This is a genomic window from Enterobacter sp. IF2SW-B1, from assembly GCF_001743375.1.
Lineage (GTDB): Bacteria > Pseudomonadota > Gammaproteobacteria > Enterobacterales > Enterobacteriaceae > Enterobacter > Enterobacter bugandensis.
This window is the reverse complement of record NZ_MJAA01000005.1, coordinates 226,790-283,325: the sequence shown is the minus strand read 5'-3', so window position 1 is coordinate 283,325 and position 56,536 is coordinate 226,790. Positions and strand designations below refer to the sequence as shown.

The following is a 56,536-nucleotide window of genomic DNA, read 5'->3' as shown; positions in this document are numbered from 1 at the left end:
ATCCCGCCCATGGTGTAGTGCGCGGTTGGGCGTACCGGTATCGGCTCTTTCACCGGGTCGACGCCCACGTAGGCTTTTGCCAGTTCGCAGATAAACGGCAGACGCTCCAGCAGTTTCTTCTCGCCCAGGTGACGCAGGTCGAGATAGACCACGTCGCCGCGTGGCGTTGAGATGGTGTTGCCCTTGCGCCACTCGTGCCAGAAGGCCTGAGAAACTTTGTCGCGCGGGCCGAGCTCCATGTATTTGTTCTTCGGCTCGCCGAGCGGGGTTTCCGGGCCCATGCCGTAATCCTGCAGATAACGGTAGCCGTTTTTGTTGACCAGAATACCGCCTTCACCGCGGCAGCCTTCCGTCATCAAAATGCCGGAGCCCGGCAGGCCGGTTGGGTGATACTGCACAAACTCCATATCGCGCAGCGGCACGCCGTGGCTCAGCGCCATGCCCATCCCGTCGCCGGTGACGATGCCGCCGTTGGTGTTGTAGCGATAGACGCGACCCGCACCGCCCGTTGCCATCACCACCGCATTGGCGCGGATCTGGACGAGCGTGCCTTCCATCATATTCATCGCCACCAGGCCACGTGCATGACCGTCGTCGACCAGAATGTCGAGGACAAAATGTTCATCGAAGCGCTGAATTTGTGGGAACTGAAGGGAGGTCTGGAAGAGGGTGTGCAGCATGTGGAAGCCGGTCTTATCGGCGGCGAACCAGGTGCGTTCGATCTTCATGCCACCGAAGCGGCGGACGTTAACGCTGCCGTCCGGGCGGCGGCTCCACGGACATCCCCACTGCTCGAGCTGGGTCATCTCCGTTGGGCAATGGTGCACGAAGTAGTCAACGACATCCTGTTCGCAAAGCCAGTCGCCCCCTGCAACCGTGTCGTGGAAATGGTATTCGAAGCTGTCATGATCCTGCGCGACGGCGGCGGATCCTCCTTCTGCTGCCACCGTGTGGCTGCGCATCGGATAGACTTTTGAAATCAATGCGATTTTAGCGTTCGGGTTGGCTTGTGCCGCAGCAATTGCAGCGCGTAATCCAGCCCCGCCAGCGCCTATTACGGCAAGATCGGCTTGAAAAGTTTGCACGACATTCCTCCAGATTTTTGTTTTCCCGCAATGCGATGCACTAAAGGAAGTTCACCTGCCCGAACGGGCGATTGCGGAAGCGATTCCACTGCTCCTTTATGGGTATAACAGTATAACCGCGTAGATGTGAGGGAAATTTGACGTGTTCGATTTTTTTGCTGTTCTGTGCGGTGATTTATCATCGTGATTGATGAAATGCATCACAGAATAATCCACATAAATGAAATACGCGTTTTTACTGCGCAAAATTTGTCTCTGCCACTGCTAACGAGTAGACTTCGTGCCCTTGTCTGAAATCGGAGAAAAACTCATGAGCGAAACGGCCACCTGGCAGCCGAGCGCATCCATCCCAAATCTGTTAAAACGCGCCGCAATTATGACGGAGATCCGCCGTTTCTTTGCCGACCGCGGCGTCCTGGAGGTGGAAACCCCGTGCATGAGTCAGGCAACGGTAACGGATATTCATCTGGTCCCGTTTGAAACCCGTTTTGTTGGCCCAGGCCACTCCCAGGGCATGAATCTGTATCTGATGACCAGCCCGGAATATCACATGAAGCGCCTGCTGGCGGCGGGGTGTGGTCCGGTGTATCAGCTGTGCCGCAGCTTCCGTAATGAAGAGATGGGGCGTCACCACAACCCGGAATTCACCATGCTGGAGTGGTACCGCCCGCACTATGATATGTACCGCCTGATGAATGAGGTAGACGATCTGCTGCAGCAGGTACTGGACTGCTCAGAAGCCGAAACGCTCTCCTATCAACAGGCCTTCCAGCGCCATCTGGAAATCGATCCGCTGTCGGCGGACAAAGCCCAGTTGCGTGAAGTGGCGGCAAAACTGGATCTGAGCAACGTGGCGGATACCGAAGAGGATCGCGACACGCTGCTGCAGCTGCTGTTCACCTTCGGCGTGGAACCGCAGATTGGCAAAGATCGCCCGACGTTTGTCTATCACTTCCCGGCAAGCCAGGCGTCTCTGGCGCAGATCAGCACCGAAGATCACCGCGTGGCAGAGCGTTTTGAGGTTTACTACAAAGGCATCGAGCTGGCGAACGGCTTCCACGAGCTGACCGACGCGCGCGAACAGCAGCAGCGTTTCGAGCAGGATAACCGTAAGCGCGCCGCACGCGGTCTGCCGCAGCAGCCGATTGATGTTAACTTGCTGGAAGCATTAAAAGCCGGTCTGCCGGATTGCTCCGGTGTGGCGCTAGGCGTGGATCGTCTGGTGATGCTGGCGCTGGGCGCCGAGCAGCTGGGCGATGTGATTGCCTTTACGGTCGATCGCGCCTAAAGCATGGCCGGGTGGCGCTGTCGCTTACCCGGCATATAGTATCTGTGGCAATTTTCCTTTCCATTTCTTCTCCGCAACATTAAAAACTGCCATTTTCTCTGTACACGGGTCTTTTTCTTAAATTGCCTCGTATAGCCACAATATTAGTCTGGTCATCTGCTACCATCCGCGCAGTTTAATTCCTCTTCGGATGGTTATATGTCCCAGTCACTCAAAAAGATGACCCTCACCGGGCTCATTCTGATGATTTTTACGTCAGTTTTTGGCTTTGCCAACAGCCCGTCGGCTTTCTATCTGATGGGCTACAGCGCGACGCCGTTTTATATCGTTTCTGCTCTGTTCTTCTTTATCCCGTTTGCGCTGATGATGGCGGAGATGGGCTCGGCTTACCGGAAAGAAGAGGGCGGTATCTATTCATGGATGAACAACAGCATCGGCCCGCGCTACGCGTTTATCGGCACGTTTATGTGGTTCTCCTCCTACGTCGTCTGGATGGTCAGCACGGCGGCCAAAGTCTGGGTGCCGTTCTCCACGTTTCTTTTCGGTGCGGATAAAACGCAGGTCTGGTCTTTAGCCGGGCTGAGCTCCACGCAGGTGGTCGGGATTCTGGCGGTGTGCTGGATGATGGTGGTGACGCTGGTGGCGTCAAAAGGCATCAACAAAATTGCCCGTATCACTGCCGTTGGCGGTATTTCCGTGATGTGCCTGAACCTGGTGCTGCTGCTGGTGAGTATCGCCATTCTGTGCCTGAACGGCGGACACTTCGCGCAGGAGGTGAACTTCGTTTCATCGCCTAATCCGGGCTATCAGTCCGGGCTGGCCATGCTCTCCTTCGTGGTATTTGCCATTTTTGCCTACGGTGGTATTGAAGCGGTAGGTGGGCTGGTCGATAAGACCGAGAACCCGGAAAAAAACTTTGCCAAAGGGATTATTTTTGCCGCCATCGTCATCTCCATCGGCTATTCGCTGGCGATTTTCCTCTGGGGCGTTAGCACTAACTGGCAGCAGGTGTTGAGTAACAATACCACTAACCTCGGGAACATAACCTACGTGCTGATGAAAAGCCTGGGAATGACGCTGGGTAACGCCATGCACCTGACGCCGGAAGCATCGGCCACCCTGGGGATCTGGTTTGCGCGCATTACCGGCCTGTCGATGTTCCTTGCCTATACCGGCGCGTTCTTCACGCTAATCTACTCGCCGCTGAAAGCAATCATCCAGGGTACGCCAAAGGCGCTGTGGCCGGCACGCATGACGCAGCTCAATACCGCAGGCATGCCTGCCAACGCCATGTGGATGCAGTGTCTGCTGGTGTGCGTGTTCATTCTGCTGGTGTCATTTGGCGGTGATACAGCGTCTGCGTTCTATAACAAGCTGACCCTGATGGCGAACGTGTCGATGACGCTGCCGTACCTGTTCCTGACGCTGGCGTTCCCGTTCTTTAAGGCGAAGCGGGATCTTGAGCGTCCGTTTGTGATCTTCAAAACCCGCGCGGCAACGCTGCTGGCGACCACGGTGGTGGTGCTGGTCGTGGCGTTTGCCAACATCTTTACCGTTATTCAGCCCGTGGTTGAGGCGAACGACTGGAACAGCGCGCTGTGGATGGTCGGTGGGCCAGTCTTCTTCTCGCTGCTGGCGATGGGTATTTATGAGAATTACCGCCGGCGCTCAATGGCGTACGTCACGGAAGTGGCGTAGCGGTAAAATGCCCCTCCCGAAAGGGAGGGGAGAACGATTACAGACTTCCCGCCGGGCGCGATCTTGCCGCCGACGTGAGCGTTTTACCCATCTTGCGTCCGTCCATGCTTTCCAGACGCATCTGGAACGGTGGGAACGGCATATCAATACCATGCTCGCGGAAGCCCGCCAGAATGAGCTGGTGGATCTCATGGCGCAGCGGCATGCGGTGTCCCATTTCGGCGGCGTATATACGCAACTCGAAAATCTGGATCCCCTGCTGTAAATCAACCAGGAATACTTCCGGCGCAGGGTTATCGAGCACCAGCGTACAGCGTTCAGCGGCGGTGTAGAGGATCTGCGTGACCTCTTCACTGTTGGCATCCGACGGCGCCGGTACCGTCAGCACCACGCGCGTAACGGAGTCCGACAGGGACCAGTTGATAAACTGCTCGGTAATAAATGCCTTGTTCGGCACGATGATCTCTTTACGGTCCCAGTCGCTGATCGTGGTGGCGCGGGTGTTGATCTTCGTTACGCTCCCGGTCAGATCGCGGATCGTCACCGTATCGCCAATGCGAATCGGCTTTTCAAACAGGATGATCAGGCCGGATACAAAGTTAGCGAAAATCTCCTGCATGCCAAAGCCAAGGCCAAACGTCAGCGCGGCCACCAGCCACTGCAGTTTAGACCACTCAATACCAATCATTGAGAACCCGACCATTCCGCCAAACAGCAGTATCAGGTATTTCGTAATGGTCGTAATGGCGTATCCCGTGCCGGGGGTTAAATCCAGATGCTGCAGCAGCGCCAGCTCCAGCAGAGCCGGGAAGTTACGCACCAGTTGGGTGGTGATGATCAGCACCAGGATGGCAATCAGCACCGCGCCTAAGGTGATCGGCTCCAGGCTTTCAACGCCCTGCACCGTGGACGTCACGTCCCACAGAGAGATGTTCTCCAGGAAGCCAAACGCGGAGTGAATTTCCGACCACAGGAAGATCACCGACAGAAGGGCAATCAGCATCAGGAGGGAGCGCACCAGGCGCAGAGACTGGGTACTGATGGCATCCAGATCCAGTTCGACCTCGTCCGCATCCATCGTGCCTTCCGTGCTGTTGACATGGGTTGGCTCTTCCTCGCCACGGGCACGCTGAGCGAGGATCTCTGCCCTGCGATGCTTGGCGCGGTCAAAGGCCAGACGGCGGCGCTGGATCAGCATCCCGCGCCGGATCACGTGATACACCACCAGCAGCAGGAACCAGATCGCCACCGACGTTTCCAGTCGCGCCAGCAGCGCCTGCGAGGTTGCCAGGTAACCTACCGCCGCTGCCAGCATCGCAATCAGAGGAGCGCTCAGCAGCAGGTTCCAGAGCAGCCGGTTGAACATGTTGTCGCCGCTGCCGGATTTATCCAGATAGAGCGGTATCCCCGCGCGTTTCAGGCTGAGCGTGACGATGGCCAGCGCGCCGCAGATCAGCATAAAGCAGAGGCGGCCCAGCGAGCCTGAGAATTCCCGGTCGTTGAGATTATCAAACATGATCAGCGCCATAATCAGCGGCACAATCAGCCCGATGCTCATCAGGTAATAGCGCATGGCGCGCGCCACGCGGTTACGAGGCCAGCCAAAGTGGGCGATGAACAGGCCGTTAGGCCGCGCGAACGTCGCGCAAATCATCACCACCCACAGCAACGGTACCGTGGCGGTGACGCCATCGCCAATGGCGACCGCGAGCGGATAGGGCCAGGCTTCCCGCAGGCCATAGCCAAGCGTCATCCACAGCACCGGTAGTGGAGAGGCGACGAGAATCGACCAGAACACGGTGCGCAGCGTCAGCCAGAAGTGATCCTGAGTGACTTTCCCCACCCGCGCGCTGGAACGCTCCAGGAAGCGGGTGAAATGTCTGCGCGAATAAATGCTGAAGCCCACCAGAACCAACGCGCCAAGCAGCGGGAAAATCGTCTCTTTACTGGTCAGCATCATCACGCTGGCCTGTCCGAGCTGGCTAAAGGTGTCGAGCGAAATCAGGCGGCGCAGATCCTGAACAATCTCAATTGGCCACGAGAAGGTCATTGGACGTACGTCGGATGTCCAGAAGAGATAACGGTGCGTAGCCTCGTTCACCTCTTTCAGCGCGTCTTCCAGCTGGCTGTTAGAGACCTTGAGCTTAGTCAGTTCCAGAATCAGCGTATCCCCGCCCTGCAGCAGGGAGTTCAGCAGTTCGCGCTGGGTGCGCAGCTGGGCTTCCAGAATACGGTTTTGCTCGCTGGTCAGAGGTTGTCCGTCAGCCTGACGGATCTGGCGTATTTGCGGCTGCTTATTGAGAAGATCTTCAAAGTGCAGTCGCTGCACGCGCAGCTGGGCCATCTCGGTATCCAGCTGCTGCGGTTTCGGCATTTCCGGCAGGCGCGCGACCTGGGCGCGTAACGCTTCGCCCAGCAGGTTTGATGACCCGAGCCACTGGGACTGCTCGCGCAGGGTGTTGAGCGCCTGGCGCACCTGCAGGGTTTGATTCGTCGCCTGACGCTGCTGGGAGGCAACCAGATCCATACGCTGCGCCTGCTGATTCAGGGCGGCAGAAAGCTCGCGGTTGACCTTAAACTGATCGACGATACCTTCCGGCAGATTGGCGCTGTTTTCCGCCAGCAGCTCGGTGCTTTCAAGCGCTCGCTCGGCTTCGCGCTGGCGCTGGCTGTTAAGCAAATTACGCAGGGCCTGAAGGTACGCATCCAGCTGCTCGCTCTGCTTCTGAGCGAGTTCAGAGCGCATCCGCGCCAGCTCCTGGCGGTTGTTGGCGGAAAGCTGCGCCAGCTCCAGCTCATCCACAAGGGCCTTCAGACGGGCAGATTCCGCCTGCAGACCCAGATTTTGCGCCTGAGCCTGCGGCGTGTTGCCGCTTTGCGTACCCACGCGGCGCTCAACGTCGTTAAGCTGGCGGCGGGCGTCGGTTTGCTGCTGCGGAAGCTGGCTGAGGGAGTCGGCAATTTCACGCGCTCGCTCCTGCTCCTGCTGAGCCTGGCGGCTCTTTTCCAGGAGCTGGCTGCTGACCTGCAGGATTTCTTGGTTCAGGGCGTCGGTGGTCATGCCTTCCGGCACTTCGCGCGGCTCATCGCGCAGATTAGCGAGTTGCGCGCGCAGCGTTTGCGAGAGTTTAGGGAAGTTGTCGATAACCTGCTGATACTGCTGAGCGCGCTCAAGCGAGCCTTTCCGCTCTTCAAGCGCGTTCAGTGCGGACTGGAGTGACTCAACGGTCTCTGGCTGAGCGGGTTTAGCCGCTTTCGCCTGCTCCAGCTCCTGGGTTATCTGTTTGGCGTCGGGGGCTGTCGCTGCGTACGCCCCCATGCTGAGGCACCAGGCCATCAGTAGAACGATAATCGGGCGCACGTCAGCGATCCTTCTTTTGTTAGCCTTCGTCTTTTTTGTCGTCAACCAGCGGGCTGGCGTCGTGCTCGGCGTCGATCTCTTCTTGCGGCAGCGGAGCAGGTTCTGCATCCGGCGTCACGAAGGTTTCGGTAGAGACCGCCAGCGGCTGACCCAGTTTGGTGACCGACAGGCTTTCGAGCTGCTCAGCCAGCTTCACTTTGCCCGGCGCAAACAGGTTGATGACGGTAGAGCCCAGCTTGAAGCGACCCATTTCCTGGCCTTTCAGCAGGGCGACAGAACCTTCTTCTTCACCGGCAGGCCACGTCCAGCGCTTGATCACGCCTTCACGCGGCGGGGTAATGGTGCCAGCCCAGACGGTTTCGATGCTGCCGACAATGGTCGCGCCCACCAGAATCTGCGCCATAGGGCCGAACTCAGTATCGAACAGGCAGATGACGCGTTCGTTACGGGCAAACAGGTTCGGTACGTTTTGCGCGGTCAGGTGGTTCACGGAGAACAGATCGCCCGGCACGTAGATCATCTCACGCAGGATACCGTTACACGGCATGTGTACGCGGTGGTAGTCGCGCGGTGACAGATAGGTGGTGGCAAAGGTGCCGTTGCGGAACAGGTCCGCCATCAGGTAATTGCCCGCCAGCAGCGCTTCCAGGCTGTAGTTATGGCCTTTCGCCTGCAGGATTTTGTCGTCTTCGATGTTACCCAACTGGCTGATCACGCCGTCTGCTGGCATCACCAGGACGTTAGGGTCGGTGTTCAGCGGGCGCACTTCGTCGCGCAGCGGGCGCACGAAAAACTCGTTGAACGTGCGGTAGCTGGCGGTGTCCGGCTTCTGCGCTTCTTTCATGTCGACCTTGTAATACTTAACGAAAAGGTCGATGACCAGTTTGGTCAGCCAGCCCGCGCGTTTGCTTGCGCCCCAGCCCGCCAGGCGAGTGAGCCACAGTTTTGGCAGAATGTATTGAAGCGAAAGTTTAAATGCGTTTAACAAGGTAGCCTCCAGGCCATTGTTTTGTCGTTCCTGATCCGGCAGTAAGCCGCCGGAACCTGAAAAAAGGGGACGATTTTAGCGATGCTTAGCTTAGTTGTCAGTTATCAGAATCAGAAAAGTTTTTACGCGTTTTTACCTGATCCATGCTCTCAAGAATGCGGTGGTAATTCTCGAAGCGGGTCTCCGCGATTTCACCTTTCTCAACCGCTTCGCGGATAGCGCAGCCTGGATCGTTATCGTGTTTGCAGTCGCGGTATTTGCAAGCGCCTAAATAATCATGGAATTCGACAAATCCATTAAAGATTTGTTCCGGCTCAAGATGCCATAAACCGAATTCACGCACGCCCGGTGAGTCGATCACATCGCCGCCGTGAGGGAAATGATAGAGACGTGAGGCGGTGGTGGTATGCTGGCCGAGGCCCGAGACGTCAGACACATCGTTAGTGAGGATCTCCTGCTGGAGGCCGAGAAGGTTGTTTAGCAGGCTCGATTTCCCTACGCCGGACTGACCCGCAAAGATGCTGATGCGATCGGTAAGCGCCTCTTCCAGCGGTTTCAGTCCGTCTTTGGTGTAGCTGGACACCATCAGAACGCGGTAGCCAATCTTGCGGTAGATATCCATCTGCTCATTAACGAAAGCCATGCCTTCGTCATCCAGCAGATCGATTTTGTTCAGCACGATAATCGGTTCAACCTGCAGCGTTTCACAGGCGACAAGGTATCGGTCGATAATATTGAGCGAAAGTTCGGGCAAAATCGCCGATACGATGACAATCTGGTTAATGTTGGCGGCAATCGGCTTCACCCCGTCGTAAAAATCGGGACGGGTTAACACGGACGTACGCTCATGGACCGCTTCAACGATACCTTTTACCGTAACGCCCTCTGCCGCCTCTTTACCCGGTCGCCAGACGACGCGGTCGCCGGTCACCAGAGAACGAATGGTCCGGCGAATGTTACAGCGGTGGATTTCGCCATCGGCGGATTCCACGTCGGCGTGCATACCGAAACGGCTGATAACTACGCCTTCCGTTGGTTCGCCAAACAGGTTGTCGTCGTAATCGACCTTCTCCGAAGTGGTTTTAAGACGGCGCTGATGATTGGCATTCACGCGGCGCTGCTGCCCTTTGGAGAGTTTATTTTTACTCAATCGCACTGGCTCCTGGTCGCCCGTAAGGGGCAAAACCTCTATGATACACTCTAATTAATACTAGTTAACCTGCTACTGCCGGTTATGCGAGAAGGGTGGAAAATAACATGAGCGCGGATGAAAACAACCTGATTTGGATCGATCTCGAAATGACCGGGCTGGATCCCGAGCGCGATCGCATTATTGAGATTGCAACTCTGGTGACCGATGCCAACCTGAATATCCTTGCCGAAGGGCCAACGATTGCGGTGCATCAGTCCGACGACCAGCTTGCGCTGATGGATGAGTGGAACGTGCGTACCCACACCGGCAGCGGTCTTGTCGAGCGCGTGAAGGCGAGCACGCTGGGCGATCGCGAGGCGGAACTGGCGACGCTCGAATTTCTGAAGCAGTGGGTACCAGCGGGTAAATCGCCGATCTGCGGGAACAGCATCGGTCAGGATCGCCGTTTCCTCTTCAAGTACATGCCGGAGCTGGAGTCTTACTTCCATTACCGCTATCTGGACGTGAGCACCCTGAAAGAGCTGGCGCGCCGCTGGAAGCCTGAAATTCTGGACGGCTTTAAAAAACAGGGTACGCACCAGGCGATGGACGATATCCGCGAGTCTGTTGCGGAACTCGCGTACTACCGCGAAAACTTTATTAAGCTGTGATTTTGAGATCCGGCACCTTGCGTGGCCGGGTTTTTGTCGTTAAATTGTTCAGCTTGCCGATTAAATAAGCACTTGAACTGAATTTCGAAAAAATCACTTTAAGGGGGGTTGCAGCTAAAAGGATTTCTCGTATAATGCGCCTCCCGTAACGACAGAGAATTACACGTTACGACAGCAACAAAAGCAGTACAGATTTGCGGGAATAGCTCAGTTGGTAGAGCACGACCTTGCCAAGGTCGGGGTCGCGAGTTCGAGTCTCGTTTCCCGCTCCAAAATTTGAAGGTGCTTCCTCAGCACAGACTGCCCAAGCGGGAATAGCTCAGTTGGTAGAGCACGACCTTGCCAAGGTCGGGGTCGCGAGTTCGAGTCTCGTTTCCCGCTCCAAAATTTGAAAGTGCTTCTAAAGCACGGACCACCCAAGCGGGAATAGCTCAGTTGGTAGAGCACGACCTTGCCAAGGTCGGGGTCGCGAGTTCGAGTCTCGTTTCCCGCTCCAAATTCTTCTTCATCTCTAAAATATCCACAGCGAAAAGACGCGCAGGGGACGTTTTCTATTGCATCTGAAATACTCTTGTAAACAGAGTTATCCACAGAATTCGCGCTTTACCCAAACCGTACAGAAAGTTAGCAGGGTGAATAATATCTTTCCAACTCACTGTATTAATTGGATAAAATTTCATTTCAAAATGTTATTGAGATCACTTGACCTCTTCTCAAGTCCAGATGGCGCTTGAGTTTTTATTTTTATTCACAGGCTGTGAATATATCACGCATCCCGCGTAAGCCCTTTTTCAATCACCCTAACCAGCCGCTGTTTCTTAGGAAGCTGCACCTCGACCACACAGGCATTTCGCTTCTCGATTTGCTGCGCAATCGCCCATTCTATGTGTTCATCAAGAAGTGGGTGCTCACCTCTACGGCTTTCGAGCGCCTGAATATTCGCTTCATCCCACGGGGCATTGCCCAGCGCGACGGCCACGTTTCGCAGCCAGCGCAGGTGGCCGATACGGCGAATAGCGGAACCTTCCGTCACCTTCAGAAACCAGGCTTCGGTCCAGGCGAACAGCTCAATAAGCTGTGGCGCATGCAGCGCTTTACGCGGGCTGAAGTCCTCTTCGTCCGTCAGCTGTGAATAGCGGTTCCACGGGCAAATCAGCTGACAGTCGTCGCAGCCGTAGATCCGGTTGCCGATAAGCGGTCGGAATTCTTCCGGGATCGCCCCTTCAAGCTCTATCGTGAGATAGGAGATGCAGCGGCGGGCATCAACGGTGTAAGGCTCAACGATGGCGCCCGTCGGGCAGATGGTCATGCAGGCCACGCAGCGGCCACAGCCTTCCTCCACCGGGCCATCTACCGGCAGGGGTAAATCAATCAGCAGCTCACCGAGGAAGAAGAACGATCCGGCGTCGCGGCTCAGGATAAGTGAGTGCTTACCTGTCCAGCCAAGTCCGGCTTTTTCGGCGATCGGGCGCTCAAGAACAGGCGCGGAATCGACAAAGGGTCTAAAATTCAGCGAATCACAGTGCTGCTGAATGGTTTCCCCGAGTTTTTTTAAGCGGTTACGCAGAAGCTTATGGTAATCACGCCCCAGAGCGTACCGGCTGACGTAACCCAGGGAGGGATTTTTTAGCGTGCGCGCAAAGGCCGCGTTGGCAGGCAGGTAGTTCATGCGCACGCTGATGACGCGTAGTGTACCCGGTAAAAGTTCATGTGGACGGGCGCGCATCATGCCGTGACGCGCCATCCACTCCATTTCGCCGTGGTATTGTTTGTCCAGCCAGGCCTGCAGTTTTGGCTCGCTGGCAGAGAGGTCGGTATCGGTAATGCCTACCTTCTGGAAGCCAAGCTCAGCACCCCACTGTTTTATTTTTTGCGCTAATTCATTGAGATCGAGGGGCTGTGACATGACGGACCATACGGTGAAGAAAAACCCCGCAAGTATACCACATTCCATCTGGCATGCGGATGACCTCCGGCGCGCCGAAAAAGAGGCCGCAGACAGTCTCGGCATTACCCTTTATGAACTGATGCAGCGCGCGGGAGAGGCGGCGTTTAACGTTGCCCGCAGCGCGTACCCGCAGTCCACTCACTGGCTGATTTTGTGCGGGCACGGCAATAACGGCGGCGACGGTTACGTCGTTGCGCGTCTTGCCGTTGCAGCCGGTCTCCGCGTTACCCTGCTGGCGCTGGAGAGTGATAAGCCCCTGCCGGAAGAGGCCTGCGCGGCGCGGGAGGCATGGCTGAACGCAGGTGGCGTGATTCATGCTCCTGATATCGTCTGGCCGGAAGATGTTGATCTGATTGTTGATGGTCTGCTGGGGACCGGGCTACGCAGCGCGCCTCGCGAAAACATTGCCGCGCTTATTGAACACGCTAACGGGTACTCTGCGCCGGTAGTCGCGCTGGATATTCCGTCGGGCCTGATCGCGCAGACCGGCGCGACGCCTGGCGCCGTTATTCAGGCTGCGCACACCGTGACCTTTATCGCCCTGAAGCCGGGCTTGTTAACCGGAAAAGCGCGGGATGTGGTCGGCGTATTGCACCATAACGCGCTGGGGCTGGAGAGCTGGCTCGTTGGACAGGAAACGCTCCTGTCGCGCTTTGATTCCTCGCAGCTAAAAGAGTGGCTTCCGCCGCGCCGCCCAACGTCTCACAAGGGCGACAACGGCAGGCTGGTGATTATTGGTGGCGATCGCGGTACGGCAGGAGCGGTTCGCATGACCGGTGAGGCGGCACTTCGCAGCGGTGCCGGGTTAGTGCGAGTACTCACTCGCATTGAAAATATTGCGTCAATCATCACAGCCCGACCGGAACTGATGGTCCATGAGCTTACGCCCCAGACGCTGGAAGAAAGCCTCGAATGGGCGGATGTGGTGGTTATTGGTCCCGGGCTTGGGCAACAGACATGGGGTAAACAGGCCCTGCAAAAGGTCGAGAATTTTCGTAAACCGATGCTGTGGGATGCCGACGCGCTTAACCTTCTGGCAATAAATCCGGATAAGCGTCACAATCGCATTCTGACGCCACACCCCGGCGAAGCCGCGCGCCTGCTTAACTGCAGCGTGGCAGAAATTGAAAGCGATCGCTTACTTTCTGCTCAGCGTCTGGTAAAACGTTACGGAGGTGTTGCCGTTTTGAAAGGGGCAGGCACCGTTGTCGCCAGTGACGAGACGCAGGGCATTATTGATGCCGGAAATGCGGGCATGGCGAGCGGCGGTATGGGCGATGTGCTTTCAGGCATCATCGGCGCATTGCTTGGACAGAAACTTCCCCTTTATGATGCAGCCTGTGCGGGCTGTGTGGCCCACGGCGCGGCAGCTGACAGGCTTGCTGCGCGGGAGGGGACACGCGGTATGCTGGCCACCGATCTCTTTTGCACGCTGCGGCGTGTTGTTAACCCGGATGTGATTGACGTAGAAAATGACTAATCGAGCGATTCCTTTACCTGATGAACAAGCCACTTTAGATCTCGGCAAGCGCGTGGCGCAGGCCTGTCAGGGGGCAACCGTCATTTATCTGTATGGCGATTTAGGTGCGGGTAAAACCACCTTCAGCCGGGGTTTTTTGCAGGCGTTAGGGCATAACGGGAACGTGAAAAGCCCTACCTACACGCTGGTCGAGCCGTACACCCTCGACAATCTTATGGTGTACCACTTTGATTTATACCGCCTTGCGGATCCTGAGGAGCTGGAATTTATGGGGATCCGTGATTATTTTGCCAACGACGCCATCTGCCTGGTGGAGTGGCCGCAACAAGGTGCGGGTGTGCTGCCTGACCCGGATGTCGAAATTCACTTAGATTACCAGGCTCAAGGGCGTGAGGCTCGCATCAGTGCGGTTTCCTCATCAGGGTGTTCCTTACTGGCGCGTCTCGCCGGTTAAGAGTAGGGATGACGGGATGATTAGTCGCGTTAAAGGTTGGGTGTTGGCTGCGACGGTGCTGCTGTGCGCGCAGGCCGGGGCGGCAAGCCTTTCGGATATTCAGGTGTCAAACGGCGAAAGCCAGGCCCGGATTACGTTCAGCTTTATGGGCGACCCTGAATACGCGTTTTCACAGCCAGACAGCCACAGCGTGGCGCTGGATATCAAACAGACAGGCGTGATCCAGGGGCTACCGCTGCGGTTCAGCGGTAACAACCTGGTGAAAAGTATCCGCTCGGGTACCCCTCAGGACAGCCAGTCGCTGCGCCTGGTGGTCGATCTGACCGAAAAGGGCAAAACGAAGGCGGTGAAGCAGCAAAACGGGGCGAACTATACGGTGGTCTTCACCATCAATGCCGATGTTCCGCCGCCTCCGCCGCCACCGGTTGTCGCGAAACGCGTGGAAGAGCCGGTGTATACGCCTCGCCCATCGGAACCTGCGCGTAATCCGTTTAAATCGCAGAACGATCGCATCACCGCGGCAACCAGCAGTAACACGGTAACGCGTCCGGCGGTCAGCGCACGGCGTACGGTCAGCGGTGACAAAGTGATTATCGCCATTGATGCCGGGCACGGTGGACAGGATCCTGGAGCGATTGGCCCGGGCGGCACGCGAGAGAAAAATGTCACTATTGCGGTGGCCCGCAAGCTGCGGACGCTGTTAAACGATGATCCGATGTTTAAAGGCGTACTAACCCGCGACGGCGACTATTTTATCTCTGTGATGGGCCGCTCAGACGTGGCGCGTAAGCAAAACGCCAATTTCCTGGTCTCCATTCACGCGGATGCCGCACCGAACCGTAACGCGACGGGCGCCTCGGTATGGGTCCTGTCGAACCGCCGGGCAAACAGCGAAATGGCCAACTGGCTGGAAGAGCATGAGAAACAGTCTGAACTGTTAGGCGGCGCGGGTGATGTGCTGGCAAACAGCCAGTCTGACCCATACCTCAGCCAGGCGGTGCTGGATTTACAATTCGGTCATTCTCAGCGCGTCGGGTATGATGTCGCCACTAACGTATTGAACCAGTTGCAGGGCATCGGGGCATTGCATAAGCGCCGCCCTGAACATGCGAGCCTGGGCGTTCTGCGCTCGCCGGATATTCCGTCAATTCTGGTAGAGACGGGCTTTATCAGCAATAACAGTGAAGAGCGCCTGCTGGGCAGCGACAGCTATCAGCAGCAAATTGCCGAAGCGATTTATAACGGTTTACGTAAATATTTTGAGGCGCATCCTCTGCAGTCCGCGCCGCAGGGCGGAGCAGCCCAGACGGCCAGCGCCGCGCAGCCGGGTGGGTTGACCGCCACAAATTAAGGAGATTTCATGCCGATTCAGGTTCTGCCGCCGCAGCTCGCGAACCAAATCGCCGCCGGTGAGGTGGTGGAACGCCCTGCGTCGGTGGTGAAGGAGCTGGTTGAAAATAGCCTCGATGCGGGTGCCACCCGCATTGATATTGATATCGAACGCGGCGGCGCAAAGCTTATCCGCATTCGCGACAACGGCTGCGGCATCAAAAAAGAGGAGCTGGCGCTGGCGCTGGCGCGTCATGCCACCAGTAAAATTGCCTCTCTGGATGACCTGGAAGCGATTATCAGCCTCGGTTTTCGCGGCGAAGCGCTGGCCAGTATCAGCTCGGTTTCTCGTTTAACGCTGACCTCCCGCACCGCTGAACAGCAGGAAGCCTGGCAGGCCTACGCTGAAGGGCGGGATATGGACGTCACGGTCAAACCCGCGGCGCACCCTGTCGGTACTACGCTGGAAGTTCTGGACCTGTTCTACAATACTCCCGCCCGCCGCAAGTTTATGCGTACCGAAAAAACCGAGTTCGGCCATATCGACGAGATCATCCGCCGAATTGCGCTCGCCCGTTTCGACGTCACCATCAACCTCAGCCATAACGGCAAGGTGATGCGCCAGTACCGCGCGGTGGCTGAAGGTGGTCAGAAAGAGCGACGGTTAGGCGCTATCTGCGGGACCCCGTTCCTGGAGCAGGCGTTGGCTATCGAGTGGCAGCACGGCGATCTGGCTTTACGCGGCTGGGTGGCCGATCCGAACGCCAGTAGCGCGGCGTATTCTGAAATTCAGTATTGCTACGTGAATGGCCGCATGATGCGCGATCGCCTCATTAACCACGCCATTCGCCAGGCCTGCGAAGACAAGCTCGGGGCCGATCAGCAACCGGCCTTTGTGCTTTATCTGGAGATCGACCCGCACCAGGTGGATGTCAACGTCCATCCTGCCAAGCATGAAGTACGGTTCCATCAGTCGCGTCTGGTGCATGATTTTATCTACCAGGGCGTGCTGAGCGTGCTGCAACAGCAGCTTGAACCCACGCTGCCGCTGGAAAAAGAAGACTCCGCACCGCGCCCCATTCCGGAAAACCGTGTCGCGGCAGGCCGCAACCATTTTGCGGAGCCTGCCGTCGCGCGTGAACCAGACGCCCCGCGTTTCTCCTCTGCAGGAGCCGCGCCGCGTCCGACGGGCGTGAACTACCCGAACGCTCAGCCCGGCTATCAGAAGCAGCAGGGGGCGCTGTACCGTAAACTGCTGGAAACGCCCGCAGTCGAGCGCAAAGAGCACGTTTCGGTGGCGACACCTTCCCTTGAAGGCCATAGCCAGAGTTTTGGCCGGGTGTTGACGATTATCGCCCCGGATATGGCCCTGCTTGAGCGCGACGGCAAACTGCTGCTTCTGGCGCTGCCGGTTGCCGAACGCTGGCTCAAGCAGGCGCAACTGACGCCGGGGGAACATGCGGCCTGTGCGCAGCCGTTATTGATCCCGGTTCGCCTGAAAATATCCGCTGAAGAAACAAGGGTATTGCAGCGTGCAGAGGCCCAGCTGGCGCAAATGGGCATTGAAATTGTGCTCGAACCACAACATGTGACAATTCGCGCAGTGCCTTTACCCTTACGCCAACAAAATTTACAAAACTTGATTCCTGAACTGATAGGCTACCTGGCGCAGCAAACATCGTTGGAGGCTGCCAACACCGCGCAGTGGATCGCCCGCCATCTGGCCAGCGAACATTCACCGTGGAGTATGGCGCAGGCGATTACCGTGCTGGCGGAGGTGGAACGCCTCTGCCCACAGCTGGTGAAAGCGCCGCCGGGTGGGTTATTACAACCTGTTGATTTAAAAACGGCGATGACCGCCCTGAAACATGACTGACGTAAGCAAGGCGAGCCTGCCAAAGGCAATTTTTTTAATGGGCCCAACGGCCTCTGGCAAAACAGCGTTAGCCATTGAGTTACGTAAAGTTTTGCCTGTAGAGTTGATTAGCGTTGATTCCGCCCTCATCTATCGAGGGATGGACATCGGCACGGCGAAGCCCGGCGCAGACGAACTGCGTGCGGCACCGCACCGTTTGCTGGATATACTCGACCCGGCAGAGGCTTACTCCGCAGCGGATTTCCGCCGGGATGCCTTAGCTGAGATGGCCGAGATAACGGCGGCGGGGCGTATACCGCTGTTGGTTGGCGGAACCATGCTCTACTTCAAGGCGCTGCTCGAAGGTTTATCACCCTTACCTTCTGCAGATCCTGAAATCAGAGCAAAGATTGAGCAGCAGGCGGCAGAGCAGGGGTGGGACGCATTGCATAAGCAACTGGCAGAGATTGACCCGGTTGCGGCGGCGCGAATCCATCCAAACGATCCGCAAAGGCTTTCCCGGGCACTGGAAGTTTTTTTCATTTCGGGTAAAACTTTAACGGAACTGACGCAAACGTCAGGAGACGCTCTGCCGTATCAGGTGCATCAGTTCGCCATCGCCCCGGCGAGCCGTGAACTGCTCCATCAACGAATTGAGCAGCGTTTTCATCAGATGTTGGCTTCAGATTTTGAAGCAGAAGTGCGGGCGCTATTTGCCCGTGGAGATTTGCATACGGATATGCCTTCCGTTCGTTGTGTGGGATACCGCCAGATGTGGTCGTATCTTGAAGGTGAGATTTCATACGATGAAATGGTTTATCGAGGTGTTTGCGCCACGAGACAGTTAGCGAAGCGCCAGATCACCTGGTTGCGCGGTTGGGAGGGGGTTCACTGGTTAGACAGTGAAAAACCGCAACAGGCGTTAAACGATGTGATTGAGGTTGTTGGTGATATCGCCCACTGAATGTGTACAATTGAGACGTATCGTGCGCAATTTTTCAGAATCGCAAGGTTCTAAGTACAAAACAAGCATATAAGGAAAAGATAGAATGGCTAAGGGGCAATCTTTACAAGATCCGTTCCTGAACGCATTGCGTCGGGAACGTGTTCCAGTTTCTATTTATTTGGTGAATGGTATTAAGCTGCAAGGTCAGATTGAGTCTTTCGATCAGTTCGTGATCCTGTTGAAAAACACGGTCAGCCAGATGGTCTACAAGCACGCTATCTCTACTGTTGTTCCGTCCCGTCCGGTCTCTCATCACAGCAATAACGCTGGCGGCGGCACAGGCAGTAACTACCATCATGGCAGCAACGCGCAGGGTTCTTCTGCTCCTGCGCAGGACAGCGACGAGACCGAATAAGGTTTTAGCTGTTATCCACACGGGGAGCCAGGGATCCTGCGTTCCCCGCTGATCTTTTTAGAGAGGTTTACGCTTGTTTGACCGTTATGATGCCGGTGAGCAGGCGGTGCTGGTACACATCTATTTTTCGCAAGACAAAGATATGGAAGACCTCCAGGAGTTTGAATCTCTGGTCTCTTCCGCCGGTGTCGAAGCAATGCAGGTGATTACCGGTAGCCGTAAAGCGCCGCACCCAAAGTATTTTGTTGGTGAAGGTAAAGCAGTAGAAATTGCGGATGCCGTAAAAGCAACCGGCGCGTCAGTCGTGTTGTTTGATCATGCGCTGTCTCCAGCCCAGGAGCGCAACCTGGAAGCTCTCTGCGAGTGCCGTGTTATCGATCGCACGGGATTGATTTTAGATATTTTTGCTCAGCGTGCCCGTACCCACGAGGGGAAACTGCAGGTTGAGCTGGCGCAGTTGCGCCATCTGGCGACGCGTCTGGTGCGTGGCTGGACCCACCTTGAAAGACAAAAAGGCGGGATTGGTTTGCGCGGTCCGGGTGAAACCCAGCTCGAAACCGACCGCCGTTTGCTGCGTGGCCGTATTACCCAGATCCTCTCACGTCTGGAACGTGTCGAGAAACAGCGTGAACAGGGGCGTCGGGCGCGAACCAAAGCCGACATCCCCACGGTGTCGCTGGTGGGCTATACCAACGCCGGTAAATCCACCCTGTTTAACCAGATAACCGAGGCCCAGGTGTATGCCGCAGACCAGCTGTTTGCGACCCTGGACCCTACGCTGCGCCGCATTGACGTTGCAGACGTGGGTGAAACAGTGCTGGCGGATACCGTAGGGTTTATCCGCCATCTGCCGCACGATCTGGTGGCGGCGTTTAAGGCGACGTTGCAGGAGACGCGTCAGGCGACCCTGCTGCTGCACGTGATTGATGCGGCTGACGTACGCGTGCAGGAGAACATCGACGCGGTGAACGTGGTGCTGGAAGAAATTGACGCCCACGAAATTCCCACCCTGTTGGTGATGAATAAGATCGATATGCTGGAGGATTTCGAACCGCGTATCGACCGTGATGAAGAGAACAAACCGATTCGGGTCTGGCTTTCTGCTCAGGCCGGAATCGGTGTGCCACTGCTTTTCCAGGCTTTGACAGAACGTCTTTCCGGTGAGGTAGCTCAGCACACGCTGCGACTGCCGCCACAGGAAGGCAGGCTGCGCAGCCGGTTTTATCAGCTTCAGGCGATAGAAAAAGAGTGGATGGAGGATGACGGCAGCGTGGGGATGCAGGTGCGTATGCCGATCGTTGACTGGCGTCGCCTCTGTAAACAAGAACCTGCGCTGGCGGACTATATCGTCTGATCAGAAAGGGGAAGCCTGAAAAATTCGCCCTTGCATAACAAATATGGAGCATATACATGGCGTGGAATCAGCCCGGTAATAACGGACAAGACCGCGACCCGTGGGGAAGCAGCAATAATCAAGGCGGCAACTCTGGGGGAAATGGCAACAAAGGTGGTCGCGAGCAGGGGCCGCCGGATCTGGATGATATCTTCCGCAAGCTGAGCAAAAAGCTTGGTGGCCTTGGCGGAGGAAAAGGTTCTGGCTCGGGTGGCAGTTCCAGCCAGGGACCGCGCCCGCAATTAGGTGGCCGCCTGGTGGGCATCGTTGCTGCCGGGCTGGTGATCGTCTGGGCAGCCAGCGGGTTCTACACCATTAAAGAAGCAGAACGCGGCGTGGTCACCCGTTTCGGTAAGTTCAGCCACCTGGTTGAGCCGGGCCTGAACTGGAAACCGACCTTCATTGACGACGTGACCGCAGTTAACGTGGAGTCCGTCCGTGAACTGGCCGCCTCCGGCGTGATGCTGACGTCTGACGAGAACGTGGTGCGCGTCGAGATGAACGTGCAGTACCGCGTGACCGACCCTGAGCGTTATCTGTTTAGCGTGACCAGTGCCGATGACAGCCTGCGTCAGGCGACCGACAGCGCCCTGCGTGGTGTGATCGGCAAATACACCATGGACCGCATCCTGACCGAAGGTCGTACCGTTATTCGTAGCGATACCCAGCGCGAGCTGGAAGAGACGATTCGTCCGTACAACATGGGTATCACCCTGCTGGACGTCAACTTCCAGGCTGCACGTCCGCCGGAAGAGGTGAAGGCCGCGTTTGACGATGCGATTGCTGCCCGTGAAAACGAACAGCAGTACATCCGCGAAGCAGAAGCGTACACCAACGAAGTTCAGCCGCGTGCTAACGGTCAGGCGCAGCGTATTCTGGAAGAGGCGCGAGCGTATAAGACCCAGACCATCCTGGAAGCTCAGGGTGAAGTGGCTCGCTTCGCGCGCATCCTGCCGGAATACAAAGCCGCCCCGGAAATTACCCGCGAGCGTCTGTATATCGAGACTATGGAAAAAGTGCTGAGCCACACCCGCAAAGTGCTGGTTAACGACAGCAAAGGCGGAAACCTGATGGTTCTGCCGCTGGATCAGATGCTGAAAGGCGGTTCTGCACCGGCAGCGAAAGACACCAGCGGAGCGAACAACCTGCTGCGTCTGCCGCCAGCCTCATCAGGCAGCTCCAGCGCGAACACAACGCCTTCTTCGAACGATGGTGACATTATGGACCAACGCCGTGCTAACGCGCAGCGTAACGACTACCAGCGTCAGGGGGAATAAGGATGCGTAAGTCAGTTATTGCGATCATCGTCATCGTACTGGTCGTGCTGTATACCTCGATCTTTGTGGTGAAAGAGGGTGAGCGTGGGATCAAGTTCCAGTTCAGCAGCGTCGTGCGTGATGGCGACAAACGTCCGGTGATTTACGAGCCGGGCCTGCACTTCAAGGTGCCGTTCATTCAGTCTGTGAAAACGCTCGATGCGCGTATCCAGACCATGGATAACCAGGCCGACCGTTTCGTGACTAAAGAGAAGAAAGACCTGATCGTTGATTCCTACATCAAATGGCGCATCAGCGATTTTAGCCGCTACTTCCTGGCAACGGGCGGCGGTGACGTTTCTCAGGCAGAAGTGCTGCTGAAACGTAAGTTCTCTGACCGTCTGCGTTCTGAAATTGGTCGTCTTGATGTGAAAGACATCGTGACCGACTCCCGCGGTCGTCTGACCCTGGAAGTGCGCGATGCGCTGAACTCCGGTACAGCGGGCACCGAAGACGAAGTGGCGACGCCAGCAGCGGATGACGCGATTGCTAAAGCGGCCGAACGCGTTCAGGCTGAAACCAACGGTAAAGTGCCGGTGATCAACCCGAACAGTATGGCGGCGCTGGGTATCGAAGTCGTTGACGTGCGTATCAAGCAGATCAACCTGCCGGCGGAAGTGTCCGAGGCGATCTACAACCGTATGCGCGCCGAGCGCGAAGCGGTAGCCCGTCGTCACCGTTCACAGGGTCAGGAAGAGGCTGAAAAACTGCGTGCAGCAGCGGACTATGAAGTGACCAAGACGCTGGCGGAATCAGAGCGTCAGGGCCGTATCCTGCGCGGTGAAGGCGATGCGGAAGCGGCGAAGCTGTTTGCCGATGCATTCAGCCAGGATCCAGACTTCTACGCCTTTATCCGTAGCCTGCGCGCTTACGAGAATAGCTTTAAGAGCAACCAGGATGTGATGGTGCTCAGCCCGGACAGCGATTTCTTCCGTTATATGAAGACGCCGACCAACGCAACGCGATAAACTCAGGCTCGTTTGAGTATTCAAACCACCGCTCCCAACGGAGCGGTGGTTTTCTTTTATAAGGATGAAAAATGAATTCAACGATCTGGCTCGCGCTGGCCCTGGTTCTGGTGCTGGAAGGTCTCGGCCCGATGCTCTATCCGCGCGCATGGCGTCGTATGATCGCGACCATGAGCCAGCTACCGGATAATATTTTGCGTCGTTTCGGCGGTGGTCTTGTGGTTGCTGGTATCGTTATCTACTACATGTTGAGGAAAACGATTGGCTGATCAAAAACTAGCCGCAATTGGCGTATTTTAAGGTCAAAAAGTGCTGTATATCTGAAAAAGCGATGGTAGAATCCATTTTTAAGCAAACGGTGATTTTGAAAAAAATGGGTAACAACGTCGTCGTACTGGGCACCCAATGGGGTGACGAAGGTAAAGGGAAGATTGTCGATCTTCTGACTGAACGGGCTAAATATGTTGTACGCTACCAGGGCGGTCACAACGCAGGCCATACTCTCGTAATCAACGGTGAAAAAACCGTCCTCCATCTTATTCCATCAGGCATTCTTCGCGAAAACGTCACCAGCATCATCGGTAACGGCGTTGTGCTGTCTCCTGCTGCGCTGATGAAAGAGATGAAAGGTCTGGAAGACCGTGGTATCCCTGTTCGTGAGCGTCTGCTGCTCTCCGAAGCCTGCCCGCTGATCCTGGACTATCACGTGGCGCTGGACGTGGCGCGTGAAAAAGCGCGTGGCGCGAAAGCGATCGGCACCACCGGTCGTGGTATCGGCCCGGCTTACGAAGATAAAGTTGCACGTCGCGGTCTGCGCGTCGGTGACCTCTTCGACAAAGCGACCTTCGCTGAAAAACTGAAAGAAGTGATGGAATATCACAACTTCCAACTGGTGAACTTCTACAAAGCTGACGCTGTTGACTACCAGAAAGTGCTGGATGACGTCATGGCGATTGCAGACATTCTGACCGGTATGGTTGTTGATGTATCCGATCTGCTGGACCAGGCGCGCAAGCGTGGCGATTTCGTCATGTTCGAAGGTGCGCAGGGTACGCTGCTGGACATCGACCACGGTACCTATCCGTACGTTACTTCTTCTAACACCACCGCGGGTGGCGTGGCGACCGGCTCTGGCCTGGGTCCACGTTATGTGGATTACGTTCTGGGCATCATCAAAGCGTACTCTACTCGCGTAGGTGCGGGTCCATTCCCGACCGAACTGTTTGATGAAACCGGCGAGTTCCTGTGCAAGCAGGGTAACGAGTTTGGCGCGACCACCGGTCGTCGTCGTCGTACCGGCTGGCTGGATGCGGTTGCCGTGCGTCGCGCAGTGCAGATCAACTCCCTGTCTGGCTTCTGCCTGACCAAGCTGGACGTGCTGGACGGCCTGAAAGAAGTGAAAATCTGCGTAGGTTACCGTATGCCAGATGGCCGCGAAGTGACCACCACTCCGCTGGCTGCTGACGACTGGGAAGGCATTGAGCCAATCTACGAAACCATGCCGGGCTGGTCTGAGACCACCTTCGGTGTGAAAGAGCGTAGCGGCCTGCCGCAGGCGGCGCTGGATTACATCAAGCGCATTGAAGAACTGACCGAAGTGCCGATCGATATTATTTCTACCGGCCCGGATCGTACTGAAACGATGATCCTGCGCGACCCGTTCGACGCATAATCTTCGTGACTGCTGGCCTGCGGGGAGACCCGTAGGCCGGATAAGCGTAGCGCCAACCGGCGACCGCTCCTGGATCTCCGCTTTTTCGCCCCGTCTGTCAAATAAATTAGCCGCTAACTATCTGGCTGGTTTATCATCATTAATGAATATCTCTGCGGTTTGACCGCGTTTTCCCTTTTTCCTGAGGTTGATGTGCAGTTAACAAGTTTCACCGATTACGGCTTACGCGCGCTGATTTACATGGCGTCGTTACCCGAAGGGAAGATGACCAGTATCTCTGAAGTGACAGAGGTATACGGTGTATCCCGTAATCATATGGTCAAAATAATCAATCAACTTAGCCGTGCCGGATACGTTGCTGCCGTCCGCGGGAAGAATGGAGGGATCCGTCTTGGTAAACCGGCACAGAGTATTCGTATCGGGGATGTGGTACGCGAGCTGGAGCCCTTGTCTCTGGTGAACTGCAGCAGCGCGTTCTGCCACATTACGCCCGCTTGCCGCCTTAAACAGGCGCTTTCAAAGGCCGTGCAAAGTTTTCTCAAGGAACTGGATAACTACACGCTGGCCGATTTGGTTGAAGAGAATCAACCGCTTTATAAATTATTGCTGGTGGAATGAAGAAAATTTCCACCGGGGCTGACAACGGAGGAACCGACATGTCACAAGATCCTTTCCAGGAACGCGAAGCCGAAAAATACGCGAATCCTATCCCCAGCCGCGAGTTCATCATTGAACACTTAACAAAACGCGAAAAACCCGCCAATCGTGAAGAACTTGCCGTTGAATTAAATATTGAAGGTGAAGAGCAAATTGAAGCCCTTCGCCGCCGCCTGCGCGCGATGGAGCGTGACGGGCAACTGGTCTTTACCCGCCGCCAGTGCTACGCGCTGCCGGAACGCCTCGATCTGCTGAAAGGGACCGTCATTGGTCACCGCGATGGCTTTGGCTTCCTGCGCGTGGAAGGCCGTAAGGACGACCTTTACCTCTCATCCGAACAGATGAAAATGTGCATCCACGGCGACCAGATCCTGGCGCAGCCGCTGGGTGCAGACCGTAAAGGCCGCCGCGAAGCACGCGTGGTTCGCGTGCTGGTGCCAAAAACCAGCCAGATTGTGGGCCGCTACTTTACCGATGCGGGCGTAGGCTTCGTGGTGCCGGACGACAGCCGTCTGAGCTTCGATATTCTGATCCCACCTGAAGAGGTGATGGGCGCGCGTATGGGCTTTGTGGTGGTGGTTGAACTCACCCAGCGTCCGACCCGTCGCACCAAAGCGGTCGGTAAAATCGTCGAAGTGCTGGGCGATAACATGGGCACCGGCATGGCCGTCGATATGGCGCTGCGTACCCATGAAATTCCGTACGTCTGGCCGAAAGCGGTCGAAGAGCAGATCGAAAACCTGCGCGAAGAAGTACCGGAAGAGTCCAAAGCGGGCCGTATGGATCTCCGCTCCCTGCCGCTGGTCACCATTGATGGTGAAGACGCCCGCGACTTCGATGATGCCGTGTACTGCGAGAAAAAACGCGGCGGCGGCTGGCGTCTGTGGGTGGCCATTGCTGACGTAAGCTACTACGTGCGTCCGCACACGCCGCTGGATAACGAAGCGCGCAGCCGTGGTACGTCGGTCTACTTCCCGTCGCAGGTGGTACCGATGCTGCCGGAAGTGCTCTCCAACGGCCTGTGCTCCCTGAACCCGCAGGTTGACCGTCTCTGTATGGTATGTGAGATGACCATCTCCACCAAAGGGCGCTTAACGGGCTACAAATTCTACGAAGCGGTAATGAGCTCGCACGCGCGTCTGACCTATACCAAGGTCTGGCATATGCTGCAGGGCGACCAGGACCTTCGCGAGCAGTACGCGCCGCTGGTTAAACACATTGAAGAGCTGCATAACCTCTACAAAACGCTGGAGCAGGCGCGCGAAGAGCGCGGCGGGATCTCCTTTGAGAGCGAAGAAGCGAAGTTTATCTTCAACGCCGAGCGCCGCATTGAGCGTATCGAACAGACCCAGCGTAACGATGCGCACAAGCTGATCGAAGAGTGTATGATTCTGGCGAATATCTCGGCGGCACGCTTCGTTGAGAAAGCCAAAGAACCTGCGCTGTTCCGTATTCACGATAAGCCGACCACGGAAGCCATTACGTCGTTCCGCTCCGTGCTGGCTGAGCTCGGCCTGGAGCTGCCTGGCGGTAATAAGCCTGAGCCACGCGATTACGCCGAACTGCTGGAATCCATCAGCGATCGTCCTGACGCGGAAATGCTGCAGACGATGCTGCTGCGCTCCATGAAGCAGGCGATTTACGATCCGGAAAACCGCGGTCACTTCGGCCTGGCGCTGCAGTCTTACGCGCACTTTACCTCGCCGATCCGCCGTTATCCGGATCTGTCACTGCACCGTGCGATCAAGTATCTGCTGGCGCACGAGCAGGGCCATAAAGGCAACACGACCGAAACCGGCGGCTATCACTACTCCATGGACGAAGTGCTGCAACTGGGTCAGCACTGTTCCATGACCGAGCGCCGTGCGGATGAAGCGACGCGCGACGTGGCGGACTGGCTGAAGTGTGACTTTATGCTGGATCAGGTGGGCAACGTCTTTAAGGGCGTGATTGCCAGCGTGACCGGCTTTGGTTTCTTCGTTCGTCTGGATGAGCTGTTTATCGACGGTCTGGTGCACGTCTCCAGCCTGGATAACGACTACTACCGCTTCGACCAGGTCGGCCAGCGTCTGATTGGCGAATCAGGCGGCCAGACCTACCGTCTGGGCGATCGCGTGGAAGTGAAGGTCGAAGCCGTGAATATGGACGACCGTAAAATCGACTTCAGCCTGATCTCCAGCGAGCGCGCGCCGCGTAACGTCGGTAAAACCGAGCGTGAAAGGGCGAAAAAAGGCGGAAACGGCAAAGCGAGCGGTAAACGTCGCCAGGCGGGCAAAAAGGTAAACTTCGAGCCGGACAGCGCGTTCCGCGGCGAGAAGAAACAGAAGCCAAAGGCGGCGAAGAAAGAGGCTCGCTCAGCGAAAAAGCCTTCCGCGAAAACGCAGAAAATCGCTGCCGCGACAAAAGCGAAGCGCGCAGCCAAGAAAAAGCAGGCGGAGTAATTCTCCCCTCACCCTGACCCTCTCCCCAACCGGGAGAGGGGAAATACTTATTACGAGAACCATCAATGAGTGAAATGATTTACGGCATCCACGCGGTGCAGGCCCTTCTCGAGCGCGCACCGGAGCGTTTTCAGGAAGTGTTTATTCTGAAAGGGCGTGAAGACAAACGTCTGATGCCGCTGATCCACGCGCTGGAAGCGCAGGGCGTGGTGATCCAGCTGGCGAACCGCCAGTTCCTGGATGAGAAAAGCGAAGGCGCGGTGCACCAGGGGATCATTGCCCGCGTGAAGCCGGGCCGTCAGTATCAGGAAAACGATCTGCCGGATCTGATTGCCGCGCTGGAAAACCCGTTTTTCCTGATTCTGGATGGCGTAACCGATCCGCACAACCTCGGCGCGTGCCTGCGCAGCGCGGATGCGGCGGGCGTGCACGCGGTGATCGTACCGAAAGATCGCTCTGCCCAACTGAACGCGACGGCGAAGAAAGTGGCCTGCGGCGCGGCGGAAAACGTTCCGCTGATCCGCGTGACCAACCTGGCGCGCACCATGCGTCTGCTGCAGGAAGAAAATATCTGGATCGTCGGTACCGCGGGCGAAGCGGATCATACTCTGTATCAGAGCAAAATGACCGGCCGTCTGGCGCTGGTGATGGGGGCGGAAGGTGAAGGCATGCGTCGCCTGACCCGCGAGCACTGCGACGAGTTGATTAGCATCCCGATGGCGGGCAGCGTGTCGTCTCTGAACGTTTCCGTTGCAACGGGTATCTGCCTGTTTGAAGCGGTGCGCCAGCGTAGCTGATTATTAATCTGTAAAAAAGCCACCCAATTCGGGTGGCTTTTTTTATGCCCTGGCTGGTAATATAACGACCGAAGCGATTTCGGCTTTTATAAATATCTTTAAAACTAACACATGGATGAAATTATGAGATGGTCTCTCTCATCGCTTGCCGATGAATTGTCGCGCCGGCGCGATATTTATATTGATTTAAAAAATAACAATGATGTACTTATTATAAAAATGAATGAATATGGCGATTTGCCATTAAGTATTTTTATTACATCCCAGCAAATTATCATTGAAACCTATATATGTCCTGTTAATGACATTAAGCGCCAGGCTGACTTCAACCTCTTCTTATTACGTAATCAAAAAATGCTTCCCTTATCTTCTGTTGGAATTTCGCAAATTCAACATGATGAATATTATGTCGCTTTTGGTGCCTTATCAGTAAGTTCTTCTCTTGAGGATATTATTCTGGAAATTACAACCCTTGCGGAGAATGCGCTGGATTTGGCTGAGCTTACACAAGAATTTATAAATTAACAGGTAAGGGAAAGGTATGGGCATCTTGAAGAATCTTTTTACACTGGGTAAATCACTACTCAATCAGGCCGATGAAGCGATAGAAGAAGCGCAGGGCGTTCGGATGCTGGAGCAGCACATCCGGGATGCAAAAGCTGAGCTTGATAAAGCAGGCAAATCCCGGGTTGATCTGCTTGCCCGGGTGAAGCTCAGTAATGACAAGCTTTCCGAGTTGCGGGAGCGGAAGCAATATCTTGAGTCACGAGCGATAGAAGGAATGAGCAAGAATATTGATGCTGCGCTGCTAAACGAGGTTGCAGAAGAAATCGCCCGACTTGAGAATACCATTACTCGTGAAGCACAGGTTTTGGACTCTCTTGAAACCTCAAGAAATAATATTGAAAAAGCCGTAGCTATTACTTCACAACGTATTAATCAGTTTGAACAGCAGCTGGAGGTTGTTAAAGCCACGGAAGCCATGCAGCGGGCGCAACAGGCCGTGACGACGTCAACGGTCGGAGCAACATCGAACGTAACGACGGCCGCAGAGTCTTTAAAAAGACTTCAGACGCGTCAGGCTGAACGTCAGGCCAAACTGGATGCGGTAGCGCAACTGGAAAAAGTGGCGGATGGACGTGAGCTTGAAGAGAAGCTCGCGCAGGCAGGCGTGGGTACCACAGGAACAAGCTCCGCACAGGCGGTTCTTGAACGGTTAAAACTTACGCAGGCTCTGTAATGTTTCTCTCCTGGGTCGTGAATGTTTGCAGGCAACATTTATTCCGGCTTACCTGGACAGCGCTGCTGTGCTTGTTTGCCGGGCATTATTTGCTTTGCTTTATTGTCTTTCGTTGGTTGGGAGAGACGACCCTCGTTGGCCGGATAAGTGATTTTGTTTATTACAGCTCAGTGGTTGGGGCGACGATTGGCTTTGGGGATTTGAGTCCTCAGAGCGAAGCAGGGAAGTTGTTCACAGCTCTCTGGCAAATCCCTATCGGCGTTGGGCTTTTCGGCGCATTGATGGGCAAAATCATCGCGTTAGTACAGGGATTATTAGCTAAAGGAATAGCAGGAATGGGCAATTTTAGTTCACTACATAACCATGTTTTGGTGATTGGCTGGCGCGGTCATCAGACAGAGAAAATGATCTCATTGCTGCTTTATGATGAGCAGCGGGTATTTAGTCGCGTAGTGTTGTGTGAGCAGCAGGATATAGCGCATCCTTTATCCGATAATTTATATGTCGATTTTCTCAAAGTAAGTAATTACAGCGATCCGAAAGAGCAAAAACGGATGGGGTTAGTAAATTGTTCATGTGTGGTCATTTTTGCCAGCACCGATGAACAAACCTTTACAGCCACACTCTCACTGGTAAACGATGCGCCAGCGCATTGCCATATCGTTGCTTATCTTGAGGATGAACGCTACGCAGGCTTACTGGAGACCCATTGCCCGACAATAGAGATTGTTCGCAATCTTTCAGCCGAACAGCTTTCCCGTTCGATCCAGGATCCTGGCTCTTCTCAATCCGTAGCGTCAATCATGAACCCGATGCTGGGTGATACGGGTTACACGCTGATGGTACCCACATCGGTTTCCTGTATACCTTATGGTGCGTTAATGCATTACATGAAACTGCAACATGATGCGACGGTGCTGGGGATTAGCCACTGTAAAAATGGTCGTGGTATGGAGCTTAACCCTGAGATCTCCACAGAGGTTAGAGGAGGGATGTGGTTGCATTTAATCGGCAATAGTCGCATTTCGTCGAATGAGGTGTGCTGGCAGAACATAGGGAAAAGTCATGCGGAACTTATTTTTTAATTTATTTAATAAAACACCTCAGCCAGTGATGCGTGGCCCATTGGGATTACATCAACGTGCGGCGTTTACACTTGATACGCTGACATTTCGACTGTCCGCCCGTTTTTTGACTCAACTACCAGAAGAGGAATATACCATTGCAGCTAGCAGCGTGATTGAAGCTGGCGCGGGTTGTCGTATTTATCGTTATTACACGTCTGGTGATGAGTTTTTGCAGATAAATACTACTGGTGGTATGGAAAGGGAAAGTATTGATGATATTAAGCTTTTTATTTATCAGGATAGCTTTGGTATTGCTTCGGAGAAACAATGGCAAAAAGAGATTGGTGCAGCTTTAATTGGCAGACCCAGTCTGCAATGGAATGAACGAGACTGGACAAGAATATTTAACGAGAATGAGGAGGGGAACGTTGAACCGGTTTACCTGCTGGAACACGTTGAAAATAACCAGAACGAAAAATGGGATGTGCATAATTTCATGATGGCATATCAGAGGGAGGCGACTGCCGATCTGTATGAGTACCTTTTGCTAACTGGCGAAGAGACATTTTGTGATAATAGCGAGCCAGAGTGGATCTTTTCGTATGCCGTAGGTGTGGATATTCCACTCACTTCGCTAAACATTGTTGGATAACTTTCTGGGGATGTAAACCATGCTGGGTTCATTATTTGCTTTTCTCTCTTACTTCTTAACCGGTCTGGCGATGACCGTCATATTCTTATTCATCTACTCAAGAATAACGTCACATGATGAATGGAAACTGATTAAAGAAAATAACCTGGCGGCGGCGGCGGCATTCAGTGGCACGCTATTGGGGTATGTGATTCCTCTGTCCAGCGCTGCCGTAAACTCGGTTAGCATGCCGGATTACCTGATATGGGGATGCGTTGCGCTAGTCGTACAATTACTGGTGTATGGCTGCGTACGCATTTATATGCCGAACATTAGTGAAAAAATCGTTAACCGCCACTACGCCGCAGGATTATTTATGGGGATGGCAGCACTGGCTGGCGGGATCTTAAATGCTGCCTGCATGACATGGTAATAAATGAACATGGCTAAAAAGAAAAAAACACGGAAGTCTAGTCCGATTCGATCTGCATCAGGAAGCCAAGATGCAGCGTTCCGCTCTTCACCCTCAAAGCGCAAAAGCGGGAAGTATTTGACGCTGGCAATTATGGGCGGTGCAGCATTTATCGCCCTGAAGGGGTGCGATAGTTCGGCTGATGATAATGACGGTGATGGCGTGTTTTACGCATCGCCGCAAGCGTGCGTTGACGATGGCAATAGCGCTCAGGTTTGCAGCGATGCATGGAACAATGCGAAAGCTAAATTTGAAGCAGATATGCCGAAAAATATGTCAAGGGAAGACTGCATACGTCAATTCGAGAACTGCTATTACGACAATATCGAAAATAGCTGGATACCGGTTCTGTCAGGATTTTTACTTAATAAAAAAGTCAGAGAAGACGCTGATGAAGGGTACAGGTATACAAGTGGAGGTTCATTTTACTCTTCCCGTCCCGTGTGGCGAAATTCTTCATCCTATGTCTGGCACTCCGGTAAGCAGGCCGGCAGTCAAATGGGCTATACAACAAAGCGCGTATCAACAATCTCTCGGGGTGGATATGGGCGCTCATCCAGTGCCCGTGGAAGCTGGGGAGGGTAATTATGTTACGTCATGACGTTCCTATTCGTTCGGGGCTGGACAAAATTGCCCGCGACCATGGTTTTCATTTTCATATTATCGACGATGAAATTTACTGGGATGAGAGCCGTGCCTACCGTTTTACGTTACAGCAGATTGAAGAAAGAATTGAAAAACCCACGGCTGAACTGCATCAAATGTGTCTGGATGTGGTGGATCGTGCGGTAAAAAGTGAAGAATTGATGACGCAACTTGCCATTCCGCCGCTTTACTGGGATGCCATTGCGGAAAGCTGGCAGAGCCAGGATCCTTCACTGTATGGCCGTATGGACTTCGTATGGACTAATGAAGGTAGTGTCAAACTGCTGGAATACAATGCCGACACACCGACGTCCCTATATGAATCAGCCTACTTTCAGTGGCAATGGATGGAGGACGCACGTCGCGCTGGGATCATTCCTCGAGACGCCGATCAGTTTAATTCCATTCAGGATAAGCTTGTCGCTCGATTTGCAGAACTAGCCACCGACATTCCACTCTACTTCTGCTGCTGCAAAGAGAGTGAGGAGGATCGCGGCACGCTTCTCTATCTGGAAGATTGCGCCGTCCAGGCCGGACTTAACACCCGCTTTATCTATATGGACGATATTGGCCTGGGCACTGGCGGTTTTTTAACGGACATTGACGATAATGTTATCCGGCGTGCGTTTAAGCTCTACCCTCTGGAATGGATGATGCGTGATGAAAATGGTCCGCTGCTGTGTGCCAGAAGAGAGCAATGGCTGGAACCACTCTGGAAAAGCGTCATCAGCAATAAGGGTATTTTACCCCTTTTGTGGCGCTTTTTTGAAGGGCATCCCAACCTTCTTCCTGCGTGGTTTGAAGATGAATTAACGTCGATTCCAAATGGCGTTCCGTTAGTCCGTAAGCCCCTTTTTTCACGAGAAGGAGGAAATGTGACTATTTTTGACGCGCAGCGCAATATTGTTGAGAGTGAAGCTGGTGATTATGCAAACGAACCTATGATTTATCAGGGCTTCCAGGCATTACCGCGTTTTGGCAACAGCTATACATTGATAGGAAGTTGGGTGGTCGATGATGAACCTGCCGGAATCGGTATTCGTGAAGACGGATCGTTGATAACGAAAGACACCTCGCGTTTTATTCCCCACTACATAGCGGGTTAATTTTAGCTGGGGTGAAAACCCCAGCTCTGAGGTTCACTCATCTAACGACCGTAAATGGTCATCCTTCCTGAGCGTCATCAGCGCGAAAATACTCACCACCGCCGTTGCCATCACGTAATAGGCCGGAATGTCCAGGTTGCCCGTCTGCTTAATCAGCCCGGTAATGATTAACCCCGCACAGCCCGAAAAAATCGCGTTTGATAACGAATAGGCCAGCCCCAGTCCCGTATAGCGCACGCGCGTCGGGAACATCTCAGACAGCATCGCCGGGCCCGGCCCCGCCAGCATCCCCACCAGACCGCCCGCAATCAGCACCACAATCGCTTTGACCGCCATCGTACTGGATTCCGCCTGCAAAATTTTCAGCAGCGGCAGGGCGAGGATCAGCAGGAGCACGGTGGCGATAATCATCACCGTTCGCCGCCCGATCCTGTCGCTCAGCATTCCCGACGGAATGATGGTGAGCGCAAACCCAATGTTAGAAATCACCGCTATCAGCAGCGCCTGATTAAACCCGGTGTGCAGCGCAGACTGCAGATAGGTCGGCATGATCACGAGGTAGGTATACCCCGCCGCGGACCAGACCATCACGCGGCCAATGCCCATCAGGATGGTTTTGAGCGTGGCGGAAGTACTGGCCTGAGCAATGACCGCTTTTTCCTTCTGCTGCACAAAGCTCGGCGTCTCTTCCATGCTCACCCGTAGCCACAGCGCGACCACGCCCATCGGCAGGGCAAGGAAGAATGGAATGCGCCAGCCCCAGTCGTGCAGGGCTTCAGGCGTGAGGAGGGCAGAGAGCAGCGCGACAATACCTGCGCCCGCTAACAGCCCGAGCGCCACGGTAAAGGACTGCCACGCGCCGTACAGACCGCGCTTGCCGCGCGGGGCGAACTCCGTCATCAGCGAGACCGCACCGCCGTACTCGCCGCCCGCGAACAGGCCCTGCAGGATGCGCAGCAGCGTAACGATCAGCGGCGCAGCAATGCCGATGCTGGCGTAGACGGGCACGATGCCGATGGCCGTGGTGGCGAGCGTCATTAGCACCAGCACAATAATCAGCGTCGGTTTTCGGCCTATCCTGTCACCAATGCGGCCAAATACCACCGCACCCAGCGGACGGAAGAAGAAGGCAATGGCAAACGAGGCCCAGGTGAGGATCAGACTGGTCAGCCCCGCCTCTCCCTCAAGCTGGAAAAAGTTCTTCGCAATCACGGTCGCCAGAAAACCGTAGACCGCAAACTCATACCACTCGATAAAGTTACCAATGGAGCCTGCAATTAATGCACGCTTGTGCGCGTCCTGTTGCATAACGATCCTCACAAAGACGGGTTAAGAATAAATTATTCAACATAAGCGAAGTAATGAAATAGTTTATTCTTATGTTCTGTGAGCTATTTCACGAATGATATCAGCGGGATCGCCATCGTGTGACCTCACTCCCATGCAGCGTTCATACGGTCTGTCCATACTTACCTTCATTGCCACTGAAGGAGGGAGACAGCATGCACTGGCAGACCCATACCGTTTTTAATCAACCAGCCCCACTCTCTAACAGCAACCTTTTCCTCTCTGACTGCGCCCTGCGCGACGCGGTTGCGCGCGAGGGTGCCGAGTGGGATATGGATCTTCTTGCCAGCATCGGACAGCAGTTAGGCACGGCGGAGTCGCTGGAGCTGGGCAGGCTGGCGAACGTGAATCCGCCGGAGCTATTACGCTACGACCCCACGGGTGAGCGGCTGGATGACGTTCGCTTTCATCCGGCATGGCACCTGCTGATGCAGGGGCTCTGCGCTAACCGGGTACATAATCTGGCATGGGAAGAAGAGGCACGAAAAGGGTCTTTCGTCGCCAGGGCCGCGCGCTTCGTGCTCCATGCTCAGGTAGAAGCGGGGACGTTATGCCCGGTGACCATGACCTTCGCCGCCACGCCGCTGTTGCAGCAGTCGCTGCCCAAACCGTTTCATGAATGGTTAACGCCGCTGATGAGCGACCGTTACGATCCCCATCTCGCGCCGGGTGGGCAAAAGCGCGGCCTGCTGATCGGCATGGGAATGACGGAAAAGCAGGGCGGCTCGGACGTGCTCAGCAACACCACCAGAGCGGAAAAATGCAGCGACGGCAGCTACCGACTGGTGGGCCACAAGTGGTTTTTCTCCGTGCCGCAGAGCGATGCGCATCTGGTGCTGGCGCAGGCGAAAGGCGGTTTGTCATGCTTCTTTGTCCCGCGTTTCTTACCCGACGGACAGCGCAACGCCGTACGGCTGGAACGTCTGAAAGACAAGCTCGGCAACCGCTCGAACGCCAGCAGCGAGGCGGAGTTCCTCGATGCCTCCGGCTGGCTGCTGGGTGAAGAGGGAGAAGGCGTGCGGCAAATCCTTAAGATGGGCGGGCTGACGCGCTTCGACTGCGCGCTGGGCAGCCACGGGCTAATGCGCCGGGCGCTTTCCGTGGCGCTGTACCACGCCCATCAGCGTCAGACCTTCGGCAAAAATCTTATCGATCAGCCGCTAATGCGTGAAGTGCTAAGCCGTATGGCGCTGGTGCTGGAGGGGCATACGGCGCTGCTGTTCCGTCTGGCCCGGGCGTGGGATAACCGCACCGACCCGCAGGAGGCCGCCTGGGCGCGGCTTTTTACCCCGACCGCAAAATTCAGCGTGTGCAAAGCGGGCATTCCGTTCGTGGCGGAGGCGATGGAGGCACTCGGCGGCGTCGGGTACTGCGAGGAGAATGAACTTCCACGCCTGTATCGTGAGATGCCGGTGAACAGCATCTGGGAAGGATCGGGCAATATCATGTGCCTGGACGTGCTGCGGGTGCTGGCGAAGCAGCCAGGTATCCACGACCTGCTTGCCGACGAGTTTGCCCAGGTCAAAGGGCAGGACAGACACTTTGACCGCAGCTGGCGGCAGCTTCAGCAAAAGCTGCGTAAACCGCAGGAGGCGCAGGGGAGGGAGATCGCTCAGCAGCTCTTTTTGCTGGGGGCCGGCAGCCAGATGCTGCGGCACGCATCGCCGCCCGTGGCGCAGGCGTGGTGCCGCATGATGCTGGATACCCGTGGCGGTACGCTCATGAATGAGCAGGTGCAAAGCGATCTGCTGCTGCGCGCCACGGGCAGGGTTGGCTAGCGTTTAAGCTGGAACAGGCTGACCAGCTGGGTAAGGTGTGACCCTTTCTCGCGCAGCGTGCGTGCGGTTTGCTCGCTGCGTGAGATGCGATCGGCATTGATATGCGACGCTTCGCCAATGTGGGTCATGGCAAGATTGACCTGGCCGATCCCCGCGGACTGCTCGCGTGACGCGTGGTTAATCTCCGTGACCAGCAGGCTGATGTTGTCGATATGAACGATGATGGAATCCATCGCCAGACGCGTCTGTTCAGACAGCGCGTGGCCTTCGCCCACTTTTCGCAGGGTATCGCCAATCAGATGTTCAATCTCCTTCACCGCGTTGGCGCTTCGACCTGCCAGGGCGCGAACTTCCTGCGCGACCACGGCAAAACCTTTTCCATGCTCGCCTGCGCGTGCCGCTTCTACCGCCGCATTCAGCGCCAGAATATTAGTCTGGAACGCGATGGACTCGATCACGCGGGTGATGTCTTCGATACGTTTTGACGCTTCGCGAATATCGTCCATGGTGGCAACCGCATGGGTCACCGTTTCACCACCCTGATGAACCGCGCGCGAGGTTTCACCTACCAGCTGCTGCGTTTGCTCCATGTTGGCGGCATTTTGCTGCACGGTCGCGGCCAGTTGCTCCATGCTGGCGGAGGTCTCCTCAACGCTGCTGGCCTGCTTGTTGATCTGCTCGGAGATGTCTCCGGTATCGGAGGCCAGCGCATTGGTGCCCAGATGGATCTCGCCCGCGGCCTCGCGGACCTGCAGGACAATTTTTTGTAGCCCATCACCGATACCGTTAATGGCTTCAACCAGCTGGCCAACCTCATCCTGTCGGGTCACGGGCAGGCTGGAGCGTAGATCGCCCGCGGCATACTGGCGGGCAAGGTCAATCACGTTACGCAGCGGACGGGTCAGCATCCGGCGAATAAGCACCACAAACAGGCCCGCGAAGAGGACAGACAACGCTACGCCGGCCAGCAGGAAACGGTCGCGCATGGCGTTAACGCTTGAGAGCAGGACTGATTTATCCACTTCACCGACGATGGTCCAGTTCCAGCCGGGCAGCGGCGTATAGGCCATTTTCAGCGTGCGACCGTCGTCGCTTACGCGTTCCAGCGAGCCGGAGGAATCGCTCAACAGCTGCTGTTGGGTGGCGCTATCCCACTTCGGCAGTTTTCCCTCTTCGCTGGCGTGGAACAGATACTGACCGCGCGTTTTGCCGTTGCTGCGGTCCAGCACGAAGAAGTGTCCGCTCTCGCCCAGGCGGCGGTTGAGGATTTTCTCGCGCATGACATTCCAGGAGTGAGTGATATCCACCCCAACGAAGATGATCCCGATAACCTGACCGTCACTGTTCTTCACGGGCTGGTACTGGGTTATGTAGCGCTTGCCAAACAGGAGCGCCAGGCCGCGGTACACCTCGCCTTTCGTGACGGAGGCAAACGCCGGGCTGCTCGTGTCCAGAACCGTCCCCATAGCGCGATCGCCATTCTCTTTGCGCAGGGAGGTGGCAACGCGAATGAAGTCGTTACCGCTGCGAACAAACAGCGTTGAGATCGCTCCCGTACGGCTCAGAAAATCATCAGAAAACGTTGTATTTTCATGGAGTTCAGCGTCGCCCCCTTTCAGCAGGGGAACGGCGAGCCCGTTTATGGTCCGGGTCTGCTGAGTATCGACGCTAAACGGCTGAGGCAGAAATGTCGTAAACAGTCTGGTGTAGCTTTCGACTTCTTCGCTCAGGCTGGTATTAAACATCTGCACCATGTCGACCATACCGGTGGACTGATTATGCAGATCTTCGACCGCGAGGGCTTCAAGCTGCTGGCTGGCTTTTTGGCTGAGCAGGAAAGTGAAAAGCAGAAACAGCGTGGCGACACTGACGCCCGTCAGCAGCGACAGCTTTGTTCCAAGGCCCGCACGGCGGAAAACATTGATCATAAATTGCTCATCATTGAAAAGGTATGGTTCTTCAACGGCAGAGCGGAGATTACGTTTACTGAATTAATGTAACAAAATGTTATTTTATTGTTTTATTGTGGTTTTAAATTAGATAAAAAATTTGCAAAAACGAAAAGCCACTAAAAATAAGTGGCTTTTATCAGGAAGGATTTATACATAGAGAATGGCCTGTACCCGCCACTGGTCGATGTGGTTATCTTCCTGCATCTGGATGATGCGATACCATGACGCGCCCTCTTCATCGGCCTTTAATGCCACGATACGTTCAACGTCTTGCGGGCTCCCCGGAATGTTATTGACGGAGATCTGGCCTATTTCATTCAGACCTGTTACGCAATCCGCACTGGCGAATTCTGCTGACTGCGCGGTGGTGCTCACCAGGCCTGCAGAGAGCAACAGAGAGGTCAAAGCAAGAGTTCGTTTCATCGTCAGCTCCATTTCACATATTTCCGGTATCCGCCGGGCAATCCTTCGCGAATAAACTCCCATTCCTTGTCGCTGGCATGGAGTTTATTGTGGACAGGAAAATGTCTATGGACGCAAAGCAGTGTAAATGTCGTTCAAAGGTAAACCATTATTTCCGGTACAAAATGGCTTGTGAATACCACTGTCCCGTTATGATGGTTTCGTCGATCATAATAATGACGTAATAATCTGCTTTGGCAGCGACGGCTTGTGCCTTTATTGCGTCTTCTGCGTCATCCGGCGAACCGCGAACGAGCGCGGAGACGGTGCCCATTCGCTGTAATCCTTCCGTCTGATTACGACGAATCTCCTGCGGATGATCGGCAACCGGGGGAGCGGGTTGCGGTGTACCCTGCAGTGCGCTACAGCCGCTGAGCAGAAACACCAGCAATAAAGCAGCAAACCTGTGCATAACCATATCTCGTTTCCTGTTAGCCATAGTGTAGTTGTCTGCGAATTTAGTTTTGGGGGAATGTTCCCGAAGTGTTATCTGGGACGTAATTTTCGAATGAAAATAGCGTCAAACCGTAATCCAGTTCTCAACATTATGAATCATTCATTCGTACAGGGTCGACAATGATTGAAATTGAAATACGCCATCTCGGCGACCATGAAATTTTACACGCTGTGCCGGCAGGGAAACGTGATAAATCGCTGCCTGTTGTGGTTTTTTATCATGGGTTTACCTCATCGAAACTGGTTTACAGTTATTTTGCAGTGGCGCTGGCTCAGGCGGGTTTTCGCGTGGTAATGCCGGATGCGCCTGACCACGGCGCGCGCTTTACGGGCAATGAGCGGGCGCGACTGGGGCAGTTCTGGCACATTCTGCACGGCAGCCTGACCGAGTTTGCCGGGTTGCGCGATGCGCTCTATGAGGCAGGGCTGGTGGCCGATAATCGGCTGGCGGTGGCCGGGGCGTCGATGGGCGGCATGACGGCGCTGGGGATTATGACGCATCATCCTGACGTGCAGTCTGTTGCCTGTCTGATGGGCTCGGGCTATTTTACCTCGCTGGCGAAGACGCTTTTCCCCCCTCAGGATTTAACGGAAATTACGCCGATGCTGGCAGAGTGGGAAGTGACCCGGGCATTGCCGCGTCTGGCCGATCGCCCGCTGCTGCTATGGCACGGTGATGCGGACGATGTTGTCCCGCCCGATGGAACCTTCCGCCTGCAGCAGGCGTTAAAGAATGAAGGACTGGACGCTAATCTGACCTGTTTGTGGGAAACAGGCGTCCGCCACCGCATCACGCCAGCGGCGCTGGACGCCACGGTGGCGTTTTTCCGCAAGCATCTTTAAACGCGCAGGACTTTCACCCCTTGATCTTCCAGCTTCTGGAGGATCTCGGGATTCGCCCCTTTGCCGGTGATCACCATGTCGATCTGTTCTGCGCGGCTGAACAGCATGCCTGCGCGTTCACCGACTTTGCTGCTGTCGACCAGCACAACGAGCTTGCCCACCACGTTGAGCATGTTTTGTTCCGCCATCGCGGTCAGCATATCGGTTTTATACAGGCCGTCAGCGGTCAGGCCTTTGCCGCTGGTAAACATCCAGTGCCCGGCGTAGAGACTGTTTTCGCTGTCCTGCGGGCTGAGCGTGATGGACTGGCTTTTGTTGTACTGGCCGCCCATGATCACCACGCTTTCATGTTCCTGATCGATCAGGTAGTTAGCCAGCGGCAAATAGTTGGTAATGATTTGCACCGGCTTGCCGCACATTTCACGGCCCAGCAAAAACGCCGTGGAGCCGCAGTTGATGACGACGCTCTCACCGGGGTTCACCAGCTGTGATGCCGCTCTGGCAATCCGTACTTTTTCATCGTGATTCTGCGCCTGATGAATATTCATCGGCGACCAGCGTGGACGCTGCTGGCTGATGGCTTCTGCGCCGTTGCGGACTTTTTTCAGCTTGCCGCTCTCATCCAGCTTGTTGATGTCTCGCCGCGCGGTGGCGGGGGAGATCCCTAAACGTTCGATCACTTTCTCGACGGTGATAAACCCTGTTTGCGCCAGGAGTTCCAGTAAAATTTGATGCCGTTGCGCTTCCGTCATGAGCTATTCCGATAAGAATTGATTTGAAAAGATGATATTTGAAATAGCGTGAAATTACTAAAATAAATATGAAATCGCCAGACACAGGGTCTGGCGATGTGGCCTCACAATCAGAGGAAGGATTTGAACGGGAGATCTGGCTCAATGGTGAAGCAATCATCGAAGCCGCGCGGGTAGTGATACTCGAGATTGTCTTTGTCCAGCGGCCATGTGAACTTGCCGCCTACCTGCCAGATAAAGGGCTTGAAGCCGTACTTCAGGCGGTCTTTTTTCATCTCCCACAGCACGCGGATCTCTTGCGGATCGGCCTGGAAGTTTGACCAGATATCGTGGTGGAACGGGATCACTACTTTGGTGTTGAGCGCTTCCGCCATGCGCAGCATATCGGCGCTGGTCATTTTGTCCGTAATACCGCGCGGGTTTTCCCCGTACGAGCCCAGCGCCACGTCAATCTGATGTTCGTTGCCGTGCTTCGCGTAATAGTTAGAGTAGTGGGAATCACCGCTGTGATACAGGGAGCCGCCCGGCGTCTTGAACAGGTAATTCACCGCACGCTCGTCCATGCCGTCTGGCAGTACGCCAGCAGCCTTCTGGTCGGCCGGCAGGGTAATCAGCGCGGTACGGTCAAAGGCATCCAGCGCGTGGATTTCAATGTCTTTAATTTTCACCACGTCGCCAGGCTTCATCACGATGCAGCGCTCTTTCGGCACGCCCCAGCTAATCCAGAGATCTACGCAGGTTTGCGGCCCGATAAACGGTACGTCGTCCGCGCAGTTTTGCATCACCGCTGCCGCCACGTTCACGTCGATATGGTCGTTGTGATCGTGAGTAGAAAGCACGGCATCGATCTGGCGAATGGCAAAAGGATCAAGCACAAACGGCGTGGTGCGCAGGTTCGGCTGGAGCTTTTCCACGCCGGCCATACGCTGCATCTGGTGGCCTTTTTTCATCAGCGGGTTACCGTGGCTCTGTTTGCCGGTGCCGCACCAGAAATCGACGCAGATATTGGCGCCGCCTTCAGATTTCAGCCAGATACCGGTGCAGCCCAGCCACCACATTGCAAACGTGCCAGGAGCAACCTGTTCCTGCTCGATCTCTTCGTTCAGCCAGCTACCCCACTCCGGAAAGGTGCTCAGAATCCATGATTCACGGGTAATGGTTTTCACTTTACTCATCGTTTTGACTCCTGGTTTAATCAAAAGTAATCACATGGTGATTCGTTATGATTAATGCTGGCACTATTTGACGTGCTTTGCAATGGTCAAAATGCGGAATTTTATCTGCGCGACTTCACGGACTCTCCACTCTTTACTTGTTAGATTATCCTGCATTAAACATTAATTCGATGAATTATAAGGATTAATTTATTTTTGTGGTGCGGTAGTGAAAATCATTACTAACAGCATGGAAATAAATTGCGTGATGCGTCACAAATAATCAAATGCAATCTTGTGGTGATTATTTGTGATTAATAGAGTGATGGCACCAACCGCACAGGGATTGCCCCTTGTGTTCTCATTTCTGGAGAGAGTTATGGAGATCCTCTACAACGTCTTTACCGTTTTCTTTAATCAGGTAATGACCAACGCCCCGCTGTTGCTGGGTATCGTGACGTGCCTGGGGTACATCCTGCTGCGCAAAAGCGTCAGCGTGATTATTAAAGGCACCATCAAAACCATTATCGGTTTCATGCTGTTGCAGGCGGGGTCAGGCATTCTGACCAGCACGTTTAAGCCGGTCGTCGCCAAAATGTCGGAAGTGTATGGCATCAACGGCGCTATCTCTGATACCTACGCCTCAATGATGGCGACCATCGATCGCATGGGTGATGCCTATAGCTGGGTGGGGTATGCGGTGCTGCTCGCGCTGGCGCTGAACATCATTTACGTGCTCCTGCGCCGCATTACCGGCATTCGCACCATTATGCTCACCGGGCACATCATGTTCCAGCAGGCGGGGCTGATCGCGGTTTCTCTCTATATCTTCGGTTACCCAATGTGGACCACGATTATCTGCACCGCGGTGCTGGTCTCGCTCTACTGGGGTATCACCTCCAACATGATGTACAAGCCAACGCAGATCGTGACCGACGGCTGTGGCTTCTCCATCGGTCACCAGCAGCAGTTTGCCGCCTGGATTGCCTATAAAGTTGCGCCCTACCTGGGCAAAAAAGAGGAGAGTGTCGAAGACCTCAAACTGCCTGGCTGGTTGAATATCTTCCACGACAACATCGTCTCAACGGCGATTGTGATGACCCTCTTTTTCGGCGCCATTCTGCTCTCTTTCGGCATTGACGTCGTGCAGGCGATGGCGGGTAAAACCCACTGGACGGTCTATATCCTGCAGACCGGTTTCTCCTTCGCGGTAGCGATTTTCATCATCACTCAGGGCGTGCGTATGTTCGTCGCCGAGCTGTCGGAAGCCTTTAACGGCATCTCTCAGCGTCTGATCCCTGGTGCGGTACTGGCGATTGACTGTGCGGCTATCTATAGCTTTGCGCCAAACGCCGTCGTCTGGGGCTTTATGTGGGGCACCATCGGCCAGTTGATTGCGGTGGGCATCCTGGTGGGCTGCGGCTCCTCAATCCTGATCATTCCTGGCTTTATCCCGATGTTCTTCTCCAACGCCACCATTGGTGTGTTTGCTAACCACTTCGGCGGCTGGCGCGCGGCGCTCAAGATCTGTCTGGTGATGGGCATGGTGGAAATCTTCGGTTGCGTGTGGGCGGTTAAGCTCACCGGTATGAGCGCCTGGATGGGCATGGCGGACTGGTCAATTCTGGCACCGCCGATGATGCAGGGCTTTGCCTCCGTCGGTCTGGCCTTTATGGCCGTCATCATCCTGATTGCTCTGGCTTATATGTTCTTCGCTGGCCGTTCGCTGCGAGCTGAAGAAGATGCGGAAAAACAAACAGCAGAAGTGTCTGCTCATTAAGGAGTTTCGATTATGACCGTACGTATCCTGGCTGTGTGTGGCAATGGGCAAGGTAGCTCCATGATCATGAAGATGAAAGTGGACCAGTTTTTGACCCAGTCAAACATCGACCACACGGTGAACAGCTGCGCAGTGGGTGAATACAAAAGTGAACTGAACGGCGCGGACATCATCATCGCTTCAACTCATATTGCCGGTGAGATTAGCGTGTCGGGCAACAAATATGTGGTAGGCGTGCGCAACATGCTGTCGCCTGCGGATTTCGGGCCAAAACTGCTGGAAGTGATCAAAGAACACTTCCCACAAGACGTGAAGTAAGGACACCACATGAAACTACGTGATTCGCTGGCAGAGAATAACGCCATCCTTTTACAGGCCGACGCCAGCACCTGGCAGGAAGCGGTGAAGCTGAGTGTGGATCTGCTGGTTAAAGCGGACGTTGTCGAGCCGCGCTATTACCAGGCCATTCTGGATGGCGTGGCGCAGCACGGCCCCTATTTCGTGATTGCGCCGGGCCTGGCCATGCCGCACGGCCGCCCGGAAGAGGGCGTCAAGAAAACCGGTTTTGCGCTGGTGACCCTGAAAACGCCGCTGGTGTTCAACCACGAAGATAACGACCCGGTCGACATTCTCATCACCATGGCGGCCGTTGATGCCAACACCCACCAGGAGGTGGGCATCATGCAGATCGTCAACCTGTTTGATGACGAAGCCAATTTTGACCGTTTACGCGCCTGCCGCACCGCGCAGGAAGTGCTGGATTTAATTGATAACGCCACTGCGGCGGCCGTTTAAGAGGAATTGAACATGTCATTACCAATGTTGCAAGTTGCGCTGGATAACCAGACGCTGTCTCACGCTTACGAAACCACCCGCCTGATTGCGGAAGAGGTGGATATCATCGAAGTGGGGACCATTCTGTGCGTGGGCGAAGGCGTGCGCGCCGTTCGTGACCTGAAAGCGCTCTATCCGCACAAAATCGTGCTGGCGGATGCCAAGATTGCTGACGCAGGCAAAATCCTTTCCCGCATGTGCTTTGAAGCCAACGCCGACTGGGTCACCGTGATCTGCTGTGCGGATATCAACACCGCCAAAGGCGCGCTGGACGTGGCAAAAGAGTTTAACGGCGATGTGCAGATTGAACTGACCGGCTTCTGGACCTGGGAGCAGGCGCAGGAGTGGCGCGATGCGGGCATCCAGCAGGTGGTGTATCACCGCAGCCGCGATGCGCAAGCCGCAGGCGTGGCGTGGGGCGAAGCGGATATCAGCGCGATTAAGCGTCTGGCGGATATGGGCTTCAAAGTCACCGTCACCGGTGGCCTGGCGCTGGAAGATCTGCCGCTGTTCCAGGGCATCCCTATTCACGTCTTTATCGCTGGCCGCAGCATTCGCGACGCGGCATCTCCGGTGGAAGCGGCGCGTCAGTTCAAACGCTCAATCGCTCAGCTTTGGGGTTAAGGAGCGGGTATGTTGTCAAAACAGGTCCCGCTTGGCATTTATGAAAAGGCACTCCCTGCAGGGGAGTGCTGGCTGGAGCGGTTACGGCTGGCAAAACAGCTGGGTTTCGATTTTGTCGAAATGTCCGTGGATGAGACGGATGTGCGCCTTTCTCGCCTGGATTGGAGTCGCGAGCAGCGCCTGGCGCTGGTGGGCGCCATTGCCGAAACCGGCGTGCGCGTGCCGTCCATGTGTCTGAGCGCCCACCGCCGTTTTCCGCTCGGCAGTGAAGACGATGCCGTGCGCGCTGAAGGGCTGGAGATCATGCGCAAAGCCATTCGTTTTGCGCAGGATGTCGGCATCCGCGTGATCCAGCTGGCGGGTTACGACGTCTACTATCAGGAAGCCAACGACGAAACGCGCCGTCGTTTCCGTGACGGCCTGAAAGAGAGCGTTGAGATGGCAAGCCGCGCGCAGGTCACGCTGGCGATGGAGATCATGGACTACCCGTTGATGAACTCTATCAGCAAGGCGCTGGGCTATGCGCACTATCTGAATAACCCCTGGTTCCAGCTTTATCCGGATATCGGCAATCTGTCGGCCTGGGATAACGACGTGCAGATGGAGCTGCAGGCGGGCATCGGGCATATCGTTGCGGTGCACGTCAAAGATACCCGCCCTGGCGTGTTTAAAAACGTACCGTTCGGCACCGGGGTGGTGGATTTCGAACGGTGCTTCGAGACGCTCAAACAGACAGGTTATTGCGGGCCTTATCTGATTGAGATGTGGAGCGAAACGTCAGACGATCCGGCTGCGGAAGTGGCAAAAGCGCGGGACTGGGTGCGCGAGCGTATGGCGCGCGCGGGGTTACTGGAGGCTGAACATGCTTAAGCTGAAACAGCAGGTCTTTGAGGCCAATATGGATCTGCCGCGCTATGGCCTGGTAACGTTCACCTGGGGCAACGTGAGCGCCATCGACCGAGAACAAGGTCTGGTGGTGATCAAGCCGAGCGGCGTGGCGTATGAAACCATGAAAGCGGACGATATGGTTGTGGTCGACCTCGAAGGAAACGTCGTTGAGGGCAAATGGCGTCCTTCTTCTGATACGGCGACCCATCTGGCGCTGTACCAGCGTTATCCATCGCTGGGTGGCGTTGTGCATACCCACTCCACGCACGCCACCGCCTGGGCACAGGCGGGGTTGCCCATCCCGGCGCTGGGCACGACGCATGCAGACTACTTCTTCGGCGACATTCCCTGCACGCGGGCATTATCGCAGGCTGAAGTGGAAGGCGAATACGAGCTCAACACCGGAAAGGTCATCATCGAAACGCTGGGTGAAAGCGAACCGCTGCATACGCCGGGTATTGTGGTCTATCAGCACGGCCCGTTCGCCTGGGGAAAAGATGCCCACGACGCCGTTCATAATGCGGTTGTCATGGAGGAAGTGGCGCGCATGGCGTGGATTGCCCGCGACATTAATCCACAGCTTCAGGGCATTGACGATTACCTGATGAACAAGCATTTCATGCGCAAGCACGGCCCGAATGCCTACTACGGGCAGAAGTGAATAAGTGCTCTGGAATACCGAAAACAGTTGTAACCGGTGGTATTCCGGAGCCATTCATAAAAAAAAGCCCCCGGACAGGGGGCAACGTCAACTATGGCTATGTTCTCGTTGTTGGCTTTCCTGGTGCTAGCGTTAAGGGTTACCGGTAGATATCTGCACTGGCGTGCATATTGCCGTTGCTGCCGGGCTCACGGGTTAACATCACGTGGTAATAGGTTGCGCCCTGGGCATCGGTCTCTTCATTTAGTGCCCGATCTGCTTCGCTTTCAGTGGCGAAATTATGATTGATATAGATTACGCCTAAGCTATGCACATCATCCATGTTTCTGGCCTGCCGGCCGTCTATTTTGATGGCTGCCATCGCGTTTGCACTGAGCAAAAGCGCCGCCATTATGGCTACTGCGATTTTTTTCATGATATGCGCTCCACGACTGCGTGCTGTGTGAGGGGAATACTCCTTCTTTAATTCAGCTGATCTCTGATTAAAGTGTAATCATTCCTCCGGCGGGGATGCGTGACCATTTCTGATGCAGTTGTTCAAAAAAACAACGCTTCCTGATGCGATTAATTTTAAATCACCCACTTAGACCAGCTTTACGCTTTGTGCGAATTATTTGTGCAATCAGCTTGAGTTTCCTGGGGGGGGCAAGTATTATGACGCGTCAATTTTTCAGCCGACCTTTAACACGTTCCTTGCCTCCCCGGGCCTCGGCTGACCCAGACAGGAGGCTGAATAATCCGTAAGGAGCAATTCGATGCGTCATTACGAAATCGTTTTTATGGTCCATCCTGACCAGAGCGAACAGGTTCCGGGTATGATCGAGCGTTACTCTGCTGCCATCACTGGTGCAGAAGGTACGATCCACCGTCTGGAAGACTGGGGCCGCCGTCAGCTGGCTTACCCGATCAACAAACTGCACAAAGCACACTACGTTCTGATGAACGTTGAAGCGCCGCAGGAAGTTATCGATGAGCTGGAAACTACCTTCCGCTTCAACGATGCCGTTATCCGCAGCATGGTTATGCGTACCAAAAACGCAGTTACCGAAGCATCTCCGATGGTTAAAGCGAAAGACGAGCGCCGTGAGCGTCGCGATGATTTCGCAAACGAAACCGCAGATGATTCTGATGCTGGGGATTCTGAAGAGTAATTTCTGATGACCAACCGTCTGGCGTTGTCCGGCATCGTATGCAGGGCTCCCCTTCGAAAGGTCAGTCCATCAGGAATTCCGCATTGCCAGTTCGTGCTTGAGCATCGTTCTGTGCAAGAGGAAGCCGGGTTTCACCGGCAGGCGTGGTGCCAAATGCCCGTTATTATTAGCGGACACGAAAACCAGGCCATTACTCACAGTTTAACGGTCGGTAGCGCAGTAATCGTTCAGGGGTTCATCTCTTGCCACAAGGCAAAGAACGGCCTGAGCAAAATGGTTCTGCATGCCGAGCAGATTGATTTGATAGATACTGGAGACTAGCCATATGGCACGTTATTTCCGTCGTCGCAAGTTCTGCCGTTTCACCGCGGAAGGCGTTCAAGAGATCGACTATAAAGATATCGCAACGCTGAAAAACTACATCACCGAAAGCGGTAAGATTGTCCCAAGCCGTATCACCGGTACTCGTGCAAAATATCAGCGTCAGCTGGCTCGCGCTATCAAACGCGCTCGCTACCTGTCCCTGCTGCCGTACACTGATCGTCATCAGTAATCGGGCACGGTCCATTAATACGACTTTAAGAGGATAAGGTAATGCAAGTTATTCTGCTTGATAAAGTAGCAAACCTGGGCAGCCTGGGTGATCAGGTTAACGTTAAAGCGGGCTACGCTCGTAACTTCCTGGTTCCACAGGGTAAAGCTGTTCCAGCTACTAAGAAAAACGTAGAGTTTTTCGAAGCACGTCGCGCTGAACTGGAAGCCAAACTGGCTGACGTTCTGGCGGCTGCTAACGCTCGCGCTGAAGCAATCAACGCACTGGGCACTGTTACCATCGCTTCCAAAGCTGGCGACGAAGGTAAACTGTTCGGTTCCATCGGTACCCGCGATATCGCTGATGCAGTTACTGCAGCAGGCGTTAAAGTGGCTAAGAGCGAAGTTCGCATGCCGAACGGCGTTCTGCGTACCACTGGTGAGCACGAAGTTGACTTCCAGGTTCACAGCGAAGTGTTCGCTAAACTGGTTGTTAACGTTGTAGCTGAGTAATTTTTTACTCTGCTCGCGTCGAAGCGCCGGCCTTGTGCCGGCGTTTTGCTTTTTTAAGGCTACCGGAAATTCTCTTTTTATCTCGTATGGTAGCTATTCCTGACGCATTCTCTGATAATAAATTGAAACGCAATTTTATTTATGAGATTTGTCATGGATACCGCTCTGCCCACGCCCGTCTTTGCCCGTCGACATGTAGCCTACGCCTGCGCCACGCTCTGCTGCCTGCTTTGGGGAAGCTCGTACCCGGCCATTAAAAATGGCTACGAACTCTTTCAGATCGCGACCGATGATATTCCGTCCAAAGTCGTTTTTGCCGGATACCGTTTTCTGTTTGCCGGTGCCTTGCTGCTGCTGTTTGCGCTGGCCCAGCGCAAACCGATTGGCAGGCTCACGCCCGCGCAGTTTGGCCAGCTCACGATCCTCGGGCTGACCCAGACCACCACTCAGTACACATTCTTCTATATAGGACTGGCCTACACGACGGGGGTAAACGGCTCAATCATGAACGCCACCGGGACTTTCTTCAGCGTACTGCTGGCGCACTTTATCTACCACAATGACAAACTCAGCTATAACAAAACGCTGGGCTGTATTCTTGGGTTTGCCGGGGTGATGCTGGTGAACTTTCACAGTGGGTTGAGCGATTTCCAGTTTATCTGGAAAGGCGACGGTTTTGTGGTGCTGGCGGCTTTTATTCTCTCTGCCGCCACGCTTTACGGGAAACGTATTTCCCAGACCGTCGACCCAACGGTGATGACCGGCTGGCAGCTGGCGATAGGCGGGGCTGCGCTGGTTGCGGGAGGTTATGCCACGGGCGGAACGCTGGAAGTGCACAGCATGAAGGCCGTTGCGGTGCTGGGGTATCTGACGCTGCTCTCATCGGTGGCGTTCGCCCTGTGGAGCGCGCTGCTGAAAGTGAACCGGGTAAGCATGATTGCTCCGTTCAACTTTGTCATTCCTGTTGCAGGGACGGTGCTTTCCGCCATTTTCCTCGGCGAAAACATTCTGGATATCAAATACGCGATTGCGCTGGTGCTGGTCTGCTCGGGGATCTGGTGGGTGAATAAACGGAGTGCCTGAGAACAAAAGTGCCGGGTGGCGGCTTCGCCTTACCCGGCATACGCCATTAACGTGCTCTGATGAAACTGCCGTCCGGCTGGCGGGTAAACAGCACCTGCTGCCCATTTCCGGTATCAATGGTCAGCCCGGTGACCACCCCGCTGGCGTTCTGGCGAATCTGCACCATCTGGCCGTTCTGTAAGTTGCTCAGCGGTTTACCTGCGCCTTCCACTTTTGCCATGGCATACACGTCGGTCGGCGGCAGGTTGTGGTCGCGGAAAAGCTGTGCCAGGGTTTTGCCCGGCTCCACGCGATAGGAACGCCACTGCTGCTCAATGCCGGTCGGCTGCTGGGTTTGCGGCTCAGACGGCGCTGCGGCCTGCTCCTGTTCATCCTGAACGGGTTCGGGTTCAACAGGTGCGACCTGACCCGGATCGTTAGACGGGGTTACCAGCTGCGTCTGCATCGGCTGCGCGTCAGGCTGCGGCCGCGTTTGCGACTGAAGATCCAGCTGCGCATTGCGGGTGACCGGCGCGGTATCAACATCATCACCGCCGGAAGGAAGCAGGAAGCCCACGATCACCATCAGCGCTCCAATGATGATCCCCCTGCGGTGCAGAGGAGGCAGCGGGTCCATAATGCGAAAATTGTCCGGCGCCTGCCAGATTTTCGCCAGGGTAGGTTTCAGTTCAAATCGCCCGGGCATGGCTCTCCTCCTGCTCCGCGTCTTTTATATCCTGTGCTTCGAAGTATAGTTCGCTAACTGCCTGAACGACGTAGCAAACCGGACATCCGTGACATCAGTTCGGGATTAATCCTGGTTGTCTCTATTGTTTCTGTTTCGTCGCGGTTTGTCACCTTAACTTCAGACAAAGTTTTACCCATAAGGGCATGGCTGATATGCTGCCCGCTACTTTAAATGTGATGGAAGGAAAACCCATGACCACCCCGACTTTTGACACTATCGAAGCGCAGGCAAGTTACGGTATCGGCTTGCAGGTAGGACAGCAGCTGAGCGAATCCGGCCTGGAAGGTCTGTTACCTGAAGCGCTGGTGGCGGGTATCGCTGATGCGCTGGAAGGCAAACAGCCTGCCGTTCCGGTTGACGTTGTGCATCGTGCGCTGCGTGAAATCCACGAACGTGCTGACGCCGTGCGTCGCGCGCGCTTCGAAGAGATGGCAGCCGAAGGCGTGAAATATCTGGAAGAGAACCGCGAGCGCGAAGGCGTGAACAGCACCGAATCCGGCCTGCAGTTCCGCGTGATCAACCAGGGCGACGGCGCTATCCCGGCGCGTACCGACCACGTTCGCGTGCACTACACCGGTAAGCTGATCGACGGTACCGTGTTCGACAGCTCCGTGGCGCGCGGCGAACCGGCTGAGTTCCCGGTCAACGGCGTTATCGCGGGCTGGATCGAAGCCCTGACCCTGATGCCAGTGGGTTCAAAATGGGAACTGACCATCCCGCACAACCTGGCTTACGGCGAGCGTGGCGCTGGCGCGTCCATCCCGCCATTCAGCACTCTGGTCTTTGAAGTCGAGCTGCTGGAAATCCTGTAATCGACTTTTCTTATTTCCTCTCTCCGCCCGGGGAGAGGAAAATAGTGATAAAACCCATAGTTACGACGGAATCAACATTTTATCTTGCAAACGAAACTGTTGCGTGTATTTTTGTGAGCTGTTTCGCGCTGTATGAGTGATATGACACTCACTTTCAACATATTATTAACATAATATCTAAATCATAGTATTCATCCCGCCGATTCTTACCTAATATCGATAAACCCTTACGAAGGGACCGTCATTTATTTGACGTTTTTAAAGGCCAGAAGAGCCTTAACAACACAGACAGGCATAAACAGGAAAAATTACATGGTAGATCAGGTCAAAGTCGCCGCTGCAGAAGAGGCGTCGTCTGAACAGTCGCTACGGCGCAATCTCACAAACCGTCATATACAGCTTATCGCCATTGGCGGTGCCATAGGCACCGGGCTGTTTATGGGGTCCGGCAAAACCATCAGTCTTGCCGGGCCGTCGATCATCTTCGTTTATATGATCATCGGTTTTATGCTCTTCTTCGTGATGCGCGCAATGGGTGAATTGCTGCTCTCGAACCTCGAATACAAATCCTTCAGCGACTTCGCGTCGGACCTGCTCGGCCCGTGGGCGGGCTACTTTACCGGCTGGACCTACTGGTTCTGCTGGGTGGTCACCGGCATGGCGGACGTCGTGGCGATTACCGCTTACGCGCAGTTCTGGTTCCCGGGGCTGTCGGACTGGGTCGCCTCGCTGGCGGTGATTATTCTGCTGCTGAGCCTCAACCTCGCCACCGTGAAAATGTTCGGTGAGATGGAGTTCTGGTTCGCGATGATCAAGATTGTCGCTATCGTGGGGCTGATTGTGGTGGGCCTGGTGATGGTCCTGACGCACTTCCAGTCGCCAACGGGCGTTCAGGCGTCCTTCACCCATCTGTGGAATGACGGCGGCTGGTTCCCGAAAGGCATCAGCGGCTTCTTTGCGGGCTTCCAGATTGCGGTGTTTGCGTTTGTGGGGATTGAGCTTGTCGGAACGACCGCTGCGGAAACCAAAGATCCGGAGAAGTCCCTGCCGCGCGCCATCAACTCCATACCGGTGCGTATCATCATGTTCTACGTCTTCGCGCTGATCATCATCATGTCCGTGACGCCGTGGAGCTCCGTGGTGCCCAGCAAGAGCCCGTTCGTTGAGCTGTTCGTACTGGTAGGGCTGCCTGCTGCGGCGAGCCTGATTAACTTCGTGGTGCTGACCTCTGCGGCCTCTTCCGCGAACAGCGGCGTGTTCTCAACCAGCCGTATGCTGTTTGGTCTGGCGCAGGAGGGCGTAGCGCCGAGCGCCTTTGCGAAACTCTCTAAACGTGCGGTACCGGCGAAAGGGCTGACCTTCTCCTGCATGTGCCTGCTGGGTGGCGTGGTGATGCTCTACGTAAACCCAAGCGTAATTGGCGCGTTTACTATGATCACCACGGTGTCGGCGATCCTGTTCATGTTCGTCTGGACCATTATCCTGTGCTCGTACCTCGTGTACCGCAAACAGCGTCCGCACCTGCATGAGAAGTCGATCTACAAGATGCCGCTGGGCAAGCTGATGTGCTGGGTGTGCATGGCGTTCTTCGTGTTCGTGCTGGTGCTGCTGACGCTCGAAGATGACACCCGTCAGGCGCTGGTCGTCACGCCGCTGTGGTTTATCGCGCTGGGGCTGGGCTGGCTGTTTATCGGTAAGAAACGGATGGCAGGCATGCGTTAAGCATATTGCCGGGTGGCGCTGACGCTTACCCGGCCTATGTTCGAGGACGTTGTAGGCCCGGTAAGCGCTAGCGCCACCGGGCTTTTTTATTCCCCCGCCAATGCCCGCGGGAACAGCACGTTATTCTCAAGACTGATGTGCTCCATCAGGTCGTCAATCATCTCGTTAATGCCGTTGTACATCGCTTTCCAGGTGGTGCACGCTTCCGGCGGCGGCGTGACGTTGTTAGTGGTGTGTTTGATCACATCCAGCAGTTCGCCCGCGTCATCGTGCTCGCTTTCCATTACGCTGATAGGTCCCATCGCCAGGCTTCCCATTCCCTGTTTAATCATCGGGAAGAGGATCTGCTCTTCTTTCATCATGTGGCTGGAAAGCTCTTCATGCAGCATGGTCAGGTATTTTGCCAGACCGCGCGGCACGGAAGGCTTGTCGGCATGTACGCGCTCAACTTTCGTTGCCTGCAGGATCAGCTCAGGCAGCTGTTCACGGTGGCGGTCGTGGTAACGCACGATGATATGGTCGATGATTTCCGTGAGCGGGGCGGTGCGCCAGTCTTTTTCAACAGGCTGTTCAGCCAGCAGCGCCAGCTCCGCTTCGATAGCCTCCACGTCCAGTTCCTTGCGCGAGGCCGCTCGCGCCAGCGTTTGCTTACCGCCGCAGCAGTAATCCATATCGTATTTACGGAACAGCGCGGAAGCGCGAGGGATGGAGAGCGCCAGCTCGCCGAGGGGTTGGTCGCGAAAGGCCATAGCAGTTACCTCGTCATTAAAAATATAATATGCATATTAAATGCATCTTTAAGGCGGCGCTATAACCCTTTAGAGGGAAGGGGTAAAGTGCGATGCGGATCACAAAAAAATGTCCCGTTTAACTCTCTGAATGGATTTAGGAAAGTGGTTTAGAAAGTTTTTAAAGGTGGAGAAACAGTAAACAACCCGCCGCGCGTGCCGATAGATACACGTCAGACAAACCTGCATATAACAAAGGCAACGCATGTTTAAACGTATAAAAGTCATTACTCTTCTTATTTCGGTGCTGCTTGTGCTCGGCATCATGCAAGTGATTTCCGCGGGTATATTTATCAACGCGCTGAATAACGATAAAGACAACTTCACCGTGTCGCAGCTTTCCAGTCAGAACGTGGCGGAATTTACCGACGCCTGGATCAGCCTGAACCAGGCGCGCGTCACGCTAAACCGCGGGATGCTGCGTCTGCAAAGCAGCATGGCCTCTCAGATTAACGGTGGACAGCTGAACGAGCTGGTTAACACCGCGAAAAATCTGCTGGCCAATGCGCAGGTCCATTACGACAAATACTACGCTCTGCCGAATACCCCGGGTCTGGATGAGAACCTGGCCGATCGGCTGGAAGAGCAGTACCGCATCTACTCCGCCACGTTGACGCAAATGAACGTTCTGCTGGGCCAGGGCAACCTGGAAGATATGTTCAAGCAGAATGCAGAACAGAAGCAGACGGCAATGCAAAAGGTCTATCGCGAGTGGCGCGAGGCGCAGGCTGCGCTCACCAGTAAAGGCATTCAGGATAACGAAAGCGACTACAAGCGCATCCTGTGGATCCTCTCTGCCGTCATGATCCTCGTCATTGCGGTGATTATCTCCAGCTGGATCGCCATGCGCCGGGTGCTGCTGCTGCCGCTGGAAGAGGTGATCAACCATATCCGCGCCATCGCGGCAGGGGATTTAACCCAGCCGATTCAGGCTGAAGGCAAAAACGAAATGGCTATCCTGGCGCGCAACGTGCAGGAGATGCAAACCTCGCTGGCGAACACCGTGGGCGTGGTGCGTGAAGGCGCAGACACCATCTATACCGGTGCGGGTGAAATCTCGGCGGGCAGCAATGACCTCTCTTCTCGTACCGAGCAGCAGGCCGCGTCTCTGGAAGAGACGGCAGCCAGCATGGAACAGCTGACCGCCACCGTGAAGCAGAACGCGGATAACGCGCGTCAGGCGTCTCGTCTGGCGCTGGATGCCTCCTCAACCGCGAAGAAGGGCGGTAACGTGGTGGAAGGCGTGGTGCGCACCATGGACGAGATCGCCACCAGCTCCAGTAAAATCGCGCAAATTACTAACGTTATCGACGGCATTGCCTTCCAGACCAACATTCTGGCGCTGAACGCGGCGGTGGAAGCGGCGCGTGCGGGCGAGCAGGGCCGTGGCTTTGCGGTAGTTGCAGGAGAAGTACGCACGCTTGCCCAGCGCAGCGCCCAGGCGGCGAAAGAGATTAAGGCGCTGATCGATGATTCCGGCGAGCGCGTGAACGCCGGCTCGCAGCTGGTGAACGAAGCGGGCGCGACGATGGCGGAAATCGTTAACGCGGTTACCCGCGTGACCGACATCATGGGCGAAATTGCCTCTGCCTCTGACGAGCAGAGCCGCGGTATCGACCAGGTTGGTCAGGCGGTAGCCGAGATGGACCGCGTGACCCAGCAGAACGCCTCGCTGGTGGAGGAGTCTGCGGCGGCAGCGGCAGCGCTGGAAGATCAGGCTGCACGCCTGAACGAAGCGGTAGCGGTGTTCAAAATAACGCGTAATCAGGCGGTCAAAGCGGCACCGGTGAAAACCTATGTGCCAAAAACGCAGCCAGCAGCGACGGCGTCTGAAGCGAACTGGGAAACGTTTTAAAGGCTTGCCCGGTGGCGGCTACGCCTTACCAGACCTACTGTTTTGTAGGCCCTGCAAGCGTAGCGCCGCTGGGCATTACTCACATCTACGAAGCCGGAACGACCCTCGGTTTTTCCGGCTTCGCTCTTACCGCCATCACCACCCCCACCACCAGCAGCGCGATCCCGCAGGCCGTTAACAGCGGCGGCACGCTCTGGCGCATCAGGAAGGTGTACAGCAGCCCGGCCAGGGTTTCGAACACAATCAGCGGCCCTAAGATCACCGTCGGCAGCTTCTGGCTGGCAATGTTCCAGCACAGCGCGCCCACCCAGGAGCACAGCACCGCAATCGCAACCATTAAACCAATAAAGACCCAGGGTCTTGGCCCGAAGGGCTGGGCAAATTCCGGCTGCTGATGACCCAGCCAGAGGCATGCGCCGGCATACCCCACTAACGAGACGGGGAGCGTGACCAGCGCCTGCGCCGTTGCCCACATCATCGGGTGTTTATCCGGGTTCTCCCGCAGCCAGCGCGCATTGTGCAGGGCGTACCAGGCCCAGCACGCGACCGAGATGAACGCTAAAACGATCCCCGAACCGTAACGCCATAAGCTGAAGTCTGCCAGGCCGTGGCGCAGCTCGGCGATATTGACGCACACCAGCCCCACGGCGGTGCAGGCCAGGGCGGGTATCATTTTCGACCACGCCAGCTTGCCGTCCCGATGGCTATAAAGCAGATTCGCGAAGATGGGGATGACCACCGGCAGCGTGCCGATAATCATGGTCGACA

55 protein-coding genes and 3 tRNA genes (2 of these 58 cut by a window edge) are annotated in these 56,536 nt (G+C 55.3%); 43 read left to right on the top strand and 15 right to left on the bottom strand.

Annotated elements, in window-relative coordinates:
- Positions 1-1,085, bottom strand: partial view of a fumarate reductase (quinol) flavoprotein subunit gene (frdA, locus tag A6013_RS13065; protein ID WP_028015241.1) — the 5' portion only. It extends 706 nt beyond the left edge of the window; 1,085 of the gene's 1,791 nt are visible here — the first part of the coding sequence; its start codon is at positions 1,083-1,085; its stop codon lies beyond the left edge, outside the window.
- A 310-nt stretch (positions 1,086-1,395) separates the two neighbouring features.
- Here frdA and epmA point away from each other — a divergent pair, with 310 nt between their 5' ends.
- Together epmA and yjeM are read left to right on the top strand one after the other, a co-directional pair.
- Positions 1,396-2,373 carry an elongation factor P--(R)-beta-lysine ligase gene (epmA, locus tag A6013_RS13060; protein WP_041911493.1) on the top strand — a complete coding sequence of 326 codons (978 nt, stop codon included), beginning with the start codon at positions 1,396-1,398 and terminating at the stop codon, positions 2,371-2,373.
- A gap of 198 nt (positions 2,374-2,571) precedes the next feature.
- A complete protein-coding gene (gene yjeM / locus A6013_RS13055) occupies positions 2,572-4,071 on the top strand; it encodes a glutamate/gamma-aminobutyrate family transporter YjeM (RefSeq protein ID WP_069733205.1) in 1,500 nt (499 codons plus the stop codon).
- A 37-nt stretch (positions 4,072-4,108) separates the two neighbouring features.
- On the opposite strand, the gene mscM is transcribed toward yjeM, so the two are convergent.
- From mscM to rsgA, 3 genes are all read right to left on the bottom strand, one after another.
- Positions 4,109-7,432, bottom strand: coding sequence for a miniconductance mechanosensitive channel MscM (gene mscM / locus A6013_RS13050; protein ID WP_028015244.1), 3,324 nt, complete (start codon positions 7,430-7,432; stop codon positions 4,109-4,111).
- Positions 7,433-7,451: 19 nt separating this feature from the next.
- Positions 7,452-8,420: an archaetidylserine decarboxylase gene (gene asd, locus A6013_RS13045; protein ID WP_028015245.1), complete on the bottom strand. Its 969-nt coding sequence runs from the start codon at positions 8,418-8,420 to the stop codon at positions 7,452-7,454.
- Positions 8,421-8,517: 97 nt separating this feature from the next.
- Complete coding sequence (gene rsgA / locus A6013_RS13040; protein ID WP_032644955.1) at positions 8,518-9,570, bottom strand: small ribosomal subunit biogenesis GTPase RsgA; 1,053 nt, start codon at positions 9,568-9,570, stop codon at positions 8,518-8,520.
- Between the two features lie 107 nt (positions 9,571-9,677).
- Here rsgA and orn point away from each other — a divergent pair, with 107 nt between their 5' ends.
- The 4 genes from orn to A6013_RS13020 all read left to right on the top strand — a co-directional run bounded on the left by orn (position 9,678) and on the right by A6013_RS13020 (position 10,719).
- On the top strand, positions 9,678-10,223 hold the full coding sequence (gene orn, locus A6013_RS13035) for an oligoribonuclease (protein WP_028015247.1): 546 nt from the start codon (positions 9,678-9,680) through the stop codon (positions 10,221-10,223).
- Positions 10,224-10,419: 196 nt separating this feature from the next.
- Positions 10,420-10,495, top strand: a tRNA-Gly gene (locus A6013_RS13030).
- 36 nt (positions 10,496-10,531) lie between these two features.
- Positions 10,532-10,607 (top strand) — tRNA-Gly (locus A6013_RS13025).
- 36 nt (positions 10,608-10,643) lie between these two features.
- A tRNA-Gly gene (locus tag A6013_RS13020) sits at positions 10,644-10,719 on the top strand.
- 270 nt (positions 10,720-10,989) lie between these two features.
- Here A6013_RS13020 and queG read toward each other — a convergent pair.
- Positions 10,990-12,129, bottom strand: a complete 1,140-nt coding sequence (gene queG / locus A6013_RS13015) for a tRNA epoxyqueuosine(34) reductase QueG (RefSeq protein ID WP_028015248.1) — start codon at positions 12,127-12,129, stop codon at positions 10,990-10,992.
- Between queG and nnr the strand changes: the two genes are divergently transcribed.
- The 21 genes from nnr (at position 12,128) to A6013_RS12910 (ending at position 33,055) form a co-directional block, all read left to right on the top strand.
- Positions 12,128-13,651, top strand: coding sequence for a bifunctional ADP-dependent NAD(P)H-hydrate dehydratase/NAD(P)H-hydrate epimerase (nnr, locus tag A6013_RS13010; protein ID WP_069733204.1), 1,524 nt, complete (start codon positions 12,128-12,130; stop codon positions 13,649-13,651). The genes queG and nnr overlap by 2 nt on opposite strands.
- Positions 13,644-14,105: a tRNA (adenosine(37)-N6)-threonylcarbamoyltransferase complex ATPase subunit type 1 TsaE gene (tsaE, locus tag A6013_RS13005; protein ID WP_028015250.1), complete on the top strand. Its 462-nt coding sequence runs from the start codon at positions 13,644-13,646 to the stop codon at positions 14,103-14,105. The genes nnr and tsaE overlap by 8 nt, the downstream gene beginning before the upstream one ends.
- Positions 14,106-14,121: 16 nt before the next feature.
- Positions 14,122-15,456 (top strand): N-acetylmuramoyl-L-alanine amidase AmiB, encoded by a 1,335-nt coding sequence (gene amiB / locus A6013_RS13000; protein ID WP_028015251.1) that lies wholly within the window; start codon positions 14,122-14,124, stop codon positions 15,454-15,456.
- 9 nt (positions 15,457-15,465) lie between these two features.
- Complete coding sequence (gene mutL, locus A6013_RS12995; protein ID WP_028015252.1) at positions 15,466-17,310, top strand: DNA mismatch repair endonuclease MutL; 1,845 nt, start codon at positions 15,466-15,468, stop codon at positions 17,308-17,310.
- Entirely contained in the window at positions 17,303-18,253 is a 951-nt protein-coding gene (gene miaA, locus A6013_RS12990) for a tRNA (adenosine(37)-N6)-dimethylallyltransferase MiaA (protein WP_028015253.1), read from the top strand. The genes mutL and miaA overlap by 8 nt, the downstream gene beginning before the upstream one ends.
- Positions 18,254-18,338: 85 nt before the next feature.
- The gene (gene hfq, locus A6013_RS12985) at positions 18,339-18,650 is read left to right on the top strand and encodes an RNA chaperone Hfq (RefSeq protein ID WP_013095287.1); all 312 of its coding nucleotides are present in this window, start codon (positions 18,339-18,341) and stop codon (positions 18,648-18,650) included.
- A 73-nt stretch (positions 18,651-18,723) separates the two neighbouring features.
- On the top strand, positions 18,724-20,004 hold the full coding sequence (gene hflX / locus A6013_RS12980) for a ribosome rescue GTPase HflX (protein ID WP_023331851.1): 1,281 nt from the start codon (positions 18,724-18,726) through the stop codon (positions 20,002-20,004).
- A gap of 56 nt (positions 20,005-20,060) precedes the next feature.
- A complete protein-coding gene (hflK, locus tag A6013_RS12975) occupies positions 20,061-21,320 on the top strand; it encodes an FtsH protease activity modulator HflK (protein ID WP_028015254.1) in 1,260 nt (419 codons plus the stop codon).
- Positions 21,321-21,322: 2 nt separating this feature from the next.
- Complete coding sequence (hflC, locus tag A6013_RS12970; protein ID WP_028015255.1) at positions 21,323-22,327, top strand: protease modulator HflC; 1,005 nt, start codon at positions 21,323-21,325, stop codon at positions 22,325-22,327.
- 71 nt (positions 22,328-22,398) lie between these two features.
- Entirely contained in the window at positions 22,399-22,596 is a 198-nt protein-coding gene (locus A6013_RS12965) for a DUF2065 domain-containing protein (protein ID WP_003855996.1), read from the top strand.
- A gap of 104 nt (positions 22,597-22,700) precedes the next feature.
- Entirely contained in the window at positions 22,701-23,999 is a 1,299-nt protein-coding gene (locus A6013_RS12960; RefSeq protein WP_006178975.1) for an adenylosuccinate synthase, read from the top strand.
- 192 nt (positions 24,000-24,191) lie between these two features.
- Complete coding sequence (nsrR, locus tag A6013_RS12955) at positions 24,192-24,617, top strand: nitric oxide-sensing transcriptional repressor NsrR (protein WP_028015256.1); 426 nt, start codon at positions 24,192-24,194, stop codon at positions 24,615-24,617.
- A gap of 38 nt (positions 24,618-24,655) precedes the next feature.
- On the top strand, positions 24,656-27,097 hold the full coding sequence (gene rnr, locus A6013_RS12950) for a ribonuclease R (protein WP_069733203.1): 2,442 nt from the start codon (positions 24,656-24,658) through the stop codon (positions 27,095-27,097).
- A gap of 65 nt (positions 27,098-27,162) precedes the next feature.
- A complete protein-coding gene (gene rlmB, locus A6013_RS12945; RefSeq protein ID WP_069733202.1) occupies positions 27,163-27,894 on the top strand; it encodes a 23S rRNA (guanosine(2251)-2'-O)-methyltransferase RlmB in 732 nt (243 codons plus the stop codon).
- 123 nt (positions 27,895-28,017) lie between these two features.
- Positions 28,018-28,419: a YjfI family protein gene (locus A6013_RS12940; protein WP_069733201.1), complete on the top strand. Its 402-nt coding sequence runs from the start codon at positions 28,018-28,020 to the stop codon at positions 28,417-28,419.
- A gap of 16 nt (positions 28,420-28,435) precedes the next feature.
- Positions 28,436-29,134: a PspA/IM30 family protein gene (locus A6013_RS12935; RefSeq protein WP_047364102.1), complete on the top strand. Its 699-nt coding sequence runs from the start codon at positions 28,436-28,438 to the stop codon at positions 29,132-29,134.
- Positions 29,134-30,219 carry a potassium channel family protein gene (locus A6013_RS12930; RefSeq protein ID WP_069733200.1) on the top strand — a complete coding sequence of 362 codons (1,086 nt, stop codon included), beginning with the start codon at positions 29,134-29,136 and terminating at the stop codon, positions 30,217-30,219. The genes A6013_RS12935 and A6013_RS12930 overlap by 1 nt, the downstream gene beginning before the upstream one ends.
- Entirely contained in the window at positions 30,200-30,853 is a 654-nt protein-coding gene (locus A6013_RS12925) for a DUF2491 family protein (RefSeq protein WP_047366974.1), read from the top strand. The genes A6013_RS12930 and A6013_RS12925 overlap by 20 nt, the downstream gene beginning before the upstream one ends.
- Before the next feature lie 19 nt (positions 30,854-30,872).
- Positions 30,873-31,265 (top strand): DUF350 domain-containing protein, encoded by a 393-nt coding sequence (locus tag A6013_RS12920; RefSeq protein WP_047052621.1) that lies wholly within the window; start codon positions 30,873-30,875, stop codon positions 31,263-31,265.
- A gap of 9 nt (positions 31,266-31,274) precedes the next feature.
- Positions 31,275-31,889: a DUF1190 domain-containing protein gene (locus A6013_RS12915; RefSeq protein ID WP_072058719.1), complete on the top strand. Its 615-nt coding sequence runs from the start codon at positions 31,275-31,277 to the stop codon at positions 31,887-31,889.
- A gap of 2 nt (positions 31,890-31,891) precedes the next feature.
- Positions 31,892-33,055, top strand: a complete 1,164-nt coding sequence (locus A6013_RS12910; RefSeq protein ID WP_069733199.1) for a glutathionylspermidine synthase family protein — start codon at positions 31,892-31,894, stop codon at positions 33,053-33,055.
- Between the two features lie 33 nt (positions 33,056-33,088).
- Here the strand turns inward: A6013_RS12910 and A6013_RS12905 are convergent, their stop codons facing one another.
- Complete coding sequence (locus A6013_RS12905) at positions 33,089-34,363, bottom strand: MFS transporter (protein ID WP_069733198.1); 1,275 nt, start codon at positions 34,361-34,363, stop codon at positions 33,089-33,091.
- Positions 34,364-34,557: 194 nt separating this feature from the next.
- Here A6013_RS12905 and A6013_RS12900 point away from each other — a divergent pair, with 194 nt between their 5' ends.
- Positions 34,558-36,180, top strand: coding sequence for an isovaleryl-CoA dehydrogenase (locus A6013_RS12900; protein WP_069733197.1), 1,623 nt, complete (start codon positions 34,558-34,560; stop codon positions 36,178-36,180).
- Here A6013_RS12900 and A6013_RS12895 read toward each other — a convergent pair.
- The 3 genes from A6013_RS12895 to bsmA form a co-directional block, all read right to left on the bottom strand.
- Entirely contained in the window at positions 36,177-38,108 is a 1,932-nt protein-coding gene (locus A6013_RS12895; RefSeq protein WP_069733196.1) for a methyl-accepting chemotaxis protein, read from the bottom strand. The genes A6013_RS12900 and A6013_RS12895 overlap by 4 nt on opposite strands.
- 171 nt (positions 38,109-38,279) lie before the next feature.
- Positions 38,280-38,567, bottom strand: a complete 288-nt coding sequence (gene yjfN, locus A6013_RS12890; RefSeq protein WP_069733195.1) for a DUF1471 family protease activator YjfN — start codon at positions 38,565-38,567, stop codon at positions 38,280-38,282.
- Positions 38,568-38,703: 136 nt separating this feature from the next.
- Positions 38,704-39,033 carry a biofilm peroxide resistance protein BsmA gene (gene bsmA, locus A6013_RS12885; RefSeq protein ID WP_028015263.1) on the bottom strand — a complete coding sequence of 110 codons (330 nt, stop codon included), beginning with the start codon at positions 39,031-39,033 and terminating at the stop codon, positions 38,704-38,706.
- Between the two features lie 137 nt (positions 39,034-39,170).
- Here bsmA and yjfP point away from each other — a divergent pair, with 137 nt between their 5' ends.
- Positions 39,171-39,893 (top strand): esterase, encoded by a 723-nt coding sequence (gene yjfP, locus A6013_RS12880; RefSeq protein ID WP_069733194.1) that lies wholly within the window; start codon positions 39,171-39,173, stop codon positions 39,891-39,893.
- Here the strand turns inward: yjfP and ulaR are convergent.
- Positions 39,890-40,645, bottom strand: coding sequence for an HTH-type transcriptional regulator UlaR (ulaR, locus tag A6013_RS12875; protein WP_024907324.1), 756 nt, complete (start codon positions 40,643-40,645; stop codon positions 39,890-39,892). The two genes, yjfP and ulaR, sit on opposite strands and share 4 nt — an antisense overlap.
- A gap of 110 nt (positions 40,646-40,755) precedes the next feature.
- Complete coding sequence (gene ulaG / locus A6013_RS12870; protein WP_069733193.1) at positions 40,756-41,820, bottom strand: L-ascorbate 6-phosphate lactonase; 1,065 nt, start codon at positions 41,818-41,820, stop codon at positions 40,756-40,758.
- 358 nt (positions 41,821-42,178) lie between these two features.
- Here ulaG and ulaA point away from each other — a divergent pair, with 358 nt between their 5' ends.
- From ulaA to A6013_RS12840, 6 genes are read left to right on the top strand one after another with little or no spacing between them, the layout of a single operon-like run.
- On the top strand, positions 42,179-43,579 hold the full coding sequence (gene ulaA / locus A6013_RS12865; protein WP_028015265.1) for a PTS ascorbate transporter subunit IIC: 1,401 nt from the start codon (positions 42,179-42,181) through the stop codon (positions 43,577-43,579).
- A 12-nt stretch (positions 43,580-43,591) separates the two neighbouring features.
- Complete coding sequence (gene ulaB / locus A6013_RS12860) at positions 43,592-43,897, top strand: PTS ascorbate transporter subunit IIB (RefSeq protein ID WP_003856022.1); 306 nt, start codon at positions 43,592-43,594, stop codon at positions 43,895-43,897.
- 9 nt (positions 43,898-43,906) lie between these two features.
- On the top strand, positions 43,907-44,374 hold the full coding sequence (gene ulaC / locus A6013_RS12855) for a PTS ascorbate transporter subunit IIA (protein WP_045259633.1): 468 nt from the start codon (positions 43,907-43,909) through the stop codon (positions 44,372-44,374).
- A 12-nt stretch (positions 44,375-44,386) separates the two neighbouring features.
- The gene (gene ulaD, locus A6013_RS12850; RefSeq protein WP_023334265.1) at positions 44,387-45,037 is read left to right on the top strand and encodes a 3-keto-L-gulonate-6-phosphate decarboxylase UlaD; all 651 of its coding nucleotides are present in this window, start codon (positions 44,387-44,389) and stop codon (positions 45,035-45,037) included.
- Between the two features lie 9 nt (positions 45,038-45,046).
- Positions 45,047-45,907 carry an L-ribulose-5-phosphate 3-epimerase gene (locus A6013_RS12845; protein ID WP_063154916.1) on the top strand — a complete coding sequence of 287 codons (861 nt, stop codon included), beginning with the start codon at positions 45,047-45,049 and terminating at the stop codon, positions 45,905-45,907.
- Positions 45,900-46,586, top strand: a complete 687-nt coding sequence (locus tag A6013_RS12840; RefSeq protein ID WP_069733192.1) for an L-ribulose-5-phosphate 4-epimerase — start codon at positions 45,900-45,902, stop codon at positions 46,584-46,586. The genes A6013_RS12845 and A6013_RS12840 overlap by 8 nt, the downstream gene beginning before the upstream one ends.
- 139 nt (positions 46,587-46,725) lie before the next feature.
- On the opposite strand, the gene yjfY is transcribed toward A6013_RS12840, so the two are convergent.
- Positions 46,726-47,001: a DUF1471 family protein YjfY gene (gene yjfY / locus A6013_RS12835; protein WP_041911476.1), complete on the bottom strand. Its 276-nt coding sequence runs from the start codon at positions 46,999-47,001 to the stop codon at positions 46,726-46,728.
- Positions 47,002-47,341: 340 nt separating this feature from the next.
- On the opposite strand from yjfY, the gene rpsF reads away from it, so the two are divergent.
- The 5 genes from rpsF (at position 47,342) to A6013_RS12810 (ending at position 49,864) form a co-directional block, all read left to right on the top strand.
- The gene (rpsF, locus tag A6013_RS12830; protein ID WP_014068637.1) at positions 47,342-47,737 is read left to right on the top strand and encodes a 30S ribosomal protein S6; all 396 of its coding nucleotides are present in this window, start codon (positions 47,342-47,344) and stop codon (positions 47,735-47,737) included.
- Between the two features lie 6 nt (positions 47,738-47,743).
- Positions 47,744-48,058: a primosomal replication protein N gene (gene priB, locus A6013_RS12825; RefSeq protein ID WP_028015270.1), complete on the top strand. Its 315-nt coding sequence runs from the start codon at positions 47,744-47,746 to the stop codon at positions 48,056-48,058.
- A gap of 4 nt (positions 48,059-48,062) precedes the next feature.
- Complete coding sequence (gene rpsR / locus A6013_RS12820) at positions 48,063-48,290, top strand: 30S ribosomal protein S18 (protein WP_000135199.1); 228 nt, start codon at positions 48,063-48,065, stop codon at positions 48,288-48,290.
- Between the two features lie 41 nt (positions 48,291-48,331).
- Positions 48,332-48,781 (top strand): 50S ribosomal protein L9, encoded by a 450-nt coding sequence (gene rplI, locus A6013_RS12815; protein ID WP_006810372.1) that lies wholly within the window; start codon positions 48,332-48,334, stop codon positions 48,779-48,781.
- Between the two features lie 153 nt (positions 48,782-48,934).
- Positions 48,935-49,864 carry a DMT family transporter gene (locus A6013_RS12810; RefSeq protein WP_049138537.1) on the top strand — a complete coding sequence of 310 codons (930 nt, stop codon included), beginning with the start codon at positions 48,935-48,937 and terminating at the stop codon, positions 49,862-49,864.
- A 46-nt stretch (positions 49,865-49,910) separates the two neighbouring features.
- On the opposite strand, the gene A6013_RS12805 is transcribed toward A6013_RS12810, so the two are convergent.
- On the bottom strand, positions 49,911-50,549 hold the full coding sequence (locus A6013_RS12805; RefSeq protein ID WP_028015272.1) for an OapA family protein: 639 nt from the start codon (positions 50,547-50,549) through the stop codon (positions 49,911-49,913).
- 233 nt (positions 50,550-50,782) lie between these two features.
- On the opposite strand from A6013_RS12805, the gene fklB reads away from it, so the two are divergent.
- Both fklB and cycA read left to right on the top strand, forming a co-directional pair.
- Positions 50,783-51,403 carry an FKBP-type peptidyl-prolyl cis-trans isomerase gene (gene fklB, locus A6013_RS12800; RefSeq protein WP_008502892.1) on the top strand — a complete coding sequence of 207 codons (621 nt, stop codon included), beginning with the start codon at positions 50,783-50,785 and terminating at the stop codon, positions 51,401-51,403.
- 312 nt (positions 51,404-51,715) lie between these two features.
- Entirely contained in the window at positions 51,716-53,125 is a 1,410-nt protein-coding gene (gene cycA / locus A6013_RS12795; protein WP_049138539.1) for a D-serine/D-alanine/glycine transporter, read from the top strand.
- An 86-nt stretch (positions 53,126-53,211) separates the two neighbouring features.
- Here the strand turns inward: cycA and ytfE are convergent, their stop codons facing one another.
- Positions 53,212-53,874: an iron-sulfur cluster repair protein YtfE gene (gene ytfE / locus A6013_RS12790; RefSeq protein ID WP_069733191.1), complete on the bottom strand. Its 663-nt coding sequence runs from the start codon at positions 53,872-53,874 to the stop codon at positions 53,212-53,214.
- 244 nt (positions 53,875-54,118) lie between these two features.
- On the opposite strand from ytfE, the gene A6013_RS12785 reads away from it, so the two are divergent.
- Positions 54,119-55,768, top strand: coding sequence for a methyl-accepting chemotaxis protein (locus A6013_RS12785; RefSeq protein WP_047366986.1), 1,650 nt, complete (start codon positions 54,119-54,121; stop codon positions 55,766-55,768).
- 85 nt (positions 55,769-55,853) lie between these two features.
- Here A6013_RS12785 and A6013_RS12780 read toward each other — a convergent pair whose 3' ends face one another.
- Positions 55,854-56,536: the 3' portion of a DMT family transporter gene (locus A6013_RS12780; protein WP_069733190.1), read on the bottom strand. The gene runs 277 nt beyond the window's last position; 683 of the gene's 960 nt are visible here — the last part of the coding sequence; the start codon falls outside the window, past its right edge; its stop codon occupies positions 55,854-55,856.

Excerpts from the sequence above, each read along its gene's own strand:
- A6013_RS12785 (WP_047366986.1), top strand. The coding sequence starts at position 54,119 with ATGTTTAAACGTATAAAAGTCATTACTCTTCTTATTTCGGTGCTGCTT.
- A6013_RS12930 (WP_069733200.1), top strand. The coding sequence starts at position 29,134 with ATGTTTCTCTCCTGGGTCGTGAATGTTTGCAGGCAACATTTATTCCGG.
- amiB (WP_028015251.1), top strand. The coding sequence starts at position 14,122 with ATGATTAGTCGCGTTAAAGGTTGGGTGTTGGCTGCGACGGTGCTGCTG.
- tsaE (WP_028015250.1), top strand. The coding sequence starts at position 13,644 with ATGACTAATCGAGCGATTCCTTTACCTGATGAACAAGCCACTTTAGAT.
- rnr (WP_069733203.1), top strand. The coding sequence starts at position 24,656 with ATGTCACAAGATCCTTTCCAGGAACGCGAAGCCGAAAAATACGCGAAT.
- A6013_RS12915 (WP_072058719.1), top strand. The coding sequence starts at position 31,275 with ATGGCTAAAAAGAAAAAAACACGGAAGTCTAGTCCGATTCGATCTGCA.
- hflK (WP_028015254.1), top strand. The coding sequence starts at position 20,061 with ATGGCGTGGAATCAGCCCGGTAATAACGGACAAGACCGCGACCCGTGG.
- hfq (WP_013095287.1), top strand. The coding sequence starts at position 18,339 with ATGGCTAAGGGGCAATCTTTACAAGATCCGTTCCTGAACGCATTGCGT.
- A6013_RS12940 (WP_069733201.1), top strand. The coding sequence starts at position 28,018 with ATGAGATGGTCTCTCTCATCGCTTGCCGATGAATTGTCGCGCCGGCGC.
- rpsR (WP_000135199.1), top strand. The coding sequence starts at position 48,063 with ATGGCACGTTATTTCCGTCGTCGCAAGTTCTGCCGTTTCACCGCGGAA.
- A6013_RS12965 (WP_003855996.1), top strand. The coding sequence starts at position 22,399 with ATGAATTCAACGATCTGGCTCGCGCTGGCCCTGGTTCTGGTGCTGGAA.
- ulaB (WP_003856022.1), top strand. The coding sequence starts at position 43,592 with ATGACCGTACGTATCCTGGCTGTGTGTGGCAATGGGCAAGGTAGCTCC.
- yjfP (WP_069733194.1), top strand. The coding sequence starts at position 39,171 with ATGATTGAAATTGAAATACGCCATCTCGGCGACCATGAAATTTTACAC.
- queG (WP_028015248.1), bottom strand. The coding sequence starts at position 12,129 with ATGTCACAGCCCCTCGATCTCAATGAATTAGCGCAAAAAATAAAACAG.
- rpsF (WP_014068637.1), top strand. The coding sequence starts at position 47,342 with ATGCGTCATTACGAAATCGTTTTTATGGTCCATCCTGACCAGAGCGAA.
- A6013_RS12900 (WP_069733197.1), top strand. The coding sequence starts at position 34,558 with ATGCACTGGCAGACCCATACCGTTTTTAATCAACCAGCCCCACTCTCT.
- A6013_RS12845 (WP_063154916.1), top strand. The coding sequence starts at position 45,047 with ATGTTGTCAAAACAGGTCCCGCTTGGCATTTATGAAAAGGCACTCCCT.
- nnr (WP_069733204.1), top strand. The coding sequence starts at position 12,128 with ATGACGGACCATACGGTGAAGAAAAACCCCGCAAGTATACCACATTCC.
- cycA (WP_049138539.1), top strand. The coding sequence starts at position 51,716 with ATGGTAGATCAGGTCAAAGTCGCCGCTGCAGAAGAGGCGTCGTCTGAA.
- fklB (WP_008502892.1), top strand. The coding sequence starts at position 50,783 with ATGACCACCCCGACTTTTGACACTATCGAAGCGCAGGCAAGTTACGGT.
- mutL (WP_028015252.1), top strand. The coding sequence starts at position 15,466 with ATGCCGATTCAGGTTCTGCCGCCGCAGCTCGCGAACCAAATCGCCGCC.
- ulaC (WP_045259633.1), top strand. The coding sequence starts at position 43,907 with ATGAAACTACGTGATTCGCTGGCAGAGAATAACGCCATCCTTTTACAG.
- A6013_RS12960 (WP_006178975.1), top strand. The coding sequence starts at position 22,701 with ATGGGTAACAACGTCGTCGTACTGGGCACCCAATGGGGTGACGAAGGT.
- rplI (WP_006810372.1), top strand. The coding sequence starts at position 48,332 with ATGCAAGTTATTCTGCTTGATAAAGTAGCAAACCTGGGCAGCCTGGGT.
- rlmB (WP_069733202.1), top strand. The coding sequence starts at position 27,163 with ATGAGTGAAATGATTTACGGCATCCACGCGGTGCAGGCCCTTCTCGAG.
- A6013_RS12840 (WP_069733192.1), top strand. The coding sequence starts at position 45,900 with ATGCTTAAGCTGAAACAGCAGGTCTTTGAGGCCAATATGGATCTGCCG.
- A6013_RS12935 (WP_047364102.1), top strand. The coding sequence starts at position 28,436 with ATGGGCATCTTGAAGAATCTTTTTACACTGGGTAAATCACTACTCAAT.
- epmA (WP_041911493.1), top strand. The coding sequence starts at position 1,396 with ATGAGCGAAACGGCCACCTGGCAGCCGAGCGCATCCATCCCAAATCTG.
- A6013_RS12810 (WP_049138537.1), top strand. The coding sequence starts at position 48,935 with ATGGATACCGCTCTGCCCACGCCCGTCTTTGCCCGTCGACATGTAGCC.
- A6013_RS12805 (WP_028015272.1), bottom strand. The coding sequence starts at position 50,549 with ATGCCCGGGCGATTTGAACTGAAACCTACCCTGGCGAAAATCTGGCAG.
- ulaR (WP_024907324.1), bottom strand. The coding sequence starts at position 40,645 with ATGACGGAAGCGCAACGGCATCAAATTTTACTGGAACTCCTGGCGCAA.
- A6013_RS12910 (WP_069733199.1), top strand. The coding sequence starts at position 31,892 with ATGTTACGTCATGACGTTCCTATTCGTTCGGGGCTGGACAAAATTGCC.
- A6013_RS12895 (WP_069733196.1), bottom strand. The coding sequence starts at position 38,108 with ATGATCAATGTTTTCCGCCGTGCGGGCCTTGGAACAAAGCTGTCGCTG.
- A6013_RS12920 (WP_047052621.1), top strand. The coding sequence starts at position 30,873 with ATGCTGGGTTCATTATTTGCTTTTCTCTCTTACTTCTTAACCGGTCTG.
- ulaG (WP_069733193.1), bottom strand. The coding sequence starts at position 41,820 with ATGAGTAAAGTGAAAACCATTACCCGTGAATCATGGATTCTGAGCACC.
- yjfN (WP_069733195.1), bottom strand. The coding sequence starts at position 38,567 with ATGGAGCTGACGATGAAACGAACTCTTGCTTTGACCTCTCTGTTGCTC.
- ulaA (WP_028015265.1), top strand. The coding sequence starts at position 42,179 with ATGGAGATCCTCTACAACGTCTTTACCGTTTTCTTTAATCAGGTAATG.
- miaA (WP_028015253.1), top strand. The coding sequence starts at position 17,303 with ATGACTGACGTAAGCAAGGCGAGCCTGCCAAAGGCAATTTTTTTAATG.
- ulaD (WP_023334265.1), top strand. The coding sequence starts at position 44,387 with ATGTCATTACCAATGTTGCAAGTTGCGCTGGATAACCAGACGCTGTCT.
- A6013_RS12905 (WP_069733198.1), bottom strand. The coding sequence starts at position 34,363 with ATGCAACAGGACGCGCACAAGCGTGCATTAATTGCAGGCTCCATTGGT.
- bsmA (WP_028015263.1), bottom strand. The coding sequence starts at position 39,033 with ATGGCTAACAGGAAACGAGATATGGTTATGCACAGGTTTGCTGCTTTA.
- yjeM (WP_069733205.1), top strand. The coding sequence starts at position 2,572 with ATGTCCCAGTCACTCAAAAAGATGACCCTCACCGGGCTCATTCTGATG.
- orn (WP_028015247.1), top strand. The coding sequence starts at position 9,678 with ATGAGCGCGGATGAAAACAACCTGATTTGGATCGATCTCGAAATGACC.
- hflC (WP_028015255.1), top strand. The coding sequence starts at position 21,323 with ATGCGTAAGTCAGTTATTGCGATCATCGTCATCGTACTGGTCGTGCTG.
- priB (WP_028015270.1), top strand. The coding sequence starts at position 47,744 with ATGACCAACCGTCTGGCGTTGTCCGGCATCGTATGCAGGGCTCCCCTT.
- A6013_RS12925 (WP_047366974.1), top strand. The coding sequence starts at position 30,200 with ATGCGGAACTTATTTTTTAATTTATTTAATAAAACACCTCAGCCAGTG.
- ytfE (WP_069733191.1), bottom strand. The coding sequence starts at position 53,874 with ATGGCCTTTCGCGACCAACCCCTCGGCGAGCTGGCGCTCTCCATCCCT.
- yjfY (WP_041911476.1), bottom strand. The coding sequence starts at position 47,001 with ATGAAAAAAATCGCAGTAGCCATAATGGCGGCGCTTTTGCTCAGTGCA.